43 protein-coding genes and 1 riboswitch (1 of these 44 cut by a window edge) are annotated in these 57671 nt (G+C 64.7%); of the genes, 24 read left to right on the top strand and 19 right to left on the bottom strand.

Features of this window, described 5'->3' with window-relative positions; all coding sequences use genetic code 11:
• A protein-coding gene (locus tag FFS18_RS01245; RefSeq protein ID WP_137869430.1) for a beta-N-acetylhexosaminidase crosses the window boundary here: on the top strand, positions 1-1154 show its final stretch. 1402 nt of this gene lie to the left of the window's left edge; the window shows 1154 of its 2556 coding nt (coding positions 1403-2556); its start codon lies off the left edge, out of view; it ends in the stop codon at positions 1152-1154.
• Here FFS18_RS01245 and FFS18_RS01240 read toward each other — a convergent pair.
• From FFS18_RS01240 to FFS18_RS01195, 10 genes are all read right to left on the bottom strand, one after another.
• Positions 1151-1927 (bottom strand): ABC transporter ATP-binding protein, encoded by a 777-nt coding sequence (locus tag FFS18_RS01240; RefSeq protein WP_137869429.1) that lies wholly within the window; start codon positions 1925-1927, stop codon positions 1151-1153. The two genes, FFS18_RS01245 and FFS18_RS01240, sit on opposite strands and share 4 nt — an antisense overlap.
• Positions 1921-2922: a FecCD family ABC transporter permease gene (locus FFS18_RS01235; protein WP_137869428.1), complete on the bottom strand. Its 1002-nt coding sequence runs from the start codon at positions 2920-2922 to the stop codon at positions 1921-1923. Before FFS18_RS01235 ends, FFS18_RS01240 begins: the two co-directional genes overlap by 7 nt.
• The gene (locus FFS18_RS01230; RefSeq protein WP_137869427.1) at positions 2919-3773 is read right to left on the bottom strand and encodes an ABC transporter substrate-binding protein; all 855 of its coding nucleotides are present in this window, start codon (positions 3771-3773) and stop codon (positions 2919-2921) included. Before FFS18_RS01230 ends, FFS18_RS01235 begins: the two co-directional genes overlap by 4 nt.
• Positions 3773-4381 carry a cob(I)yrinic acid a,c-diamide adenosyltransferase gene (cobO, locus tag FFS18_RS01225; protein WP_137869426.1) on the bottom strand — a complete coding sequence of 203 codons (609 nt, stop codon included), beginning with the start codon at positions 4379-4381 and terminating at the stop codon, positions 3773-3775. Before cobO ends, FFS18_RS01230 begins: the two co-directional genes overlap by 1 nt.
• Positions 4381-6243 carry a TonB-dependent receptor plug domain-containing protein gene (locus FFS18_RS01220; protein ID WP_137869425.1) on the bottom strand — a complete coding sequence of 621 codons (1863 nt, stop codon included), beginning with the start codon at positions 6241-6243 and terminating at the stop codon, positions 4381-4383. Before FFS18_RS01220 ends, cobO begins: the two co-directional genes overlap by 1 nt.
• Positions 6244-6422: 179 nt before the next feature.
• Positions 6423-6640, bottom strand: a riboswitch (cobalamin riboswitch).
• 284 nt (positions 6641-6924) lie between these two features.
• Positions 6925-8082, bottom strand: coding sequence for an acetyl-CoA C-acyltransferase (locus FFS18_RS01215; protein WP_137869424.1), 1158 nt, complete (start codon positions 8080-8082; stop codon positions 6925-6927).
• A 1-nt stretch (position 8083) separates the two neighbouring features.
• Positions 8084-9313 (bottom strand): acetyl-CoA acetyltransferase, encoded by a 1230-nt coding sequence (locus FFS18_RS01210; RefSeq protein ID WP_137869423.1) that lies wholly within the window; start codon positions 9311-9313, stop codon positions 8084-8086.
• A gap of 1 nt (position 9314) precedes the next feature.
• Positions 9315-11006, bottom strand: a complete 1692-nt coding sequence (locus tag FFS18_RS01205) for a class I adenylate-forming enzyme family protein (protein ID WP_137869422.1) — start codon at positions 11004-11006, stop codon at positions 9315-9317.
• A 1-nt stretch (position 11007) separates the two neighbouring features.
• Positions 11008-12504 carry a carotenoid oxygenase family protein gene (locus FFS18_RS01200; protein ID WP_137869421.1) on the bottom strand — a complete coding sequence of 499 codons (1497 nt, stop codon included), beginning with the start codon at positions 12502-12504 and terminating at the stop codon, positions 11008-11010.
• Positions 12501-13403: an NAD(P)H-dependent flavin oxidoreductase gene (locus tag FFS18_RS01195; protein WP_249340244.1), complete on the bottom strand. Its 903-nt coding sequence runs from the start codon at positions 13401-13403 to the stop codon at positions 12501-12503. Before FFS18_RS01195 ends, FFS18_RS01200 begins: the two co-directional genes overlap by 4 nt.
• A gap of 185 nt (positions 13404-13588) precedes the next feature.
• Here FFS18_RS01195 and FFS18_RS01190 point away from each other — a divergent pair, with 185 nt between their 5' ends.
• From FFS18_RS01190 to FFS18_RS01170, 5 genes are all read left to right on the top strand, one after another.
• Complete coding sequence (locus FFS18_RS01190) at positions 13589-15877, top strand: TonB-dependent receptor (RefSeq protein WP_249340243.1); 2289 nt, start codon at positions 13589-13591, stop codon at positions 15875-15877.
• A gap of 92 nt (positions 15878-15969) precedes the next feature.
• Entirely contained in the window at positions 15970-16917 is a 948-nt protein-coding gene (locus tag FFS18_RS01185) for a winged helix-turn-helix transcriptional regulator (protein ID WP_137869418.1), read from the top strand.
• Between the two features lie 119 nt (positions 16918-17036).
• Complete coding sequence (gene guaB / locus FFS18_RS01180; RefSeq protein WP_137869417.1) at positions 17037-18494, top strand: IMP dehydrogenase; 1458 nt, start codon at positions 17037-17039, stop codon at positions 18492-18494.
• Positions 18495-18596: 102 nt separating this feature from the next.
• A complete protein-coding gene (locus FFS18_RS01175) occupies positions 18597-19787 on the top strand; it encodes an RsmB/NOP family class I SAM-dependent RNA methyltransferase (RefSeq protein WP_120216784.1) in 1191 nt (396 codons plus the stop codon).
• A gap of 32 nt (positions 19788-19819) precedes the next feature.
• The gene (locus FFS18_RS01170) at positions 19820-20347 is read left to right on the top strand and encodes a tetratricopeptide repeat protein (protein ID WP_137869416.1); all 528 of its coding nucleotides are present in this window, start codon (positions 19820-19822) and stop codon (positions 20345-20347) included.
• 330 nt (positions 20348-20677) lie between these two features.
• Here FFS18_RS01170 and rsmA read toward each other — a convergent pair whose 3' ends face one another.
• The 4 genes from rsmA to FFS18_RS01150 all read right to left on the bottom strand — a co-directional run bounded on the left by rsmA (position 20678) and on the right by FFS18_RS01150 (position 26311).
• Complete coding sequence (rsmA, locus tag FFS18_RS01165; protein ID WP_249340242.1) at positions 20678-21517, bottom strand: 16S rRNA (adenine(1518)-N(6)/adenine(1519)-N(6))-dimethyltransferase RsmA; 840 nt, start codon at positions 21515-21517, stop codon at positions 20678-20680.
• Complete coding sequence (gene pdxA / locus FFS18_RS01160) at positions 21514-22533, bottom strand: 4-hydroxythreonine-4-phosphate dehydrogenase PdxA (RefSeq protein WP_137869415.1); 1020 nt, start codon at positions 22531-22533, stop codon at positions 21514-21516. The genes rsmA and pdxA overlap by 4 nt, the downstream gene beginning before the upstream one ends.
• Positions 22533-23873, bottom strand: coding sequence for a peptidylprolyl isomerase (locus FFS18_RS01155; RefSeq protein WP_120216781.1), 1341 nt, complete (start codon positions 23871-23873; stop codon positions 22533-22535). Before FFS18_RS01155 ends, pdxA begins: the two co-directional genes overlap by 1 nt.
• A 134-nt stretch (positions 23874-24007) precedes the next feature.
• Positions 24008-26311, bottom strand: a complete 2304-nt coding sequence (locus FFS18_RS01150) for an LPS-assembly protein LptD (protein ID WP_171005179.1) — start codon at positions 26309-26311, stop codon at positions 24008-24010.
• Between the two features lie 132 nt (positions 26312-26443).
• On the opposite strand from FFS18_RS01150, the gene FFS18_RS01145 reads away from it, so the two are divergent.
• The 4 genes from FFS18_RS01145 (at position 26444) to ndk (ending at position 29587) form a co-directional block, all read left to right on the top strand.
• Positions 26444-27913: a leucyl aminopeptidase gene (locus FFS18_RS01145; protein ID WP_137869414.1), complete on the top strand. Its 1470-nt coding sequence runs from the start codon at positions 26444-26446 to the stop codon at positions 27911-27913.
• 104 nt (positions 27914-28017) lie between these two features.
• Complete coding sequence (locus FFS18_RS01140) at positions 28018-28467, top strand: DNA polymerase III subunit chi (RefSeq protein WP_137869413.1); 450 nt, start codon at positions 28018-28020, stop codon at positions 28465-28467.
• A 72-nt stretch (positions 28468-28539) separates the two neighbouring features.
• Positions 28540-29064: a hypothetical protein gene (locus FFS18_RS01135; RefSeq protein WP_137869412.1), complete on the top strand. Its 525-nt coding sequence runs from the start codon at positions 28540-28542 to the stop codon at positions 29062-29064.
• Between the two features lie 100 nt (positions 29065-29164).
• Positions 29165-29587 (top strand): nucleoside-diphosphate kinase, encoded by a 423-nt coding sequence (gene ndk, locus FFS18_RS01130; RefSeq protein ID WP_137869411.1) that lies wholly within the window; start codon positions 29165-29167, stop codon positions 29585-29587.
• 62 nt (positions 29588-29649) lie between these two features.
• Here the strand turns inward: ndk and FFS18_RS01125 are convergent, their stop codons facing one another.
• The 3 genes from FFS18_RS01125 to purM form a co-directional block, all read right to left on the bottom strand.
• Positions 29650-30756: a hypothetical protein gene (locus tag FFS18_RS01125; RefSeq protein ID WP_137869410.1), complete on the bottom strand. Its 1107-nt coding sequence runs from the start codon at positions 30754-30756 to the stop codon at positions 29650-29652.
• 123 nt (positions 30757-30879) lie between these two features.
• On the bottom strand, positions 30880-31827 hold the full coding sequence (gene purN / locus FFS18_RS01120; protein WP_137869409.1) for a phosphoribosylglycinamide formyltransferase: 948 nt from the start codon (positions 31825-31827) through the stop codon (positions 30880-30882).
• Positions 31828-31968: 141 nt separating this feature from the next.
• On the bottom strand, positions 31969-33075 hold the full coding sequence (gene purM, locus FFS18_RS01115; protein ID WP_137869408.1) for a phosphoribosylformylglycinamidine cyclo-ligase: 1107 nt from the start codon (positions 33073-33075) through the stop codon (positions 31969-31971).
• 85 nt (positions 33076-33160) lie between these two features.
• On the opposite strand from purM, the gene FFS18_RS01110 reads away from it, so the two are divergent.
• From FFS18_RS01110 to FFS18_RS01095, 4 genes are read left to right on the top strand one after another with little or no spacing between them, the layout of a single operon-like run.
• Positions 33161-34435: a heavy-metal-associated domain-containing protein gene (locus tag FFS18_RS01110; protein WP_137869407.1), complete on the top strand. Its 1275-nt coding sequence runs from the start codon at positions 33161-33163 to the stop codon at positions 34433-34435.
• A complete protein-coding gene (locus tag FFS18_RS01105; RefSeq protein ID WP_137869406.1) occupies positions 34435-35094 on the top strand; it encodes an HdaA/DnaA family protein in 660 nt (219 codons plus the stop codon). Before FFS18_RS01110 ends, FFS18_RS01105 begins: the two co-directional genes overlap by 1 nt.
• Entirely contained in the window at positions 35085-37259 is a 2175-nt protein-coding gene (locus tag FFS18_RS01100; protein WP_137869405.1) for an RNA degradosome polyphosphate kinase, read from the top strand. Before FFS18_RS01105 ends, FFS18_RS01100 begins: the two co-directional genes overlap by 10 nt.
• A gap of 10 nt (positions 37260-37269) precedes the next feature.
• Complete coding sequence (locus tag FFS18_RS01095) at positions 37270-38748, top strand: Ppx/GppA family phosphatase (RefSeq protein WP_502704162.1); 1479 nt, start codon at positions 37270-37272, stop codon at positions 38746-38748.
• Between the two features lie 112 nt (positions 38749-38860).
• Here the strand turns inward: FFS18_RS01095 and rnd are convergent, their stop codons facing one another.
• Positions 38861-40048, bottom strand: a complete 1188-nt coding sequence (gene rnd / locus FFS18_RS01090) for a ribonuclease D (protein ID WP_120216770.1) — start codon at positions 40046-40048, stop codon at positions 38861-38863.
• 108 nt (positions 40049-40156) lie between these two features.
• Here rnd and FFS18_RS17325 point away from each other — a divergent pair, with 108 nt between their 5' ends.
• The 10 genes from FFS18_RS17325 (at position 40157) to rpoC (ending at position 56632) form a co-directional block, all read left to right on the top strand.
• Positions 40157-40486: a hypothetical protein gene (locus tag FFS18_RS17325; protein ID WP_171005178.1), complete on the top strand. Its 330-nt coding sequence runs from the start codon at positions 40157-40159 to the stop codon at positions 40484-40486.
• Entirely contained in the window at positions 40486-41997 is a 1512-nt protein-coding gene (locus tag FFS18_RS01085; protein ID WP_171005177.1) for an FAD-binding protein, read from the top strand. The genes FFS18_RS17325 and FFS18_RS01085 overlap by 1 nt, the downstream gene beginning before the upstream one ends.
• 97 nt (positions 41998-42094) lie before the next feature.
• On the top strand, positions 42095-43876 hold the full coding sequence (aspS, locus tag FFS18_RS01080) for an aspartate--tRNA ligase (RefSeq protein ID WP_137869402.1): 1782 nt from the start codon (positions 42095-42097) through the stop codon (positions 43874-43876).
• Between the two features lie 120 nt (positions 43877-43996).
• Positions 43997-44869, top strand: a complete 873-nt coding sequence (locus tag FFS18_RS01075; RefSeq protein ID WP_137869401.1) for an alpha/beta fold hydrolase — start codon at positions 43997-43999, stop codon at positions 44867-44869.
• 77 nt (positions 44870-44946) lie between these two features.
• On the top strand, positions 44947-45885 hold the full coding sequence (locus FFS18_RS01070) for a DUF6340 family protein (protein WP_137869400.1): 939 nt from the start codon (positions 44947-44949) through the stop codon (positions 45883-45885).
• Between the two features lie 75 nt (positions 45886-45960).
• Positions 45961-46746, top strand: coding sequence for a polyphosphate kinase 2 family protein (locus tag FFS18_RS01065; protein ID WP_137869399.1), 786 nt, complete (start codon positions 45961-45963; stop codon positions 46744-46746).
• 54 nt (positions 46747-46800) lie between these two features.
• Complete coding sequence (locus FFS18_RS01060) at positions 46801-47337, top strand: J domain-containing protein (RefSeq protein WP_137869398.1); 537 nt, start codon at positions 46801-46803, stop codon at positions 47335-47337.
• A 111-nt stretch (positions 47338-47448) separates the two neighbouring features.
• Entirely contained in the window at positions 47449-47862 is a 414-nt protein-coding gene (locus FFS18_RS01055; protein WP_137869397.1) for a hypothetical protein, read from the top strand.
• 249 nt (positions 47863-48111) lie between these two features.
• A complete protein-coding gene (rpoB, locus tag FFS18_RS01050; RefSeq protein WP_120216763.1) occupies positions 48112-52290 on the top strand; it encodes a DNA-directed RNA polymerase subunit beta in 4179 nt (1392 codons plus the stop codon).
• Between the two features lie 55 nt (positions 52291-52345).
• Complete coding sequence (rpoC, locus tag FFS18_RS01045; RefSeq protein ID WP_120216762.1) at positions 52346-56632, top strand: DNA-directed RNA polymerase subunit beta'; 4287 nt, start codon at positions 52346-52348, stop codon at positions 56630-56632.
• 548 nt (positions 56633-57180) lie between these two features.
• Here the strand turns inward: rpoC and FFS18_RS01040 are convergent.
• Positions 57181-57360, bottom strand: a complete 180-nt coding sequence (locus FFS18_RS01040; protein WP_039580111.1) for a PspC domain-containing protein — start codon at positions 57358-57360, stop codon at positions 57181-57183.
• Positions 57361-57671 lie beyond the last annotated feature (311 nt).

Here is a 57671-nt window from a genome sequence, read left to right as displayed (position 1 = left end):
CGGCAGATGCCGATGCTTATCGCCTGATCGACCCGGCGGACACGACCGAATATCGCAGCATCCAGCACTATAACGACAATACGCTGAACGTCTGCCTGCCCGCGACCTATCGCTTCGTCGATACGGTGGTCGATGCGCTTGCCGACATGCACCGGCAGGCGGGAACGCCGCTGCGCATCTTTCACATCGGCGCCGACGAAACCGCGGGCGCCTGGGTGAAATCGCCTGCTTGCCGGGCGATGATTGCCGAAAATGGCGGCGACGCGGGCAAGCTCACCCCGCGCTTCATCGAGCGGGTTGCGCAGCGTCTCGCCGCCAAAGGCCTGCGCACCGGCGGCTGGAGCGATGGCATGGGCCACACCGACGCCACAAAGATGCCCGGGAATGTCCAGACGAACATCTGGGGCGTGCTGCACGGCGGCGCGGTGCGCGAGGCGCATGACCAGATGAACCGCGGTTGGGACGTCGTGCTGTCGATCCCCGACCTCGGCTATTTCGATATGCCCTATGCCCCGCACCCAGACGAGGGCGGCTATCACTGGGCCTCGCGCGGAGTCGACGACTATCAGGTGTTCGGCTTCATGCCCGGCAACCTGCCCGCCAACGCCGCGACGATCCGTAACACCCATGCACAGGGCAAGGCGATCGCGGACGAGCCGGTGCTGCAATCGGGACGCCGGATCGCGGGGGTGCAAGCGCAATTGTGGAGCGAGACGATCCGCACCGATGGCCAGGTCGATTATATGCTGTTCCCGCGCCTGCTCGCGCTCGCCGAACGCGCGTGGAGCCCGGCGATATGGGCGCCGCCCTACGGTGCGGGTGCCACTTATGAATGGGGTGACAAGCGCGTCGATGCGGTGAAGCTCAAGGCGGGTTGGCAGGATTTCGCGGGACGCGTCGCGGCGCAGCTGCCGATGCTCGACCGCATGGCGATTGCCTATCGCGTTGCGCCGCCGGGCGCCCGGATCGCCAACGGCAGGCTGGAGGCGAACAGCGTCTTTCCGGGGACGGCGATCGAATATCGGATCGGCGGGGGCGACTGGACGCGCTATTCGGGGCCAGTCGGCGTCAGTGGTGAAATCGAACTGCGCAGTCGCTCGGCCGATGGCAAACGGACAAGCCGCACCGTGCGTGTGGCTGCACCAGTTCGTTAGCCAGAGGCGCGGCCAAATATCGTAATCGTGGGCCAGTCGCCGCCGGTCTCGACCGCGGCGTCGATCCCGTACACCGCGCGCAGACGCTCGGCGGTCAGCACGTCGGCGGGTGTGCCATCGGCGACGATCCGCCCGCGATCGATCAGCAACAGCCGGTCGCAATAGCGCGCGGCCAGCGTCAGGTCGTGCAGCACCGCGATCACCAGCCCGCCGCCCGCCGCCTCGGCGCGCAGCATATCCATCACGTCGATCTGGTGTCCGGGGTCGAGGCTCGCGAGCGGTTCGTCGGCGATCAGCGCGGGTGCCTCGACCGCCAGCGCACGCGCGAATAGCACGCGCGCGCGCTCGCCGCCCGACAGCTCGGTCGCGATCCGATCGCGTAGCTCCAGCACATCGGCGCGCGCCATCGCGCGCTCGATCGCGGCGGTATCGGCGTCAGATATCCGCGACATCGGCGCAAGGTGGGGCAACCGTCCCAGCCCGACGAGCCGTTCGACAGTCAGCGGCCAGTGCAAGGTCTGCCCCTGTGGCACATAGGCGATGTGCCGCGCGAGCTCGCCGCGCGGCATCGCCGTCGCGTCGATGCCGTCGATCGTTACTGTCCCGCTGGCGGGCACCAGCGCGAGCATCGCGCGCGCCAGCGTCGATTTGCCGGCACCATTGGGGCCAACGATGGCGGTCAGCGTTCCTGCGCCGAACTCGGCGCTGACATCGTGCACGACCGCGCGGCGACCAAGCGTGACACCGATATGATCGAGAGTGATGCTTACCATAGCCGCCGCTCCCGCATCAGGTGGATCAGGAAGACCGGCACCCCCAGAAAGGCGGTGACGACCCCCAGCTTCAGCTCGTTCGTCGTCGGAATGATACGGACCCCGAGGTCGGCGAGCGTCAGCAGCGCGGCGCCACCGATCGCCGAAGGCAGCAGGATCGCCGACGGGCTGCGGTCGGTCAGCGGACGGATCAGGTGCGGCACGATCAGCCCGACAAAACCGATCGCGCCCGCGACAGCAACCGCGCCGCCGACTCCGATCGCGGTGCCGACGAGCAGCCGCAATCTTGTTCGCCGAAGGTCGGTGCCAAGCGTCTGCGCGGCATCCTCGCCGAGCGTCAGGGCATCGAGCGCGCGGCCATTCCACAGCAGCATCGCCCCGCCGATCGCGATGCACGGCAGCGCGATCCACACATGGTCGAACGACCGGTTCTCGAGGCTGCCGAGCAGCCAGGTCATGATCTCCATCGCCGCGAACGGATTGGGTGACAGGTTGAGCGCGAGGCTGGTCCCTGCGACAGCGAGCGTGCCGACCGCGATCCCTGCGAGGATCAGGGTAAGGGGGCTTTCGGCGCGACCGGCCAAGACGAACAGCAATACGAGCGAGACGAGTGCGCCGCCTGTCGCCAGCACCGGCAGCATCACCGGATGCAACTCGGCAATGCCGAAATAGATCGCCGCGACCCCGCCGAGCGCCGCAGCGTTCGAGGTGCCGAGCACCGACGGTTCAGCAAGCGGGTTGCGCAAATAGCCCTGCAATGCCGCGCCCGCGAGCCCTAGCATCGCGCCGACCGCAAGCGCGAGGATTGTCCGCGGCAGGCGCAGGTCGAACAGGATGATCGACGCCACCCGGTCGCCGTTGCCGCTTGCAGCGGCCAGCAATCGCGCGACCGACAGATCGACCGCACCGAACAGCATCGAGCCGATCGCGGCGGCAAGTGTCAGCAACAGCAGCGACGCGATCAGCGACCAGCGGGGCACGGCAAAACGGTTCATGAGCGGTCCCCGTCGATGCGCGCAATCTGCGCCGTGATGCTCCGCGCCGCCGCTGTGTAGGCGGGGCTGCCGCACACCGTCCATGCCTGCGGAATGCTGATGCGTGGGATCCCGCTCAGCGCTGGATGGTGCAGCATTTCGCTCCCTTGGTCGGTCACCACGTCGGTTGCGCTTTCGACGATCAGGAAATCGGGCTGCGCCGCGACCATTTCCTCAAGGCTCAGTTGCGACAGCGGCGGCTTGCCGAGCTTGCCCGCCAGATTGACCAGCCCGACGCGCCCCATCAGCTCGTCGATCAACGTCCCGGTTCCGGTCATATAGCCGCGCCGCTGATAATAGGCTGCGACGCGGCCCTTACCCGGCTTGGGCAACCCAGCGAGTTCTCCCTGCATCCGCGCGATCAGCGCGCCGCCGCGTTCGGGATGGCCAACCGCCGCCGCCGTCTTGCGGATCGAGGTGTAGATTTCATCGAGCGTGTTCGCGGTTGCGAGGTCGAGCAACGGATAGTCTTGCTGCGGCAGCGCGCGGAGCGCCGCGCTTCGGCTCGCGGGCATGCCGACGATCAAATCCGGTTCGATCGCCAATATCTGCTCCGCCGAATTGCTGAGCAGCCGGATACCGCGCGCCTTGGCGGCCTCGCCCGACATTTCGGCGTCGGTCGCATTTTTCGTCAGCCCCGCGATCTGTTCCCGGTCGGCAAGCGCGAGCACGAGCTGGTCGGCGCAGAGGTTGATCGACACGATGCGCTGCGGCACCGCAGGTGCCTTGACGCGCGGGGCAGGGGCAGCCGCCCACAGCAGCCCCGCGCCGCCGAGCAGCGCCGCTACCGCCGCAAGCGCGCGTTTGCGCATCAGAATTCGACCCCTTTCTGCGCCTTCACATTCTGTTCGCGGAACGGATGCTTCACCTGCGCCATTTCGGTGACAAGATCGGCGACCTCGATCAGCGCCTCGGGCGCGTTGCGGCCCGTGACGACGACATGCGTCATGTGCGGCTTCGCGGCCAGCGCCTCCAGCACCTCATCGACGGGCAGATAGTCGTAGCGCAGCACGATATTGAGCTCGTCGGCGATCACCATCTTGTAGCTCGGATCGGCGATCATGCGCTTGACCTCGTCCCACGCCGCGCGCGCGACCGCGATGTCGCGCGTGCGGTCCTGCGTGTCCCAGGTAAAGCCTTCGCCCATCGGCTTGAATTCGATCAGGTCGGGAAAGCGGTCGAACACCGCCTTCTCGCCGGTCTTCATCGCACCCTTCACGAACTGCACGACGCCAACCTTCATGTCATGGCCGATCGCGCGCACCGCCATGCCGAGCGCGGCGGAGGTCTTGCCCTTGCCGGGACCGGTATGGACAATCACCAGCCCCTTTTCGACCGTCTTGGTTGCGACCTTTTTTCGCTGCGCGGCCTGAATCTTCTTCATCTTCGCCGTATGTTCGGCGTCGGTGCGCGCCTTCATCAGAAGCGCGCCCGGACGCCGCCATAGGCCGCGCGGCCGTAGGTGCCGTAACCCGCGGCGGTCGCGTATTCGGCGTCGAACAGATTGTCGACGCGGCCGTAGATCTCGAAATGGCCACCCACCGGGAAGGATGCGCGAAGCCCGGCGAGCGCATAGCCGTCGAGCCGCACGGTGTTGGCGGCATTGTCGAAACTGTCGCCGACCAAGGTTAGCGTCGCGCCGGTCGACAGGCCGAACGACCAGTCATAGTCCGCCGACACGCTTACCGCATGTTCGGCGCGGCGGGGCAGGCGCTTGGCGTCGAAGGCCGGACGTCCCGACCGGTCGCGCGCATCGATATAGCTGTACGATGCGGTGACGTTCAGCGCATCGACGGGGCGCAGCGCCAGCGTCGCTTCGACACCTTTGGCGCGGGTGCGATCGATATTGCCGTAAGTGAAGGTCGCATTGTCGTAATTGATCTGGTCGGTGGTGTTGCGCAGGAATGCGGTCAGCGAAATCAGCGCGCGGCCATCGGCGAGATTTTGATCGATGCCGAAATCATAGCTTTTCGACCGCTCGGGACGCAGCGTCGCATTGCCGCTGAACGCATCATAGAGCTGGTACAGCGACGGTGCCTTGAAGCCTTCACCATAGCTCAGCCGGATGTTGGTCGCACCGTCGTTGGGTGAATAATTGGCGTTGGCGCCCAATGTCGTCGCGCCGCCAAACTGGCTGTGATCGTCATGGCGGATGCCGCCGGTTACCGACAGGCCGGTGAACGGCTGGACGATGCCCAGCGCATAGACGCTGTCGATATTGGCCTGCTGGCTGTCGGTCGATCCAAAGCCGAAGAAATCATAATCGGGACGCTCATGCTCGTAGCCGAAGATCAGCTTCGCTTGGGTGACCGGCGTCACGACCCCCTGATATTCGAACCGCAAATTGGTACCCGAATAGCCGTAATCGGGCGCGGTCCCGCGCACGAAATAATAATCGCGCTCGTTTCGCATCCACGTCACCGCCGCGCGGTTGGTGAAATTGCCGTCGAACAGGCCGATGTTCAGCCCGGCATAGCCGACATATTGGTCGAGCTTGGCGACGTCGGGGCTGTCGGCGGGGGCGCCGAAGAAACTGTCATAATCGAGGTCGGCGTTGATGTAGTAGCCACGCAGATCGAGGCTGAGCGCGTCGCTGAACGCCACTTTCAACCGCGCGTTGCCGGCGAAATTCTTGTAGCCATCCTTCTCGGTGCCCCCCGCCGCTGACGAGATGCCGTCGGTGCGGAAGTAAGCCCCGCCGATCCCGCCCGAAATCGCGCCGGCGGTGCCCGACACATCGGCTTTGGCATTGACCGTATCGCTATAGCCATATTCGGCCGAAGCCTTCGCCGCGAAGCCCTCTGCCGGGGTCGCGGTCATCAGGCTGACGACGCCGCCGATGGCCTGGCTGCCATGCACGACCGAGTTCGAACCGCGCAGCACCTCGATCCGGCTGATGTTGCCGGTCAGCAAATGGCCGAAATCATATCCGTCGCCGATGCCGCTCGGATCGTTGACCTTCACCCCGTCTATCAGCACGAGGGTCTGCGTCGTCTCCGCACCGCGCAGCGAAATGCCCGCGACCGATCCGGTGCTGCCCGTGCGGCTGAAGCGGACGCCGGGCGTCGTCGCGAGCAGGTCCACGATATCGACCGTTTGGCGCTTTTCGATCGTGTCGGCGTCGATGATCGTGATCGCCTGACCGACCTCGTCGCGCGGCTGCTCGATTCCCGAAGCGGTGACGACGATGTCGCCGCGTTCGCCGTCGCCGGCGGTGGTTTCGGCGAAAGCGGGTGTTGCCGCGGCCAGCGCGATCAGCGAAATGCTCGATAACTTCAACATGGGAAAGCCCCCGTACGCCGACAACGAAGGCGGAGCCTGCCGATGCGCGGGCGCGATCGACCGATGCTGGCGGCGCAAGTGGCGTAAAATACCCGCGGCCCCGGCACCAAGGCGGCTCCAGCCACCTGGTCGTCGCTCGACGGAAACCTCCGTGCCGCGGCCTTTCCCTGGACCTTGGCAGTGAGCGACCCACGCCGGCAGGTCTCCTGGCTCGCGGGTCAGGGCTCGATGCACGCCTTCCCAGGTTGCCCCAGTGGCTGATCCGCAAATCCGGACCGGTACATCTCGCTCGCCGCTTACAGTTGCAGGGACAGCCTCGGCTTCGGGGGTTCAGGACGAACCCCGCCACCGCGTTCCCATTTTAAGCCCTTTCGGGCACCGGCGCGATCATGCGCGGGGCAAGCCCCGCACGCGCCGCCCATAGCGGAATGGCGCGGGGGTGCAACGGGGATTTGCGGGGACGCGATTGACCTTCCCCCTTGATGGGGGAAGGATACGCAGCCTTATCGCGCAGCGATTAGGCGAAGTTGGATGGGGGTGACGGTGCCTCCTTGAACCGTCGTCGCGGGCCGCGAGCGGACCCCCACCGCTGCGACTAGCGAACAAGTTCGCAAGTCTCGCTGCCTCCCCCATCAAGGGGGAGGGAAAATCGGGTCCGGGCAATTGGTATCTCGACGAACGTCAACGCTTAGCCCGCTCCACAACCATCGCCGCCCCGACTCCCATCGCGCCGGTCAGCACGACGAGGCCGTAGCGTCCGCCGCACGCGTCGAGCGCGTCGAGCAGGGTTGAGGTCAGGGTCGCCCCGCTGGCGCCCATCGGATGCCCCTTGGCGAGGTGCCCGCCGCTCACATTGACTCGCGCCGGATCGGCGCTGCGGTCGCGCAGGAATTTGGCGATGGTGACGGCAAAGGCCTCCATGAACTCGACCCGGTCCATGTCGCCCAGCGTCAGCCCAGAGCGCGCCAGCACCTTGTCCATCGCAGCAAACCCCGCGGTCAGTGACGCGGCGGGATCGCCACCACTTTCCGCGAAGGCGATAACGCGCGCGCGGGGGGCAGAGCCAAGGCCTTCGGCGCCCACCAGCGCCAGTCCCGCGCCGTCGCAGATCGGCGGCGCATGCGCGATGCTGTGGAGCGGCTCGAACGTCGCGCTTTCAAGCGCGCCCGAATATTGCTGCTGCAATTCGCCAAACGCAGGCGGGGCAGCGGCCAGCGATTCCGCAGTGGTTTGCGGGCGGATGCATTCCTCGCCGGTGAGCGGTCCGGTGGCGATACGCGACTGTTGAAGCGCGGTGTCCGTGTCCGTGGCGGCAGCCTTCTGCTGCGAGGCGAGGGCCACGGCGTCGAGATCGGCGCGAGTGTGTCCCTCGGCGTTCGCGAGCCGGTCGGCGGCGAGCACCGGCGGGACGAATCGCGTGTGCGGCGGCAAGCTGTCGTCGGTGTAGAAAGCGGCGCGGTCGCTCAGGAACGGCGCCGCGCTCATCGATTCGACGCCGCCCGCGAGGATGCAGTTCGCTTCGCCGCTTGCGACCTTGGCAACCGCTTGGCCGATCGCCGACAGGCCCGATGCGCAATAATTGTTGATACTATGCGCCGCAGTTGCGTCGGGCAGACCCGCATGGAGTTTCGCCAGCATCGCAATATGCCCGCCCTGCGCGCCGCTCTGCGTGACGCAGCCGACCAGCAAGGCGTCGGGAACAAAATCGCCGCATCGCGCCGCGAGTGCCGCAACCTGCTGGCGCACCAACTCTTGCGGACTCAATCCGGCGAGACCGCCATCGGGTCGCGCCTTGCCGCGCGGGGTGCGCACGGCGTCGTACAGATAGACGTCGACCAAATCAGGTGCCGACGACAAAGCTGACCGCGGTCGTCGCGCTGCCGCCGACGTTGAAGGTCGCGAAATTCTTCGCGCCTTCGACCTGATAGTCGCCCGCATTGCCGGTGACCTGCCGCCAGCTGTCGAGCAGCATCCGCACCCCGGTAGCGCCGACCGGATGGCCCAGCCCGATCAGCCCGCCCGACGGATTGACCGGCAGCTTGCCGCCGAGCGCGATCGTGCCATCCTCGACCGCGCGCCAGCTTTCGCCCGGCGGGGTAATCCCGAAATGGTCGATCGCCATATATTCGGTGATCGAGAAGCAATCATGCACTTCCACCCCGTCGCACGCATAGACGTCGGGCATTTCGGCGCGGCGCAGCGCGTCCATCATCGCTTTGCGGACGCTGGGGAAGACATAGGGTTCGCCGCGACTGCCCGCGACCTTGGTCGAGTAGAGCAGGGGGGCGGTCGAATGGCCCCAGCCCTTGATGCGCGGGATAGTGTCGATAGAAATCCCGCGCCGTTTGGCGTAGGCTTCCGCCACTTCGCGTGAGGCGAGGAAGATTGCGGCGGCGCCGTCGGTGACCTGCCCGCAATCGGATTTGCGAAGCGAGCCTTCGATCAGCGGATTGACCTCGTTATTCTCGCCGAGATGATCGTCGGTAACTGCCCAGCCGCGCGTCTGCGAGTTGGGGTTTTTCTTGGCGTTGGCGAAGTTGTTGGCGGAGATCGCACGAAGATGCGCGCGATCGAGCCCGAAGCGTTCCTCATATTCCTCGGCGATGCGCGCGAACATCCAGGGCCACAGGTAGCGCGCTTCCTGCGCTTCGCGGCCCGCCCAGGCGGCGGCGCCGAGATATTCGGCGGCGCGCTGGCCGGGGACGTTGCGCATCAGCTCGATCCCGAGCACCAGCGCGAGGCCGTAGCGCTCGGCCTCGATCTCTGCGGCGGCGGCAAGGATCGCGATGCTGCCCGATGCGCAGGCGGCCTCGTGGCGCGAAGCGGGGATGCCCGCGAGGTCGGGGTGGACATGGCCGAAGAAGCCACCGAGCTGGCCCTGACCCGCGAACAGCTCGCCGACAAAATTGCCGACATGCGCAGTCTCGACTTCCTTGGGTTCGATGCCCGTTGCGGCAAAGGCCGCTTCGGCGACGTCGCGAAACAGCTCGAACAGCCCGCCGCCTTCGCGTTCGAGGTTGCGCGCAAAGTCTGTCTGCGCGCCGCCGAGGATGAACACGTCCTTTGCCATGTCAGGCTTCCTTTTCGAAAGTGGCGAGCGCCTGTTCGCGCACTTCGCTGCGCATCACCTTATTGGTGACGTTGCGCGGCAGTGCGTCGAAGCGGAACAGGCGTTCGGGCAGCTTGAACACCGCGAGATCCTTTTCACGCAGATAGTCGGTGACGTCGGACAGGCTGACACCTTCACCGCCGCGCGGGACATAGGCGAGGCCGATGCGCTCGCCCATCGTGGGGTCGGGGAGCGAGAAGACACAGGCTTCGGCAAGCAACGGATGCCCCCCGAGCAGTTGGTCGATCTCTTCGGGCGAGATATTCACCCCACCGCGAATGATCAGATCCTTGCAGCGCCCGACGAAGCGATAGAAGTCTCCCCCCTCGGCGATCTCGAACAGGTCGCCGGTGCGGAACCAGCCGTCGTCGGTGAAGGCTTCGGCAGTGCGGTCGGGGGCGTTGTGATAGCCCTCGAACAGGCTGGGGCCGCGGATTTGCAGTTCGCCCGATATGCCGTCCAACTCGATCGGGCCGCCGCCGCCGGGCGACACGAGGCGGCTTTCGATGTTCGCGGCGCGACCCTCGCCATAGGGTGGCGGATATTGGCCGCGGCGCGGGAACAGGCTCGCGCGCTTGTCGGGGTCGGGCATGTCGCCTTCGCCGGTGATGAAGCTCATCCCCTCGTTCGACCCGAAGACGTTGACGATGATGATGCCGAGCTTTTCCTGGAACCCACGCACCATCGCGGGCGCGAGCGGGGCCGAGCCCGAGGCGATGACGCGTAGGCTCGAAAGATCGACCGAGGCGAGCAAAGCCTCGTTCTGCAGCAGCATGTTGAGCACCGCGGGCGGCGCGATCGTTAGGCTCGGCCGCTCGGTCGCGATCTGCTTGAGATATATGCCGGGGTCAAAGGGATGGTGCAGCACCATCGTCCCCGCGCTGGTCAGCCAGCACATCGTGATGCCCCCAATGCTCGCCATATTGATGAGCGGGAAGGGGTTGAGCAAGACGTCGCCCGGCCCGACCTTCATCGCCTCGTACCCCGCGGCGGCGACGGCGATCCAGTGATTGTGGCTGCGCGGCACGCCCTTTGGCACGCCGGTGGTGCCCGAGGTCCAGCAGATGGTGAAGATGTCGTCGGCATCGACCGGGTTCGCGGCAACATGCGCAGCGAGGGCTTCGGCGTCGCCGTCGGCGGTTGAAAGGTCGAGCGCGCCTGCGGGCGCATCGGGGCCGAAGGTCATCAGCGCAATGCCATCGAGCAACGGCGCCGCGACACCGACATGGTCGCAGCCCTTGACCTGCGTCGCGCAGACGAAGGCCTTGGGTTCGACGACGCCGATCATGCCCTTCAGCTCATGGCTGCGATATTGCACCGCCGCCGGGCTGACGATCGCGCCGATTTTTGCCGCCGCAAAATAGAGCGCGACAAATTCGCTGATGTTGGGAAGCTGGACGAGCAGAACATCGTCCTTACCAATCCCGGCGGTGACAAGCGCGCCCGCGAGCCGGTCGATCTCTGCCGCCAGCTCGGCGTAGGTCAGCCGCTGCGGCTCACCGAAAGCGAAGTCGGCGCGGTTGGGAGCATCGACCAGCGCGAGGCGATCGGGATGCGCCACCGCGTTGGCCGCGAACAGGTCGGCAAAGGTCTGATCGCCCCACCAGCCGCTTGCCCGATATTGCCGCCGTTTGTCCTCTCCCGCGACAATCATCTCAGGCGGCCAGTACGCTGTTTTCGCCCATGCCGATGTCGTCGCCGCTCGCCCAGACGCTGTGCGTTCCCGAACAGATGCGTTCGGGCAGGATGATCCGGCACACCGGGCCTGCTGCGATGTTCTTCGCGTCGATCAGCACGCATTCCGATTTGTCGGTTTCGAGGTCGGCGATGAACGAGACAAGATAGCCGTCGTCCTCGTCCTTGGCGTTGGTCCGCGGTGCAAATGGCGCTTCGCTACCGAAGCGGCCGGGACCAAATTCATATTCTTCGCTCGTACGGTTCGCGAGGTCGTGCTTGACCAACCCGCGGAACAGGAACCAGCCCGGTTCGGGGATCGCGCTATAGGCGTAGCGGTAGGGTTTGCCCGCATAGCGGTGGTTGAACATGCCGAATTCGAGGTCGCGATCGTCGAGCCGCTCTTCCTTCGTTTCGCCCGTTTTCAGGTTGAACCGCCACCGGTGGAGGCGCGGCTTCAGCAGCCCCTGATCGAGATAGGCCATCATCCGTTCCAAGCCCTCGGGGGCGTTGGGATAGGATTTCGGCATCGGCTCTTCCTGATAATAGCCGTCGAGGATGATCTCGTCGCCTTCCTCCCACGAATTGAGCCAATGCAGCGTGTAGGTCGGTTCGGCCTCGAACCAGCGGATATCTTCGGGCTGCCCATGCCGCGGAATGATCGCGAAGCGCGTCTTCTGGTCGGGATGGAACTGCACGACGTGCAGCCGTTTTTCGAGCAGCTCCTCGTTCCAATAGAGCGGCATGTCGTTGAGGATCGTGTAATTTTCGGTGAACGCCATGTCATGTGGCAGGCGCGGTCCGGGCAGCGGCACCGGGATATAATGCTTCAGCTTATTGTCCGGCCCGACGACGCCATAATGCATGTATGGCGCGTGCTTCGAGTAATTGAAAAACATGAGTTCGCCGGTTGCGAGGTCGACCTTGCAATGCGCCGAAATACCGTCGAGCGGCACCCAGCTTTCGGTGCCATATTGTTCGAGCGTGAAGGGGTCGAGCCGATAGGCTTCGCCGCACTGATAGAAGGTCGAGATGATCTTGCCGGCATGGATCGCGACGTCGGTGGAGCTGCTGTCCTTCAGCCATTCCTGCGCGCCCCAGCCGTGTCGTGTCGACTTGTGCGGCGGCTCCATCAGCCCGGCCCACAGCGAGCGGCCGGCCTCCTTCTCCGCCGCAAATCCCTTGGTGCGGACGAACCGGCTGCGATAGCTCGCCCGGCCACCTTTGAACGAAATCGCATGAATGAACCCGTCGCCGTCGAACGGATGATAGCGCCCGATCGGCTCGTGGATCTGGTTCTCGCCGGTGCGGACATAAACGCCGTCGATGTCGGTCGGGATATTGCCGATCACCTCGGCATCGCCATTGGCGAAGATCGCGTTCCACTCGTTGTACGTCGGTCGCCACGCGCCCTTCATGTAGGGATGATCGTTCGGCTGGATCGTAGTCTGGATCGTCTCGACGAGTTCGGCGGTCATGCGAGGACTCCTTCGGCGGGGGTAAAGCGCGGCCTTGCGGCGGCGGCATCATATTCGACAATCAGGCGATCGACGATGGTCGCGATAGGTTCGACGCCGCGCACCGCGCCGACGCCTTGCCCGGCGGACCAGACATTTTTCCATGCCTTGGCATCGTCCTGCGCGTCGGAGAAGTTCGGGCGCTTGTCCTCGGGCATGTTCGCGGGGTCATAGCCTGCGGCGATCAGGCTCGATTTCAGCCAGTTGGCGGTCACACCGGTGATACCTTTTGAAGGCACGATGTCTTCGGCACCGGCGGCAACGACCATCTCCTTATATCCCGGCACCGCCATGCTCTCGGCGCAGGCGATCAGCGACGTGCCGAGATAGGCGAGGTCCGCGCCGAGTATCTCGGCCGCACGTATAGCGTGACCCGTCGAGATCGCCCCGCCGAGCACAAGCGGGCCGTCCCAGAACTGCCGCACCTCCTCGACAAAGGCGAAGCCCGCGGTCGCGCCGGTGTGGCCTCCGGCACCCGCGGCAACGAGGACGAGGCCGTCAACGCCTGCCGCTGCCGCCTTGCGCGCAAAGCCGACCGAATTGACGTCGGCGAACACCAACCCGCCGTAGGAGTGAATTTCCTCGACCACCCGTGCGGGACTGCCGAGCGCGGTGATGACCAGCGGCACCTTGTGGCGCACGACGCAGGCGAGATCTTCGGGCAGGCGGCTGTTGGATGGATGGACGACAAGATTGACCGCCCAAGGTGCGGCATGGGGGTCGTTTGACAGTGCCGCGTCGATCCGGCTGACCCAATCCTCAAGGTCGGCCGAGGTGCGCGCATTGGGGGCGGGGAAGCTGCCGATCATCCCGGCGCGCGATGCCGCGATCACCATTTCCGGCCCTGAAACGAGAAACATCGGCGCGGCTATCGCAGGCAGGCGCAGATTGCGCGTCAGGGCGGGGGGAAGGCCGTGTTGCGGCACTAACTATCCTCTCAAATTATCTGACTTGCATAACGATACTTAAAGCCGTTATGAGTCGCAAGGCAAGAAAAACATCGCGGGCGGTGGTCGCCAAGACGATGGAGCGTGGGAGGATCCTTATGAAGAGCTATTTTGTTGCGCTGCTCGCTGCATCGGCCCTCGCCAGCCCGGGTATGGCTTTTGCGCAGGACGCGGCGCCGGCTGACGATCAGGGCGGGCTCGAGGAAATCATCGTCACCGCGCAGAAACGCGCCGAGGGTCTGTCCGACGTGCCGATCTCGATCTCCGCGGTCAGCGGCAAGCAGGTCGAAAATTACGGCCAGACCAACCTCGAACAGATCAGCTCGTCGGTTCCTAACCTCAAGATCACCCAGACCGCGATCGCCAACCGCATCGCGATCCGCGGCATCGCGTCGGGCGACAACAAGGGGTTCGAACAGTCGGTCGCGATGTTCGTCGACGGCGTCTATTATGGCCGCGACCAGCTGTCGCGCCTGCCGCTGGTCGATATGGAGCGCGTCGAGGTGCTGCGCGGGCCGCAGCCGACGCTGTTCGGCAAAAATGCCATCGCGGGCGCGGTGAACATCACGACGCGCAGCCCGACCGACGAATTCGAAGGGTCGGTAAGCGGCCTCTATGAATTCAATCACAAGGAATTCCAGCTGACGGGCGTCTTGTCGGGACCGCTCAGCGACGGGATCGAGGCGCGCGTCGTCGGCTATCACCGCTCGATGGACGGCTATTTCTACAATCAGAAGCTCGACCGCGACGAACCGAATGTCGACGAATATTATGTTCGCGGCAAACTGGAGTTCGACAAGGGCGGGCCGCTCGCCGCCGAGCTCAAGCTGGAATATGCCGATTTTGAAATGAAGGGGCAGCCGCGCGACGTGTTCGGCGCGGTCGGCAATTACAATACGGTGTTCCAGGGACCGTTCTTCGTCAGCACCAACCCCGATTTTGTCCGCGAGGACAATGGCTATGAAAGCCGCAACAAGGTGTTCGGCGCGACGCTCAACGCCGATCTGGACATCGGCGAGCATACGCTGACCTCGGTCACCTCGCTGCTCGATTACAAGACCCGAGAAATCGTCGATGTCGATTTCTCGGGGATCAGCTTCCTCGACGGCACCAACTTGCAGGAGGATTATCGCCAGTTCTCGCAGGAATTGCGGCTGGCATCGCCCGGCGGCGAAGCGTTCAACTATATCGCCGGCGTCTATTATCAGAACGCCAAGCTCGATGTCGACGATCAGGTGCTGTTCAACTCGACCTTCCTTGCGCTGGGGCCGCCGTTCAACGCCATCGGCGATACGCGCAACGACCGCGTCTATTCGCAGAAATCCGACCTGATCTCGGTGTTCGCGCAGGGCGAGCTCGCGCTCAGCGACCGCTTCCGGATCACCGCGGGCGCGCGTTTCAACCATGAAAAGAAAAGCGGCAGCCGCACGCTGGCGATCGTGCGCGGGCCGCTCAACACCTTCAACCCGCTGGTGGTCGCCGGAACCTTCCGCGCGCTCAATATCGAGGCACACAGCATATCGGGTAAACTCAGCGAAGACAGTTTCAACCCGATGGTCAACGTCCAGTTCGACGCGACCGACGACCTGATGCTCTATGCCTCGTTTGCACGCGGTACCAAGGCGGGCGGCTTCGACATCCGCTCCAATTCGCTGCCGGGATCGACCACCGTCGCTCGCCCCGGCGCATTCGAATTCGAGGATGAAAGCGCCGACAATTTCGAGGCGGGGCTGAAGTACAAGGGGCGGAACGTTGCGTTCAACCTGTCGCTCTATCGCACGACCTACAAGGATCTGCAGGTCAATATCTTCGACGGCACGCTGAACTTCAACGTCGCCAACGCCGCGGGGGCGCGCACCCAGGGGGTCGAGGCCGATTTCCGCGCCGCGCTTGCAGACGGGCTGACGCTCAGCGGGGCGATCGCTTATCTCGACTTCAAATTCACCAACTTCACCTCGGGCCAATGCTATTATTTGCAAACGCCGGGACCGGGAGGTTTCTGCGACTATACCGGGCTGCGCAACGCCTTGTCGCCGAAATGGTCGGGCAACCTCAACCTCGACTATACGACCCCGATCAGCAGCGACATGAAGGTGGCGTTCAACGTCAATGCCGACTTCTCCTCCTCCTATATCGCTGCCGCGAACCTCGACCCGCGCACGCATCAGGACGGTTACGTCAAACTCGGCGCCCGGCTGGCACTGGCGCAGGTCGATGACCGGTGGGAGATCGCGCTGATCGGTCGCAACCTGACCAACCAGCGCATTCTGCAAACCGCGAGTTCGATGCCGCTGGCGACGACGATCACCCGCAATGCCGGCAATGCGTACAACGGCATCGTCGATCGCCCACGCACGATTGCGGTCCAGTTGACCGGGCGCTTTTGACACGGGGGAGGGCGGTGTACTGCCCTCCTGCCAGCCTTGTCGGGATAGCGGCCGTGGTTTAGTGGCGGCACGGACTGCAGGATGGCTTGAGCTTGAAACACGACCGCACCATCAGGGCTTGTTCGATCTGGCGCGCACTCGACGTCGTCGGCGACGTACCGGTGCTGCTGCTCATGGAACAGGCCTTGCTCGGCATCCACAGCTTCGACGAATTTGTCGCGCGCACCGGCCTCGCGCGCTCGGTGGTCAACGGGCGGCTCAAGAAACTGGTCGAGGAGGATTGCCTCGCCAAGGTGCCGCGCAAGGGCGGTCGCGGTTTTCATTATATGCTCACGCCAAAGGGCCGCGACCAGTTTCCCAACGGCCTGATGATGCTGCGCTGGCAGCATAAGTGGGAGGCGGACGGCCGCGACTTTCAGGTCCGCCTGCACCATGCAACGTGCGGCCATGCGACCGAACCAGTGCCAACCTGCGGTCATTGCCACGCCGAAATCGACCCGCGCGACGTCGATTGGCGCGAAGGGCCGGGGCTGGCGCAGATCGTCCCGCATTACGAGCGCCGCCGGTTCAACGGCGAAATCGGCGCGCGGCGCCCGGGTGGCCGCCCGCTGGTCGACACGATGATCGAGCTGTTCGGCGACCGCTGGGCAACGCTGGTTGTCCGCGCGATGTTCACGCAGATCAACCGTTTTGACGAGATCCAGCGCGACACGCTGATGGCGACCAACATCCTGACCGGGCGGCTCGAGCGCCTGATCCGGCAGGGGATTATTCGGGCGGTACCCTATTCCGACCGCGGCGACCGCTTCGAATATCGCCTGACCGCCAAGGGGCGCGACCTGTATCCGGTGCTGCTCGCTTTGCTGCAATGGGGCGATCGCTGGTTTTCGGACGACCGCGGGCCGCCGGTGCTGTTGACCCACCGCCCCTGTGGTCACGATCTGAACATGGTCGTCGCGTGCAGCCATTGCGGCGACGAACTGCGGCTCGAAAACAGCCGCTTCACCATCGAAAACGCCGGTCCGCCGCCCGCGAAATAATCATGCGCCGCCCACTGGCGCGCGCGGGGCCGACTGGTTACATGGGCCGCCACCAAACGAATCGCGCGCGCCGCCCCGAAATGCGGGACAGGCGCCGCCCGCACCAGAAAGTGGCCCCGATGGAAATCACGACCGGTCTGACCTTTGACGATGTGCTGCTGGTGCCTGGCCCGTCGGACATCCTGCCGTCGGACGCGAACCTGTCGACCCAGCTGACCAGCGAGATCGGCCTCAACATCCCGATCCTGTCCTCGGCGATGGATACGGTGACCGAGGCCGACATGGCGATCCTGATGGCGCAAATCGGCGGCATCGGCGTGCTCCACCGCAATCTGACCGTCGAGGAGCAAGCGGCGGCGGTGCGGCAGGTGAAGCGCTTTGAAAGCGGCATGATCGTCAACCCGATCACCATCACCCCCGACGCGCCGCTTTCTTACGCTACCGCTCTGATGAACCAGCACCGCATTTCGGGTATCCCGGTCGTCGAAACCGGCGGCAAGCTGGTGGGCATCCTGACCAACCGCGACGTCCGTTTCGCCGACAACCCCGGACAGCCGGTGCGCGAACTGATGACCGCCGACAACCTCGCAACCGTGCGGCCCGGCGTCGGGCAGGACGAGGCGCGCAAGCTGCTGCACCAGCGCCGCATCGAAAAGCTGCTCGTCGTCGACGACGATTATCGCTGCATCGGTCTGATCACCGTCAAGGATATGGAAAAGGCGGTCAATTTCCCCGACGCGACCAAGGACGGTAGCGGCCGCCTGCGCGTCGCCGCGGCGACCAACACCGGCGATTCCGGGATCGAGCGCGCCGAAGCGCTGCTCGACGCCGAATGCGACCTGATCGTTGTCGATACCGCGCATGGGCACAGCAAGATGGTCGGCCACACCGTCGAACGCATCAAGAAGCTGTCGAACCGCGTCCAGGTGCTCGCGGGCAATGTCGCGACGGGTGACGCGACCAAGGCGCTGATCGACGCGGGCGCCGATGGTGTGAAGGTCGGCATCGGCCCCGGATCGATCTGCACGACGCGGATCGTCGCCGGGGTCGGCGTGCCGCAGTTGACCGCGATCCTCGACAGCGTCGAACAGGCCGCGAAACAGAATATCCCGGTCATCGCCGACGGCGGCCTGCGCACCTCGGGCGATATCGCGAAGGCGCTGGCGGCGGGCGCATCGTGCGTCATGGTCGGCTCGCTGCTGGCCGGGACCGCCGAGGCGCCGGGCGAAACCTTCCTGTTCCAGGGCCGGACCTACAAAAGCTATCGCGGCATGGGCAGCGTCGGCGCGATGGCGCGCGGCTCGGCCGACCGCTATTTCCAGCAGGACATCAAGGACCAGATGAAGCTCGTCCCCGAAGGGATCGAGGGTCAGGTACCGTTCAAGGGCGCCGCGAAGGACGTGATTCACCAGCTCGTCGGCGGGGTGAAGGCGGCGATGGGCTATACCGGCAGCCGCACGCTTGCCGACTTCCGCGAGCGCGCCAAATTTGTCCGCATCACCAATGCGGGACTGCGCGAAAGCCATGTCCACGACGTCGCGATCACGCGCGAAGCGCCGAATTATCCGGCGGGTTGAGCGTAAGATGATGCGCAAGGCCGGATAACCCCACCCGCTGCGACTATGCCAGCAAGCTGGCCAGTCTCGCTGCCCTCCCCTAAAGGGGAGGGGGAGAATTGAATGACCCCCGCCGCCCGCGTCCAGACCGCAATCGAAATCCTCGACGCTATCGCTGCCTCGGCGCGCGAGGGCGGGGCGCCTGCCGACGCGATCTTTGGCGAAGCGATGCGCGCGCGGCGCTACGCGGGGTCGAAGGATCGCCGCGCGATCCGCGGCCTCGTCTATGATGCGATCCGCCGCGTCCGGTCGGCCCCGCCGTCGGGCCGCGCCGCGATGCTCGCGCTCGCCGACACCAATCCCGAACTGGCGGTGCTGTTCGACGGGTCTTCCTACGGCCCCGCGGCGATTGCCGCCGACGAACCGCGCGCCGAAACCGGGCTTGCCGCGACCGCACTCGTCGCGCTGTTCGACCCGCTGGTCGATGCTGCTGAGCATGATGCGATGCTAGTCCGCGCATCGCTTGATCTCCGGGCCAATCGCCTGCGATCGAGCGGCGAGGAACTCGCGACGATCTTTCCCGAAGGGGAGCCGATCGCGGGGCTTGCCGACGGCTGGCGTCTGCCGGGCGAAACCGCCGCCGTCCAGCACGCGGCCTATGCCGAGGGACGTTTCGAGGTTCAGGACGCCGCGAGCCAGTATGCCGCTGCGGCGCTCGATGCCCATGCAGGGCAGGCGATCGTTGATCTGTGCGCTGGCGGCGGCGGCAAGACTTTGGCGATCGCGTCGGCGACCGGCGACGCCGCCGATATTCTTGCCTGCGACACCAACCGCGCGCGGCTCCAGCAGCTTTTGCCGCGCGCCGAACGCGCGGGCGCGACGCGCATCGAAACGCGGCTGCTCAACCCCGGCAAGGAACATGATATGCTCGCCGACTGGCAGGGCAGGGCCGACCGCGTTTTCGTCGATGCGCCTTGTTCGGGCAGCGGCACCTGGCGGCGCAGTCCCGAGCTTCGCTGGCGGCTTACCCCGTCGCGGCTCGACCGGCATCTCGCCGATCAGGCGAAGCTGATCGAGCTTGGCGCCGATCTTGTGGCGCCGGGCGGCAAACTTCTTTATGCCGTCTGCTCGATCATCGCGCGCGAGGGGCGGGCACAAGTGGATGATTTTCTGCATCATCATCCGGGCTGGACTGCCGACACCGGCTATCTGCCGGACGGTATTGGCCGCGCCGCGGGGGCCGGTTTTCTGCTCACCCCGGCATATGACCGCAGCGACGGATTTTTTCTCGCACGACTGACAGCGCCATGTTAGCATCCCCGCCAATGAATAGATGGGAGAATGCGATGCGCGTCGGTATTCTGGCTCTGTCCGCGGGTCTTATCCTGGCCAGCCTGCCCACGGCATCCGATGCCCAGCGCGCCGACAATGACATCTTCCCGCGCTCGACCGCGCTCCAGCAGGAAGGGCAAAAGGCGCAGGAAGCCGGCGATCTCAACCTTGCGATCGATCTGTATGAATCGGCGCTCGCCGCCGACCCACGCAACCGCTCCGCGATCATCGCGCTGGCGCAGGTCGCGCGCGCGCAGGGGCTGCCGGGCAAGGCGATCGGCCTGTATCGCGAAGCCCTCGTCCTCGAACCCAATGACATCGTCGCGCTGACCGGGCAGGGCGAAGCGCTGGCCGACAAGGGCGCGCTGGAACTGGCACGCGAGAAGCTGGTCGAAGCACAGCGCGTGTGCGGCGACAAATGCCCGCAGGTGGCGGCGCTGGAAAAAACCATCGCATCGAGCGCCTCGAAGCGCGTCGTCGCCGCCGAAGTGCTGGTACCGAAACCCGTCGTCGCGACGGTTGGGGCCAGCAACCAGAACTGATCCTCGCCCCAGCGCAATTGGGAACGGCGGTTAACGGTCGTTAGCTGCCATTCGCGTCGGTTTGGATCGAATGACCGGAAACGACCGATTGCCGACGTACGTCATTTCTTCTCTCCCCTTGTGGGAGAGATACGAAGGCTTGGCAGCTTTGCTGCCTAGCCGCAGTTGAGAGAGGGGTTTGCGCGTGCTGGCGTCCGCCCCCTCACCAAGCTTCGCTAGCTCCTGACGGAGCAAGCTGCGCTATCCTCTCCCACAAGGGGAGAGGAGCTTGTGACCGCTCCCCACCCCAAAACCGACATGCCACTCGCCACCAAGTCGTGGCGACCTATCTTAACCCCCCAGCGTCCGCGCCAGCTCGATCCAGTCGGCGACGCTGACCGTTTCGGCGCGGCGGGTCGGCTCGATCCCGATCGCTTCGGCTGCCGCGACCGCGCCTTCGACACCCTTCAGGCTCTGGCGCAGCATCTTACGCCGCTGGCCGAATCCCTTTTCGGTGAGCTTTGCGAGGCGCTTCGCATCGACCCCCGCCGGTTCGTCGGCGGGCGTCACATGGACGATCGCCGACATCACCTTGGGCGGCGGGGTAAAGGCCGAGCGGTGGACCTTCATCGCAATCTTCGCGTTCGACCGCCACTGCGCGAGCACCGCGAGCCGTCCATAAGCATCGGTCCCGACCGGCGCGACGATGCGCTCGGCGACCTCGAGCTGGAACATCAGGGTGAGCGATCGCCATTGCGGCGGCCATGCGGCGGGTTCGAGCCAGCGGGTGAACAGCGCGGTCCCGACATTGTACGGCAGGTTCGCGACAATATGATAGGGCGCGCCGCCGGTCAGCGCGTCGACGTCGACCGCCATCGCATCGTCGGCAATCACCGTCAGCTGCCCCGGGAACGCCTCGCCCAATTCCGCGAGCAGCGGCAGGCAGCGATCGTCGCGTTCGACCGCGATCACCTTTGCCCCGGCACGGAGCAGGGCGCGCGTCAGGCCACCGGGGCCGGGGCCGACTTCGAATACCGTGGCGCCGTTGAGGTCGCCGGGGATTGCCGCTATGCGGTCGAGCAGTTGCTCGTCGAACAGGAAATTCTGCCCGAGCGCCTTGCTGGCGGAGAGCCCGTGCGCGCGCACCGTTTCACGTAGCGGGGGCAGGTCGGGCGCTGGGCGGGCGGTCACTTCGCTGGCGCGCAGCTGCGCTCGCGCGCTATGGCAAGCGTGGCGGCCATCGCGATCGCGGCAATTGTCGGCCCGGGATCGGCCAGTCCAGTACCGGCGATGTTGAACGCGGTGCCATGGTCGGGCGAGGTCCGAATGATCGGCAGGCCAAGCGTCAGATTGACGCCGTCGTGGAAATGCAGCGCCTTGAATGGTGTCAGCGCCTGGTCGTGATAGGCGCAAAGCAAGGCGTCATAGCGCGCGCGGACGGCTGGCGCGAACAGGCTGTCGGCGGCGAGCGGACCATCGACGATGATGCCCTCCTCGGCCAGCTGTGCCACCGCGGGAATCATGACGCGGTCTTCCTCGCTGCCGAGCTGGCCGCTTTCCCCGGCGTGCGGGTTGAGCCCCGCGAGCGCGATGCGCGGGCTTTCGATGCCGAAATCGCGTTTCAGCCCGCGCGCCACGATCCGCGCCTTGGCGACGATCAGCTCGACCGTCAGCCGCTCGGGCACTTGGGCGAGCGGGATATGGACGGTCAGCGGAACGACGCGGAGGGATTGCCCCGCCAGCATCATCACCGCATTGGTTGCGGTGACGCCGCAGCGTTCGGCGATGAATTCGGTCTGGCCGGGATGGGTGTAGCCGATACCGTGCAGGGCGAATTTCGACACCGAACCGGTGACCAGCGCGGAACTCGCCTGGTTGCGGGTCAGGCCGATGCCGGTCTCGAGCGCGTGCAGCGCGCAGGTTGCGCCCGCGGCGGTCGGTGTGCCGGGGGTCAGCGGGCCGCTGTCTTCCAGGTGCCACACGGGCAGCGCGTCGTCGAACACCCGCTGCACCTCGTCCATGTCGCCGACGCGGGCGATCGGACCGTCCCAAACCGCTTCGATTGCCGCCGAGTCGCCGATCGCGACAAATGCGGGCAGGCCATGTTCGCGGCGCGCGGCCCAGGCGCGGGCGGCCACGTCGGGTCCGACGCCGGCCGGATCACCCATGGTGACCGCGATCGGCTGTCGAAGATCAGGGTAAGCCATTAGCTATATTCGATCACGGCATCCCGGCGGAGATCGCGCAGATAGCGCTGAGCCCGCTTGTTGACCTTTTCTTCGAGCAGGCGCTGTTCGATCTGCTCGATGTTCGGCGCCGTTGCCGTTTGCGGCATGTCGCGGCCGCATAGAACCAGGACGCTGATCCCTTCGTTGGCAGCGCCGAACGGCTGGGTCGTCTGGCCGATCTGCAAATTCACCAGCGTGTTCTGGAGCGGTGCGGGCAACACCCGCATTTCGATATTGTCGCGCGACACCACATTGGCGCCCAATTGCGCGGCAACCGCATCGGCAGCGCCGCAGCCCGCGATATTGCGCGTCGCCTCGGCGAACTGTCCCGCGATTTCCGACGCCCGCGCCTGCGTGGTACCGGCGGGGAAATCGAGCGAGATCTGCTTGAGGCTGAGGATCGCGTCGCGCGGATCGGCGGTCAGCACCTGGCGCCGATCGACCATCAGCATGATCGACACGCCGCCGGGAACCTCGATCGGACCGACCAGCTGGCCCGGCTGCATCGTCGCGGCCGCTTCCGCCATCGACGTGGGCAACTGGCCTGCCTTTACCCAGCCCAGATCGCCGCCGACGACGGCGGTCGATGCTTCGGAAAACTGGCGCGCATAAGCGGCAAAACTGCCGCCCGACTGCAAGGCCTGGATGATCTTGCGGGCATTCTCGACCACCGCAGCAACATTTTCGGGCGGTGCCGACAGATAGATTTCGCCAAGATGGAACTCATCCTGTCCCTTGGCATCGTTCATCCGCTGGACGACCGATTCCACTTCCTCAGTCGAGACGTTCGTGGTCGACTGGATGTTGCGCGACAACAGGCGATCCCAGGCAAATTCGCCGCGGATCTGCTGTTTTACCGCAGCCGCCGACGAACCTTTGGAAGCGAGATAGGTCGAAAACTGCTCGGGCGTCTGCTTGAAGCGCAGCGCGAGCCGCGCGAACTGGTCGTTGACGACATTTTCGTCGATCGTGATGTCCGCTGCCTTGGCTTCCTGAATCTGCAATTTCTCGTCGATCAGGTTGCTGAAAACCTGCTGGCGCAGCCGCTGCAACTCTTCGGGGGGCAGCGCGACATCATTGTTGGCGATCCGGATCAGCGCCATGCGATGTTCGATGTCGGTGGCGGTGATGATCTCACCGTTCACGGTCGCCGACGGGCGATAGACATTGCCCTTGGCATCGCCGAAGATCTGGACGTTGCCCGGAATATTGAGGCTGGTCGTCGGCACTTCATTGTCGCTGACAGTCTGGGCCAACACCGGCGTGATGCCGACGGCGGCCACGGCGATCAGGCTGATCATGGTCGAAAACTTGGTCATCTTTACCCTATTCGAGAAGGTTTGGACGCTCCGTATCAGCGGATACGCCCGATGGTCCAGCGCAATCCGCCATCCGGACGTGTTTCGAACCCGCCTTTAGGTCGGGCACGCTGAACCTACGCTGAGCGACGCGTTCAGAACCCGAGGTTGCGGAAAGCAATGCGGAACGAGAAGCTGTTGCCGCGCCGGGCGTCGCCGGTATCGGCATAGTCGCGGCGCCAGGTCAGCGCGATCGACAGGCAATCGTCGTCATAGGCCACCCCCAGCCGGTGGCGAATCGGTTCGAACCCGTCGGCGGTACTCAAGGGATCGTCGCTTCGCTTGGTCAGATCGACGATCGCCGAACCAAAGACCGACCAATATTGTGCCACCTTGACCCGTCCGCCGACGCGCGCTTCCTCGCGGTCCTGGAAATCTTCGCCGAGCAACAGGATGTCGCGGTTGAGTCGCGAATAACCGAGTACCGCATAGGTCGACCGGCTGCCGATCGTCGCGTCGAATTCGTTGCGGCGGATGGCCAGATTATCCTTGTCGAGCCGGTAGCGGTGGGTGAGGCGCAAGAAGTCGCGATAGGCGATCGTCGTCCGCCCGACGACGTCCGACGTGCGGCTGGTCAGTCCGGTCCCGTCGGGGAACAGCGCGGGCTTGTCCGACAGGCGATAGCTTTGCCCGACGCTGCTGCTGATGTTGAAGCCCGGGCGGCTGAAATTCCATTCGACACCATAGGTGATGCGCGCGCCATCCTCGAACCGGTCATAGCCGTTGAAGCGGTTGGTCGCGAACAGGTTGCTGTCTTCCAGATCAAAGGCGCGGGCATCCTCGTTGGGGATGTCGATATTTTCGATCGGCGGGGTGGCGACGATCTGGACGCGCGGAGTCAGCGTCTGGGTGCCGCCTGCAAACTCCCCGACAAAGGGCCAGCGCATGTCGGCGGCGACCGCCGCGATGCCGCGCGCCTGCCAGCCCGACTTGCCGCGATAGCCGGGGATCGCAGTCAGCAGATTTTCATCGCTGTGATAGACATCGCCGCGCACCAGTGCGGTCAAGGTGACTTCCTGCCCCAGCCGCGTCAGGCCGCGCAAATCCCAGCGTGCACCCGCGAAGGCGCGCTGCGTATCCTGTCCCGCGGTGCGCCCGATCGCCAGCGTGTTCAGCTGCAACTCGACCTGGCCGCCCAGCACCGGATCGGCAAAACGCTGGCGGTAATCGATGATCGGCAGCGCAATGGGTTGCTGCCCCTGGCTGTCGTTGGCGCGCAGCGTCTGCGTCGCCCAACCCGCGATCGAGAGGTAGGAATTGCCGCCGATCCGCTCGAGCTCGAAGGTCGAGCGCAGCCGGTCGTCGCGGCTGATGTCGTAGCGGCGCATGAACGTCCGGTCGGTCGCGATGCGGCCCGAATAGCTGAAGCTCCAGCGCGGGTCGAACTGGAACTTGCCGGCGCTTTCAAGGTAACCGCGAAAGCGTTTGCGGCTGTCGGGGTCCTCACCGGTGAGCGGGACCAAGGAGCTGTAGGTCGCAAAGCCGTTGATGCGGAACGAACCAATGTCGGTCAGCGCGCGGAATTCGCCTTCCAGCATCGGTGCGGCGCCGGTGTAGAGGTGCGGGGTGATGGTGATGTCGCGGTCGGGTGCCAGGCGCAGGTAATAAGGCACTGCAATTTCGAAGCCGTTGCTGCGGTCGAGCCGGATCTCGGGTACCAAAATGCCGCTGCCAGCCTCGCTGTTCGCCGGATGGCTCAGCCCGGGAAGCGGGATCAGCGGCAGGCCGAAAATCTCGACCCGCGCGCCCTTGTAGCGGACCTTGTTGTTCGCTCGGTCATAGGTCACCCGGACAGCGCGGATCTGCCAGCTCGGGTTCTTGGGGCAACCGTCGGCATCTTCGACCGGGCAGGCCGTGTAGACGGCATTCTCCAGCTGAATATTGCCGTTCTCGAACCGCGTGCCCTTGACCGCGGCCAACCGCGAGCCGTTGTCGAGGACAACGAGCAGGTTTTCGACGACGCCGTCGCGCAAACTATCGGTCAGCTCGATCCGGTCGCCATACGCAATGTCGCCCTCGGGATTCTTGATTGCGACATTGCCCTCGGCGAACACCTGGCCCGTCTTGCGATTCCACGTCACCTTGTCGGCGCGCATCGAAATCGCTTCGCGGTTCATCGCGACATTGCCCTCGGCCACGACGACTTCGGTATCGCTGTCGTAATTCAGGCTGTCGGCGGCAAAACCGACCTGATCGTCGGCGGCGACCGCCGGGGCGTCGGAGGTGACCGGCGCAATATCGGGGGTCTGAAGATCGGGCTCGCCAGCAATTTCCTGCGCGGGACGCGAATCGCCGATCTGCTGTCCCGCCGCAGGGCTGGCGAGCAGCGCAAATCCACTCGCGGTGGCCAGCCACAGCCGCTGCGATCGGTGCGCGCTTTGGAACAAAGTCCAGCTCATTTAATCACTTTGTCCCACTTGATCGATCGCGTCCGCCCGGGTTGGACCGGCTGCTTTGTTTTTGCAACTCGCAAGCGAAACCCCTATCGGTCCCGCACGTTGCAATCAATCTTCGCATAAGAGAGTTACCGAATGGACATTCACTTTGTCGCGCAAATCGATGCGTCTGCCGACGTCGTCGCGTTTCCGGTCTGCAAGGGCGAGCTGAACGCCTTCGTCCAGGCACTGGGCGAGCCGCACGGTGCGTTGCTGGGTGGCGCCGCGGCACAGGCGCGGTTCGAGGGCGCGGCGGGCGGGATTGCCGAAACCGCCGCGGTCGATGGCGGGCGCGTGCTGCGCCTGCTGCTCGTCGGGATCGGCGAAGGGTCGGTGCACGACCTCGAGCGTGCGGGCGGGGCGTTGACCGCGCGCTTGCAGACCAGCGGCGCCGCGGCGGTCCATGTCGATTTTGCAAGCGCGGGCGCAGTCGATGAAGAGGATGTGCTGGCGTTCGCCATGGGCGCAAGGCTGCGGAACTGGCGGATCGACACTTATCGCACGCGGCTTGCCGACAACGCAAAGCCCAGCCTCAAGTCGTTGACCATCGCGTCGCCGCACCGCGACCTGGCGGCACGCTGGGCGGAGAACGCAGCCATCGCCGATGGTGTCGCCCTGACCCAGACGCTCGTCGCCGAACCGCCGAATATCCTCTATCCCGAAAGCTTCGTCGAACGCTGCCAGCATCTTGCCGAGCTTGGCGTCGAAATCGAGGTGCTCGACGAACGCCAGATGCAGGCGCTCGGTATGGGCGCGCTGCTCGGCGTCGCGCAGGGCTCGACCCGTCCGCCGCGGCTGCTCGCGATGCGCTGGAACGGGGGCAAGGACGGCGACAAGCCGGTGGTATTCATCGGCAAGGGCGTGACCTTCGATACCGGCGGGATCAGCCTGAAGCCCGGCCCCGGCATGGACATGATGAAATGGGACATGGGCGGCGCGGGTGCCGTCGCAGGCGCGATGAAGGCAATTGCGGGCCGCAAGGCCAAGGCGAATGTCGTGGGCGTGGTCGGACTCGTCGAAAACATGCCCGACGGCAATGCGATGCGCCCCGGCGACATTGTCTCGACGATGTCGGGCCAGACGGTCGAAGTACTCAACACCGACGCCGAGGGGCGGCTGGTGCTGTGCGACGCGATCACCTGGGCACAGAAGATGTATTCGCCGAAGGTCATTGTCGATCTCGCGACGCTGACCGGCGCCATGGTGATCTCGCTCGGGCATGAATATGCGGGCATCTTTGCCAATGACGACGCGCTTGCGGACAAACTGATCGCCGCAGGCGAGACGAGCAATAACAAGCTGTGGCGCTTTCCCCTCTCGGCGGCTTATGACAAGCTGATCGACAGCCCGATCGCCGACATGAAAAATATCGGCCCGCGCGAGGGCGGTTCGATCACCGCGGCGCAGTTCCTGAAACGCTTCGTCGACGAGGGCGTCGCCTGGGCGCACCTCGACATCGCCGGTACGGCCTGGTCGGACAAGGATGGGCCGGTGTGGGCCAAGGGCGCGACGGGTTACGGGGTGCGTCTGCTCGACCGGTACATTGCCGAGAACCACGAGGGTTGATCGATGGGTAACTACCGTAGCCCTGAATTTGTCGAAGGGCGCTTTTCAGATGGGCACCCTTCGACAGGCTCAGGGTTTCGGTGAGAGGCTAAGCGGAGAATTACGTGCCGCGCGTCGACTTCTACCGGCTGACCCGCGATCCGGTTGAACGGGTTCTCCCCGCTATCGCGGCGCGCGTTTTGGCGAACGGCGACCGCTTGCTGGTGGTTGCCGCGTCTGCGATGCAGCGGCAGTCGATCGATGACGCGCTGTGGACGTTGCAGCCTGCCAGCTTCCTGCCGCATGGCCACGCCGGCTCGCCCGACGCGGCAATCGAGCCGATCCTGATTTCCGGCACATTCGACGCCGCGGTCGCCAATGGCGCGACGCATGTCGCGCTCGCCGACGGCGAATGGCGCGACGAGGCGCTGGGGTTCGACCGCAGCTTTCTGATGTTCGACAACAGCCGCATCGACGACGCTCGTACACTCTGGCGCACGCTTGCCGCGCGCGACGACATCGATAATCGCTTCTGGAAACAGGACGAAAACGGCCGCTGGTCGGAGGGGCCGTGAGTGTGACGAGGGTCACCGCGCGATTGCGCGCGCGGTGGCACGCATCAGGATAATCAGCAACGGGAGCCGATCATGACCAGAATTTCCGTTATCGCCCTGGCGGCCAGCGCGCTGCTCCTTGCCGCTTGCGGTTCGAAATCGGAGTCCGAAGTTGCCAGCGGCACTTACACCGATCCGGAAACCGGGCAGACCGCCGATTATAAGATTACCAGCAGCGACGACGGCGAGAGCGGCAAGGTCAGCATCGAGACCGAAGACGGCGAGATGGTGTTCGGCGGCGGCGCGGGCAATGCCAAGCTCCCGGCGGGCTTTGCCCCCTATCCAGGCTCGAAGATGACCGGGGGTTTTTCGGCCAGCGGCACCGAGGGCACCGGCGGGATGGCCAGTTTCGAGGTTGATGCCAAGGCCACCGATGTCATCGCGCATTTCCGCAAACAGGCCGAAGCGGCGGGCATGAAGGTCACCAGCGAGATCAAGAGCGGCGATACCATGATCATCGGTGCCGAAAAATCCGGCGACGGCCAGGGCGGGGTGCAGATCACGGCCACGCAAACGGGATCGCAGGTGAACGGCACCATCACGCACGGCGGCGGCTGACGCGCGCCCGTACGGGGTACACTCTCCGACCTTGCGGCGGCGCGAAAGCGCGGCTAGAGGCGCGCGCATCGCAAACCATAACAAAGCAGGAGCTTCCCCCATGGCGGTCACTCGCACCTTTTCGATCATCAAGCCCGACGCCACGCGCCGCAACCTGACCGGCGCCGTCACCAAGATGCTGGAAGACGCCGGCCTGCGCGTCGTCGCGTCGAAGCGCATCCACATGAGCCGCGAACAGGCCGAGGGCTTCTATGCCGTCCACAAGGAACGCCCCTTCTTCGGCGAACTCGTCGACTTCATGATCAGCGGCCCGGTCGTCGTCCAGGTTCTGGAAGGTGAAGACGCAATGCAGCGCAACCGCGACATCATGGGCGCCACCAACCCCAAGGACGCCGCACCCGGCACGATCCGCAAGGAACTCGCCGAAAGCATCGAAGCGAACACGGTGCACGGTTCGGACAGCGACGAAAACGCCGCGATCGAAATCGCGTACTTCTTCAAGCCCGAAGAAATCGTCGGGTAAACCGGCCCGCGGTTCGCATTTTTGAAGAGGCCCGCGGCATCACGCCGCGGGCCTCTTCATTTTCAACGGCCGATCTGGTTTAATGTCGCCCGTCGGCAATTGTCCCCGCTGATCGCGAAATCTACCAGCCTTAGTCCCGGTTTCGAACCGCCTGGCGCCATGAACAGCGTCAACGCACAATATTCGAAATCGCCGACCTCATACTCGATATCGCCCGTTTCCAGCTGCTGGACGATCAGCTGGCGCGTGTCGTAGCTCGATTCATAATCGAACGCCTGCGTTCCCCCGACCTGGCGAACCGCGGCGGGCCGACCCCAGAATTTGATGACCTCGGCCTCGGTCCAGCCTGCCATGCTGCCGAAGATTGCTTGCTGCAACCGCGTTTTACTCCTGAAATTGGGACGGATGCGCGCCATGAAATCGCGCTCGCCGGTCTGGTCGGCCAGCGCCGCCTCGCCCATCGCAACATAACCGGCGAGCTGGCTTTTCAGATTGGCCATCATCTCGTCGACCTTTTGCTTCATCGCGCGCACTTCGGCCTCCGATTGCGGACGGAGCGGCGGCGGGGTGGCGTCGGTCCAGAAGGTCGACCAGGTCAACTCTTCAATCGGCGCCGTCATTACGAAATTGCCGATAGGCAACAGCCCAAGCTCGATCATCGGATCGTAGGATTTGTCGCGGGCCGCCTTTGCCGTTGCCGCAACGATTGCTTGGCGGTCGCAAGCGATGGCGTTGACGCGGCTTAGCCATCCGTCCGGCGGCACGTCGAACCAGCCGGTTCCCTGGCTTGAAAAATCCGTTCGATGGTCGCGGAAAATCGAATCGATTGTCGCGATCTGCATCCGGCGCCGCGCGCAATCGGCGGCGACGCGATAATTGCTGTACCGCGGCTTTGCAGCCGATTCAAACACCTGCATCACCTCGACAAAGGCCACTTCGGTATTTTCGAACGGCAGCGGCGGCAAATTGTCGCGCCGTGGCGGCTGACCCGGAACGGGAACACCGGTCAGCGATGCATCATTGCGTAGCGTGACATCGCTATAGTCGGCGTAATAGATTGCACGATCACCCTTCGTTTCGACGCTGTCGATCATCGCCCATTCGGCGGCCTGTACTGGGGTGCCCTGCAGCGCCGCGAAAATCATGATGGGGACGAACGCTATGCGCATGGACGGGGAGGCTCTCACCGTTGAGAAGAGCCTGAACCTAGATCGTCGTGAAGCGCGCTCAATCACCGATAAGCACTGGTACTCCGCCCGTGGCTGCAAAGGGACCGGCCCATGATGCTAGTGCTAGAACTCGTCAGCCGCGCCCATCAACCCCGCCAACTTCTTCGGAGCCACCGCGAGCCAGCTCTTGCGCAGCCATTCGCCGATCGCGTCCCAGTCGGTGTCGCCAAGGTCGAGGCGGATGCCGACCCAGCCGTCGCCGAAGTAGGCGGGGCGGTAATAGCGATCTTCGTCGAGCTCGATCAGCTGTGCCTGTTCGTCGGCGCCGCTGATCTTCACCAGCAGCGCGATCTTGCCGTCGCCATGATGATCTTCGGTGAAATAGGCGAATTTCTTGCCCTTCACGATCCCGAAGCAGGGCATGCCGTGGGATAAAACTTCGTCCGCCTCGGGCAATGCCATCGCCAAATCGCGCACGCGGGCGCGCAGATAGTCGGGCGATCGTTCGCGCGTGACGAAGGCGGCAAGGGTCGGCGGATAGAGCTGATGCTCGGCAATCCGTACGCGTGCGGCAAGGGTTTCGAAGGTGTCGCCGGGCAAGATCGCGACCGGCGTCTGCGCCAGCACCGGGCCGTCATCGACCCCGGGGGTGACGATGTGGACGCTGCACCCGCCAAATTTGTCGCCCGCGTCGATCGCTCGCTGGTGGGTGTCGAGTCCCTTGTAGCGCGGCAGCAGGCTGGGGTGGATGTTGAGCATCTTGCCCTGCCAGCGCGCGACGAAATCGTCGCTCAGGATGCGCATATAGCCCGCGAGCGCGACAAAGTCGGCCTTGGCTTTGCGCAGTTCGGTGTCGACAAGCGCGTCGAAGGCGTCGCGGGCCATGCCCTTGTGCGGATGCGCCCAGGTCGCGACGCCCTCGGCTTCGGCAATCTTGAGTCCCGGCGCGTCGGGGTCGTTGCTGCCGACCAGCACCAGCTCATAAGGGCAGTCTTCGGCTTTTGCCGCATAAAGCAGCGCCGCCATATTGGTGCCTGCGCCCGAAATCAGGACGGCGACTCTGGCTTTCACGCCAATCCTCCCTGCGCGAAGCGTGGGGAGGGGGACCGCGCCCAAAGGGCGTGGTGGAGAGGCGAAAACGCCGCGCTACCGGCCCCTCCGTCAGCCCCTGCGGGGCTGCCACCTCCCCATTGCTGCGCAACAGGGAGGATATTATCCATTATGCGTCGCGCTCCATGCCCCCATCGCGCTCCACGTCTCGGCGCTGCCGGTGACGGTGCAGCCTTTTTCGCCCTCGGCGATATGCCCGATCCGGTGGACCGTCTCGCCCGCGGCTTCCAGCGCTGCGGTCACCTCGGCAACATCGTCCTCGCCAACGACCACCGCCATACCGACCCCGCAATTGAACGTCCGCGCCATTTCCTCGGGCTCGATATTCCCCTGCGCCTGCAGAAACGCCATCAATCGCGGCTGGTCCCACGCATCGGCATCGACATGCGCGTGCAGCGTCTTGGGCAGCACACGCGGGATATTCTCGAGCAGGCCGCCGCCAGTGATATGCGCCAGCGCGTGGATCTTGCCGGTCTTTACCAGCGGGAGCAGGCTCTTCACATAGATGCGCGTCGGCGCCATCAGCGCGTCGATCAGCAGGATATTCTGGTCGAACAGGGCAGGGCGGTCGAGTTTCCACCCCTTGTCGGTTGCCAATCGGCGTACGAGCGAAAAGCCGTTCGAATGGACCCCCGACGACGCGAGTCCGAGGATGACGTCGCCCGCGGCCACCTTGTCGGCGGTCAGCACCTGGTCGCGCTCGACCGCGCCGACGCAGAAACCGGCGAGATCGTAATCGCCGTCCGAATACATCCCCGGCATTTCGGCGGTCTCGCCGCCGATCAGTGCGCAGCCAGCCTGCTTGCAGCCCTCGGCGATGCTCGCGACGACTTCGGTCGCAACATCGTTGTCGAGCTTGCCGGTCGCATAATAATCGAGGAAAAACAGCGGCTCGGCGCCCTGCACGATCAGGTCGTTCGCGCACATGGCGACGAGGTCGATCCCGACCCCGTCATGCTTGCCCGATTCGATCGCAAGCTTGAGCTTGGTTCCCACGCCGTCGTTCGCGGCGACGAGCAGGGGGTCGTTGAACCCCGCGGCCTTCAGGTCGAAGAAGCCGCCAAAACCGCCAAGGTCGGCATCGGCGCCGGGACGGCGCGTCGCGCGGGCGAGCGGGGCAATGGCACGGACCAGCGCGTTGCCGGTTTCGATCGATACGCCGGCCTGCGCATATGTGTAGGAGGCGGGTGAGTTGTGCTTGGAATCCATGGCCAGCGCGACTAACGACTCTGGCCACGAAATGCCATGATTTCCTTGTCCGGGGCCACGCTTTTGGGCAGAGCATAGAGAAGATATGACTTCGGCTGCCATTCCCCGCTTCGCCCCGAGCCTTTTCCCTCGCTCGCTGGCGCCCCGTGACTGGCGCTGGGCGGCGCTTGTCGGCCTGTTTTTCGCGATTTTGCTCGCTGGCATCGTCGACGGCCAGATCACGCGCGGCAATCGCGGCATCACTCCGATCAACAGCAGCGGCGATTTCCTTGCCAGCGGGATCCTCGTCGACGTCACCGGCGACAATGCCGACGATGCGCGCACCAAGGGCTGGCGCGAGGCGCAGCGCAAGGGCTGGGCGCAGCTCTATCGCAAATTGAACGGCAGCGACGGTCCCGCGCTCGGCGATTCGGTGCTCGACGGCATCGTCACCGCGATCGTTGTCGAGGAAGAACAGATCGGCCCGCGCCGCTACGTCGCGCGCCTTGGCATCCAGTTTGACCGCGTCCGCGCGGGTCAGATTTTGGGGGTCAGCGGCCGCACGCTCCGCTCGCCGCCCTTGCTCGTCATCCCCGTCTATTCGATCGACGGCATCCCGCAGGTGTTCGAACAGCGCAGCGCCTGGCAGCGCGCCTGGGCCGAATATAATACGGGCCAAAGCGCGATCGACTATGTCCGTACCGCGGGCACCGGCGCCGACACGCTGCTGATCAACGCAGGGCAGACGGGGCGTCGCGGCCGCGTCTGGTGGCGCGTGATCCTCGACCAATATGGCGCCGCCGACGTGCTGACGCCGATCGCACGCGTCGAATATTCCTGGCCCGGCGGCCCGATCAAAGGCACTTTCACCGCGCGCTTCGGTCCCGACAGCAAGCTGATTTCCAGCTTCACGATGACAGGGCCCAGCCCCGCGGCGCTGCCCGACATGATGGAAAAGGCGGTCGCCCGCATGGACCGCATCTATATCGACGCACTCGCCGCAGGCGTGCTTCGGACCGACACCTATCTTGTGCTCGAAAAGCCCTTCGAACGCGAAGATTTGCCCGAAGAGACGCTCGCCACCGACGAAGATGCGCTGCCCGCCGAAACCGACAGCAGCGTGCCGGTGACCGCCGCCGCCGGGGTGCAAAGCTTCACCGTCCAGTATAGTTCGCCCGACGTCGATTCGGTCACCGCGACCGAACGCGCGGTCGCAGGCGTCGCGGGGGTCCAGTCGGCGTCGACGACCAGCCTCGCGCTCGGTGGCACCTCGGTCATGCGCGTGACCTTCCGCGGCGACCTCGCCGCGCTCCGCGCCGCGCTCGCCGCGCGCGGCTTTACGGTGCAGGAGGGCGGCGGCCAGCTGCGGATCAGCCGCTGATGGCGCGCAAAGGCTCCGGTCAAATCGCCCTGCCGCTGGATTGGAGCGCAGGGGGCGCCAACGATGGCCCGCTGATTGTCGGGGCCAGCAACGCCGATGCGGTGCGCTATTTGCGCCATGTGGCGACCTGGCCCGTCCGCACCGCGGTGCTCACCGGCCCGCATGGTTCGGGGCGCAGCCTGATGGGGCGCCTGTTCGCCGCCGACACCGGCGGGCGCGTGATCGACGGCCAAGACAGCGTGTCGGAAGAGGAAATCTTCCACGCGTGGAACGCCGCGCAGGCGAGCGGCACGCCGCTGCTGATCATCGCCGACGCGCCGCCCGCCGCATGGAATATTGCCTTGCCCGACCTCCGCTCGCGCCTCGCGGCGGTGCCGGTGCTGACGATCGGCGATCCCGACGATTGCCTTGCGCGCGACCTGATTGAGGCGCTTTTTGCGCAGCGCGGGATGGCCTTGGCGCCCGGCGTCGCCTCCTATATCGTGCCGCGAATGGAACGCAGCTATGCGATGATCCACCGCGTCGTCGCGGCACTCGATGCGGCCTCGCTCGAAAAGGGCGGCGGCATCGGCATTCGTCTTACGCGTGAAACATTACTGTCACAGGGGCTCATCGATCCCGATTTGCTCGAAAGACAGGATGACGCGACATGTCGATAGCTGGCAGCCCCTTACGCGCCGATAATGACGCCGACACCGCGGCGACGCCGCCGCGCTTCGGCTCCGAACGCTTCTTCAACCGCGAACTGTCGTGGCTCGCCTTCAACCGGCGAGTGATGGAGGAAGCGCGCAACCCCGCGCACCCGCTGCTCGAACGCCTCCGCTTCCTGTCGATTTCGGGCAGCAATCTCGACGAATTCTTCATGGTTCGCGTCGCGGGGCTGAAGGGGCAGCAGCTTCAGGGCATCGACGACCCGTCGGCGGATGGCCGCTCGCCGGGGCAACAGCTCGCCGAGATCGAGGCCGAGGTCCACCGCCTCGTCGACCAGCAGCAGAGCGAATGGCAATTGCTCCATCGCCAGCTCGCCGAACAGGGCATTGTCGTCCACGGCGCGGGGTCGAACAAGGAAGCGTTGCGCACCGCGCTGCGCCAATATTTCATCGACCAGATTTTCCCGATCCTGACGCCGCAGGTGCTCGACCCGGCGCATCCCTTTCCCTTCATCCCCAACCGCGGCCTTGGGGTCATTTTCGACCTTCAGCACAAGGCGAGCGGCGACACGCTCCGCGAACTGGTGATGATTCCCGCCTCGCTGCCGCGGTTCGTGCCGGTGCCTGGGCAGGCGACCAGCTTCGTCCCGATCGAATTTCTGATCGAATTGTTCGGCGACCTCCTGTTTCCGGGGTTTGCGATCCGCTCATTGGGCGTGTTCCGCATCATCCGCGACAGCGACATCGAGCTGGAGGAAGAGGCCGAGGATCTCGTCCGCCTCTTCCGCACCGCGATTCGCCGCCGTCGCCGCGGTCGCGTGATCCTGATGGAGCTGGAAGCCGACATGCCCGCCGAAATCGCGGCGCTGCTCAATGCCGACATTCAGGGGCATGAGGCGATCGTTGCCAAGATCGGCGGCTTCATCGGGCTCGCGGCGCTGTCGGCGCTCGTCGACGTCGATCGTCCCGACCTCAAATTCCCGGCCTATTCGCCGCGTTTTCCCGAACGCATCCGCGAACATGGCGGCGATTGTTTCGCGGCGATCCGCTCGAAGGACATCGTCGTCCATCACCCCTATGAAAGCTTCGATGTCGTGCTGTCCTTCCTGCGGCAGGCGGCCGCCGATCCCGACGTCGTCGCGATCAAGCAGACGCTCTACCGCGCGGGCAACCAGTCGCCGGTCATCCGCGCGCTGATCGAGGCGGCCGAGGCGGGCAAATCGGTGACCGCGGTTGTCGAACTCAAGGCGCGTTTCGACGAGGAGCAGAATCTGCTCTGGGCGAACCAGCTCGAACGTGCTGGGGTGCAGGTCGTTTACGGCTTCATCGAATGGAAGACGCACGCCAAGATTTCGATGGTCGTGCGCCGCGAAGGGCAGGGGTATCGGACCTATTGCCACTTCGGCACGGGCAATTATCACCCGGTCACCGCGCGTATCTATACCGACTTGAGCTTCTTTACCGCCGATCCGCGCGCGGGGCGCGATGCGGCGCAGCTCTTCAACTATATCACCGGCTATGTCGAACCCGAACGGCTCGACCTCATCACCATGTCGCCGCTCAACATGCGCCAGCATCTCAGCGAGCTGATCGACGCCGAAATCGCGGCGGCGAAGGCGGGGGCGCCATCGGGGGTCTGGGCCAAGATGAACAGCCTCGTCGATCCCGACATCATCGACAAGCTCTACGAGGCGAGTTCTGCGGGGGTGCCGGTCGAGCTCATCGTGCGCGGTATCTGCTGTCTGCGGCCGGGGGTCGAGGGGCTTTCGGAAACGATCCGCGTCAAATCGGTCGTCGGCCGCTTCCTCGAACATAGCCGCGTGTGGGCCTTCGCCAACGACGCGCCGCTGCCGCACCGCACGGCGAAGCTCTACATCAGCAGCGCCGACTGGATGCCGCGCAATTTTGACCGCCGCGTCGAATATATGATCCCGATCGACAATCCGACGGTGCACGACCAGATCCTCGATCAGGTGCTTGTCGCCAATCTGATCGACAATGAACAAAGCTGGGTGCTGCAACCCGACGGCATCTATGTGCGAACCGCGTCCGGCGACAAGCCCTTTAACCTGCATCATTATTTCATGAACAACCCGTCCCTGTCGGGTCGCGGGACGGCGCTGCACAAGCGTCAGGACGTCCCGACGCTCGCTTTCACGATGCGCGAAGTCTGACGCCTTGGGATTGCTGCGCGCCTCGAAGTCGGCGGTTCACCGTTCGGCCGTGATCGACATCGGTTCGAACTCGGTTCGCCTCGTCGTCTATGAAGGACCGTCGCGCGCGCCCGCGGTGATCTTTAACGAAAAGGTCGCCGCTGGGCTCGGCCGCGGGCTGGCAGTCGACGGACGGATTGCCAGCGAGGATGCGATGCGCGGGCTCATGGCGCTCCGCCGCTATGCGTTGCTCGCCAAACATATGGAGGTCAAAAGCCTGCTGTGCGTGGCCACCGCAGCCGTGCGCGACGCCGAGAACGGACCCGAATTCATCGCCAGCGCCGCCGATGCCGGGCTGGCGATCCGGCTGCTGTCGGGCGAGGAAGAGGCTGAAGCCGCGGGTTATGGCGTGCTGTCGGCGATCCCCGACGCGCATGGTATCGCGGTCGACCTTGGCGGCGGCAGCCTCGAACTGGCCGAGGTCGCGGATGGACAGGTCGGGCGCCGCGCGTCTTTTCCGCTCGGCGTGCTGCGCCTGCCCGCGCTGCGCAAGCAGGGGCAACAGGCGTTCGAGCGCGCCGTCCGCAAGATGCTGCGCGGCGCCGGCTGGCCCGACGGGATGTCGGGACTGCCCCTCTATCTGGTCGGCGGGTCGTGGCGCGCGCTGTCGCGACTCGATCTCGAATTGACGCAAGACCCGCTCGCGGTGCTCGACCAGCACAGCCTGCCGCGGTCGGCGCTGCGCCGTCTGGTGCGAGCAACCAACCGCCTGAGCTTCGAGGAGTTGCGCGCCATCCCCGGGATGGCGTCGAACCGCGCCGCGGCGCTGCCCGATGCGGCGGCGTTGCTCGCGGCGCTCGTGAACATCCTCGACGTTCCCGAAATGACGGTGTCGTCATCGGGGCTGCGCGAAGGGCTGCTCTATCAGGCGCTCGACGCCGAAACGCGCGCGCAGGACCCGCTGATCGTCGCCGCCGAATTCGAAGGCCGACGCCTCGCGCGCTTTGCGCCGCACGGGCGCGCCATCACCGAATGGATCGCGCCGCTGTTTGCCGGCGAAGCGCCCGCCGACAGCCGCGTCCGGCTCGCCGCCAGCCTGCTCAGCGACGTCGCCTGGTCGGCCAACCCCGACTTCCGCGCTGAACGCGGCACCGAAATCGGGCTGCACGGCAATTGGCGCGGCATCGACATTCCGGGGCGGATCCTGCTCGCGCGCGCGCTGCACGCGGGGTTCGGCGGTGCCGACAGCGATTTCCCCGACATGGGCAGGCTCGTCACCGCTGACCGGCTGGCGCGCGCGCGGCAATGGGGGCTGGCGATCCGGCTGGCACAGCGACTGACCGGCGGGGTCGAGGCGCCGCTGAAGGCCAGCCACATCGCGCTGATCGACGGCAAGCTGCGGCTCAGCCTCGATCATGGTTGGCATCATCTGGCGGGCGAGTCGGTCGAGCGCCGCCTGCGCTCGCTGGCGCATGCGCTGGATGCCAAGGCCGAGCTGGTGATGCTTTGATATGCCGTCGCCCCCGCGAAGGCGGGGGCCGCAAGCGGCGCTGTTCGGCGATCGAGGCGTAAAACGCGAGCGGCCCCCGCCTTCGCGGGGGCGACGGTATGACGCCGCGGCGTTAACCCTCGCTCGCGGCCGCCGCGTCGATTTCGCTCATCACCAGCTTGCCGTTCTTGACCGCAAAACCCATCCGTCCCTCGACCAGATCGAGCGCGGCGTGGCCGAAGACGTCGTAGCGCCATCCACGCATCATCGCGATGCCCTCGCGCGCGCCGGCGGCCAGCGCCTCCAGATCGTCGCTGCGCGCGATCAGCCGCGCCGCGACATTGAGTTCGCGGGCGCGGATCTTGAGCAGCAGCTTCAAGAGGTCGGCGACGAGCACGCCTTCCTTGCCCAACCCCGGACCACGCGGCGCACGGTCGGGCATGTCGTCCTTGTCCATCGGGCGGGCGTTCGCCAGCGCGTCCATCAGCCGCGCGCCGATGTCGTTGCTGCGCCAGGTCGCCGACAGCCCGCGGACGCGGCCGAGGCCGTCCTGATCCTTGGGCGGATGCGCGGCCAGGTCGGCCAGGGTCTCGTCCTTGACGATGCGTCCACGCGGCAAATTCTTCGATCGCGCCTCGCGCTCGCGCCACGCCGCCAGCGCCTGCAAGCGGCCCAGCACGTCGGGTTTGCGCGACGGGATCTTGATCCGCTGCCACGCCTTGTCCGGATCGACGCTGTAATTCGCCGGATCGGCCAGCTTTTCCATTTCCTCGTCCAGCCAATGCCCGCGGCCGGTCTTGACCAGCTTGTCGAGCATCATCGGAAAAATCTTGGCCAGATGGGTGACGTCGCCCACCGCATAGTCGATCTGGCGCTTGTCGAGCGGGCGGCGGCTCCAGTCGGTAAAGCGCGCGCCCTTGTCGAGTTGCAGCCCGATCCACGCCTCGACCAGGTTGGAATAGCCGACCTGTTCGGCCTGACCGATTGCCATCTGGCCGATCTGGGTGTCGAAAATCGGATGCGGGGTCTTGCCGGTCAGGTTGAAGATGATTTCGACATCCTGGCCGCCGGCGTGAAAGACCTTCAGCATATCCTCGTTATCGACCAGCAGGTCGAGAAGCGGCTTCAGGTCGATGCCGGGCGCCATCGGATCGATCGCCGCGGCATGCTCGCGGTCGGCGACCTGGATCAGGCAAAGCTCTGGCCAGAAGGTATTTTCGCGCATGAATTCGGTATCGACCGCGATGAAATCGCTGTTCCGAATGCGGTCGCAAAATTCGACCAGCGCGGCGTTGGTTTCGATCAACGGATGGACTTGCATAGCGCGCCTATACAGCTAGTTGAAAGGAACGGGCAGGAAAAATTGTCCGTGCTCTTCGGGTCGTGGAACCGGAATACCGGTCAGGGGAAAAACGAAGGGGTTTGGGGCATGATGTGGCTCGGATGGGCGCTCGCGGCGCTCGCGTTTCTGCTGCTTTTCGGCCAGTATCTGGCGGGGCAGGCCGATATTTTCGTCTCGATCGCCAATCCGCGGCCGCTCGACGAAGAATCGATGGTGGTGACGCTGAAAGGCTGGGGCTTCGCGGCGGAGGCCGCGCAGCCGTTTGTGACCCCCGAATCCGATCACGGCCTCAGCGACGTGCGGGTCTTTGCAACACGGCGCCAGATGCTGATCGCGATCGCGACGGTCGGCTTTCTGCGCCCGGTTACCGTCGCCTGGCGCGCCAATGCGGGTATCCTGCCGTTGGGAGACGCCTGATGCCGTTGGTGCAACTGGGCGACGAAGGGCGCTGGACCAATTATCATGGCACCGGCACCTGCGAGGCGGCGACGCGCTTTGCGCTGCGCAGCGGCGACGCACCGCGCGGGCGCGACGAGATCGCGATCGCGGCGAAAGCGGTACAGGATTGGCTCGCCGCGGCTGCCTTGGCGAACCGCCGCGTCCGCCCGCTTGGCGCTGGCTGGTCGCCGTCGAACGTCAATATCGCATCGCAATGCTGGCTGCTCCACACGCGCCGTTTCAACCGCTGTTTTCGCATCAATGCCGCCGACGTCCGCCCTGGCGTCGATGCCAGCGGCCTGATGCTGGTCGAGGCGGGGGCGCTGGTCGACGAAGTGTCGGACAAGCTGGAGGCGCAAGGGCGTTCGCTGTGGACCAGCGGCGCGGGCAATGGGCAGACCTTTGCGGGCGCCGCGGCGACGGGTACCCACGGTTCGATGATAGCCAGCGGCGGCATTCAGGACCATATCCGCGCGGTGCAGATCGTGACGCCCGCGGGGGTTCACTGGATCGAACCCGCCGCCGGGTTGATGAGCGACAGTTTCATCGCCGCGACGGGTTCGACCCCGCTGCGCGATGACGATGTGTTTGCAGCGGCGCAATTGCCGGTCGGCGCGCTCGGCGTCGTCATCGCGCTGGTCGTCGGCAGCGTTCCGAAATTCCTTGTTCGCCCGATCCAGAATCTCCGCAAGGTCGATCGCGCTGCGCTCGGCTGGTTGGCGGCGGGGGATTTCCGTCGCTTTTCGGCGGCTTATGCGCTCGATCAGGACCCCGATTTCGTTCAGATGATCGTGAACCCCTACAAGCCGTTCAAGCGCCCCGCGATGCTGCGCTTTCTCTATCGCGAACCATGGCGCGACGATTATCGGCGCGCGACGCCCGGACAGCTTGGCGCGGGCTATGACGCGCTCAGCCTGCTCGGGCGGCTGCTCGACGATTATCCGTGGGCGCGCGGTGCGCTGCTGCAATTTGCGATGAAGCAGGGCTATGCCAGCGGCCCCGATGTCGATGCGCCGCCAGTCTATGGCAGCTGGGGGGAGGGGCTCGACACGCATCGCCCGCTGGCCGATCTGTTCAATGCGTCGGTGACGATCGACCGCGCCGATCTGGCGCATGCGTTCGAGCTGATTTGCAAGGTTTATGCGCGCCACGGCGGGTCAACCGTCGTGACCGTGCGGTTCATGGCGCGCGCCGAAGGGCTGCTGGCGCCCGCGCGCTTTCCGGCCAACGCAGTGATCGATTTCGACGGCCCGCGCAGCCGCCGGACCGCCGACGCCTACGCCCGCGTCGTCGAACGGCTCGATGCCGAAGGGATCGCCTTTACCCGCCATTGGGCCAAGAGCTGCCAACTCGATGCCGGGCGGGTCGCGGCGGATTATGGCGAGGATTACCGCCGCTGGCGCAGCGCGCGCGATCGCCTGATGCCCGATCCGGCGCACCGCGCGCTGTTCGCCAGCGACGTGCTTGATCGTCTGGGGCTGACTTGCTGACGCGCCAAGCCTTGACAAATCGCTCCCCGCGCTGCCTTAGGCGCGGCCATAACGGCGCGTTTTGGGCGCGCCCTTCCGACCATTGAAAGACAATCACATGCACGCCTATCGCACCCATAATTGCGGCCAGCTTCGCGCCGAGCAGGTCGGACAGTCGGTCCGCGTTTCCGGCTGGGTGCATCGCAAGCGCGATCATGGCGGGCTGCTGTTCGTTGACCTGCGCGACCATTACGGGCTGACCCAGATCGTCGCGGACTCGAGCGATGCGGTGTTCGCGACGCTCGACGGCCTGCGCGCCGAAAGCGTCGTGACGATCACCGGCGACGTGGTTGCCCGCTCGGCGGAAACCGTCAACGCGAACCTGCCGACCGGCGAAATCGAAGTGCGCGCGCGCGACGTCACCGTCCAGTCGGCGGCGATCGAATTGCCGATGCCGGTCGCCGGCGAACAGGAATATCCCGAGGATATTCGCCTGAAGTACCGCTTCCTTGATCTCCGCCGCGACCGCCTGCACGCCAACATCCTGCTGCGCTCGAACGTCATCGCGAGCCTGCGCCGCCGCATGGTCGAACAGGGCTTCACCGAATATCAGACCCCGATCCTGACCGCCTCGTCGCCCGAAGGCGCGCGCGACTATCTGGTGCCAAGCCGCGTCCATCCCGGCAAATTCTATGCGCTGCCGCAGGCGCCGCAGATGTTCAAACAGCTGCTGATGGTCGCGGGCTTCGACCGCTATTTCCAGATCGCACCCTGCTTCCGTGACGAAGATGCGCGCGCCGACCGTTCGCCCGGCGAATTTTACCAGCTCGATTTCGAAATGAGCTTCGTGACGCAGGACGATGTGTTCAACGCGATCGAGCCGGTGCTCGCGGGGGTGTTCGAGGAATTTGCGAATGGCAAGTCGGTGACCCCGGCGGGTTCGTTTCCGCGCATCCCCTACCGCGAATCGATGCTGAAATATGGCAACGACAAGCCCGATCTTCGCAACCCGCTGATCATCACCGACGTGTCGTCGCACTTTGTGGGGTCGGGCTTCGGCCGCTTCGCCGACATCGTTGCGGCGGGCGACGTCGTGCGCGCAATCCCGGCGCCGAACACCGCCGAAAAGAGCCGCAAATTCTTCGACGACATGAACAGCTGGGCGCAGGGCGAAGGCTTTGCCGGTCTTGGCTATGCGACGCGCAAGGGCGGCGAATGGGGCGGACCGATCGCCAAGAACCACGGTAGTGACAAGATGGACGCGCTCGCCGCCGAGCTTGGTATCGGTCCCGACGACGGCCTGTTCTTCGCTGCGGGCAAGGAAGCGGTCGCGGCGAAGCTCGCGGGCTTTGCGCGCACGCGCGTCGCCGAACAGCTTGATCTCATCGATCCGAACAAGTTCGAAATGTGCTGGATCGTCGATTTCCCGATGTTCGAGGCCGACGAGGACACCGGCAAGATAGATTTCAGCCACAACCCCTTCTCGATGCCGCAGGGCGAGCTGGAGGCGCTGGAAACGAAGGACCCGCTCGACATCCTCGCCTGGCAATATGATATCGTCTGCAACGGCGTCGAGCTTTCGTCGGGCGCAATCCGCAACCATCGCCCCGACATCATGTACAAGGCGTTCGAGATTGCCGGGTACAGCCAGGCCGATGTCGACGCGAATTTCAGCGGCATGATCAACGCGTTCAAATTCGGCGCGCCGCCGCACGGCGGCTCGGCGCCGGGCGTCGACCGCATCGTGATGCTGCTCGCCGACGAACCGAACATCCGCGAGGTCGTCGTCTTCCCGATGAACCAGAAGGCCGAAGACTTAATGATGGGCGCCCCCGCGCCGGTCAGCGACAAGCAGCTCAAGGAACTCGGTATTCGTATCGTGGACGGACCCAAGGGCTAAACCTTCGTTGCTGTTTCCCTCCTTGCTCCGTCATCCCGGCGAAGGCCGGGATCTCAACCTCCCGTCTAGCCGCGACGGCGAGATCGTGGCCTTCGCCGCGACGACGATCCCGGGGATAACATGAGCGAGCCGCGCGAACACCGGTTGAACACCCCGGCGGGCGAGATTTGCTGGTTCGAATGGGGCCAGCCGTCGGACCGGCTCTCGCTGCTGCTGCTGCACGCGACCGGCTTTCACGCGCGATTGTGGGATCAGGTCGTCGCGGCGTTGCCGCCCGGCACCCACGTCATCGCGCCCGATCAGCTCGGCCATGGCCGCAGCGCCAAGCCCGCGTCGCTGTCCGACTGGGCCGTGACCGCCGACGCGCTGCTGCCGCTCGTCGATCGTTTCGCCGGAGCGCCCCTGATCGGATGCGGGCATAGCATGGGCGGCTACGTCCTGACCCGGCTGGCGGCTGAGCGACCCGACGCCTTTGCGCAGATCTTCCTGATCGATCCGGTCATCATGCCTCCCGAATTTTACGTCGGCGCCGCCGATGTGCCGGTCCCCGATCCGGTCGAGCATCCGGTGGCACGGCGGCGCGCGCGCTGGGACGGGTGGGAGGCGATGAACGCGCATTTTGCTTCGCGTGCGCCCTATGCGCATTGGCAGCCGCAAGCGCTCGCGGACTATTGTCGCTTCGGCCTGCTGCCTGCCGCGGATGGAGACGGCTTCGATCTCGCCTGTCCGCCCGCTCTCGAAGCGTCGGTCTATCAGAATGCGCTGCGCACCAACCCGCACGACTGGCTGGGCGCGGTCGGCGCGCCGGTGAGCGTGATCCGCGCCCGAACCGGTGAGCGCGCGGGCAACCTCGACTTTTCGGTCAGCCCGACCTGGCCTGCCTTGGGCGCCGCGCTGGCGGCGGTGCGCGACGAGCAATGGAGCGACCAGAGCCACTTCATCCCGATGGAAGCGCCGCAGCGGCTGGCCGATCTGATCGCCAACGAATTCTGACCCCGGTCCTCGCGCGGTTTTGACAGTCACCGACGGCTGCGATAGCTCGGCGGAAACTGGCTAATGGGGGGGTGGTCATGATCGATGCGCGATGGATATTGGGTGCCGCTTTGCTGAGCCTTGCGGCGCCCGCAACCGCCGAAACGCTGACGATCAATACCGGCGATCCCGCCGAGGCTAATGTCACCGACCTGCTTCGCATATCGGTCGAGCGGTTCGAGGGCGAGGATGGCGCGGCCTTTGCGCAGGCGCTCGAAGCCGAACTCGCGGCCGCGACATTTCACGGCAGCCGCTTTTACCGGGTCGTCGCGCCCGAATCGGGGGCGCCGACCGACGCGTTGGTCACCGGCACGGTACGCGCCAGCGTCGATGAAGCGCCCGTGATCGAAAAGCGCCGCCGCTGCACCGAATATGATCCCGCCGACAAAAAGAAGTGCATCAAGGAAATCGACGTCGACATCCGGTGTCGCCGCCGAACCGCGACGGTTGCCACTACCGTGCGGCTGGTCGCCATTGCCGACGGATCGATCCGTTACATGCGACCGCTGAATGCGCGCGATCAGGTGACGCTTTGCCCCGATCGGAGCGCCCCGACGAGCGTCGAGGATTATTTCGCCGCCACTTTCCGCAACCAGGTGCGGACGATCCGCGGCGACCTTGCCCCGCGGGACTATTCGATCGACGTCCGCGTCGAGGAAAGCACGAAGGGGCTGGCGAAACTGGCCCAGGCCGCGTTTAAGACAGCGGTGCGGCTGACGAAGACCGATCAGGGCGGCGCCTGTGCCGCGTGGACCGCGCTGACGCGCGATGTCGAGCCGACCGCAGCACTGGCATTCAACCTGGGGCTTTGCAACGAGATGGAGGGCGATCTCGACGCGGCGCAAGACTGGTATGGCGATGCCCAGCGGCAGGGCGCCCGCGGCAGCGCGGTTACGGAAGGCTTGACGCGCCTCGACCGTTATCGCCGCGCGCTGGGCGCGTGGACCGCACGCAAGGCCGTCATGGGGGCCGAGTAGCGGTGGCTGCGGCTGTGCCAGAAAGTGACAGCCTGAGCGCTTGGTAGGACGGCGCGGATTGCGCTAGAAAGCGGCATGACCATCTCGCTCTCCGACTATGAGACCGGCGCCAAATTTGACGGCGACCATTCCGACGCGCTGACAGCCTTGCAGGAGCGGCTGGAGCGTGTGCAGGCTGCGCACATCACTCACGGCCAGCGCAGTATCATCATGTTCGAAGGCTGGGATGCGGCAGGCAAGGGCGGGATCATCAAACGGATGACCGCGCTGCTCGACCCGCGCTATTTCGACGTCTGGCCGATCAGTGCGCCGACCGACGAGGAAAAGGCGCGCCATTTCCTGTGGCGGTTCTGGAAACGCCTGCCCGGCAACCGCCAAATCGCGATCTTCGACCGCAGCTGGTACGGGCGCGTGCTGGTCGAGCGGGTCGAGGGATTTGCCACCGAGACCGAATGGCGCAAGGGCTATGACGAAATCAACGAGTTCGAGGCGCAGCTGACTGGCAGCCGCACCCATCTGGTCAAGATTTTTGTCCATCTGACGCAGGACGAACAGGACAAGCGCTTTGCCGACCGCCTGAACGATCCGTGGAAGCGGTGGAAGACCGGCAGCGAAGATTATCGCAACCGCGCCAAGCGCAAACAATATCTCGCCGCGATTGATGAGATGTTCGCGCAGACCAACACGCGCTGGGCACCATGGAAGGTGATCGACGGCAACAACAAGAAAGCGGCGCGCATCGCGGCGCTGACCCATATTGCCGAAACGCTGGAGGCCATCGTGCCGATGACCCCGCCCGATCTGGACCCCGCGGTCGTCAAACTGGCGGGCAAGGCATTCGGCTACAAGCCTGAAGCCTAGGTTTGTGGCGGCCGACGGCTAGCAATCAGGCCGACCAATGGCTACATGGGGCTGATGAGCCGCGCCAAAAGATCCGATGACTGGGGTTTCCCCCGCTGGCGCCCCTATGGTTCGAACAATGAGGCGCAGAAGGTCCGCCTGTGCGATCGGCACGGTTGTAGCAACCCCGGCAACTGCCCCGCGCCGAAGTCCCCGAACAGCCCCGAGCGCTGGTATTTCTGCGAAACCCATGCCGCCGAATATAATCGCGGCTGGGATTATTTCGAAGGGCTGAGCGCCGAAGACGCCGCCGCCCGCGCCGCCGAGGAAGCGCAGGGCGCGCGCAGCTATGCGCGAGCGCAGCATTATGCGTGGGGCGGCCCCGGCGACGGCACGCGCAGCAGCGACGAAATGCGCGCGCTCGACGTGCTGGACCTCGAACCCGACGCCGATTTCGAAGCGGTCAAGAAAGCATGGCGCGCGCTGGCGAAGGAAACCCACCCCGACGTCAAACCCGGCGACGCCGACGCCGCCAAGCGCTTTGCGGCGGGGCAGGCGGCGTTCGAGGTGCTCAAGCAGGCAGAAGATCGCAAGAGCTGGAAACCGGCGTAGCGCCGGCGCGGTCGTTCGATTTCGCGTACTAGTGCTGTTTTGGGCCTTGCTGGGCCAGCATAACTTGCGACGATCAGCCTGAATGAGAATCGAACGGGCAAAGGGGCGGCTATGCGGATTCTGGGTGGGCTGGTGATTGCTGCGGCGTTGACGACCTCGACGGTTGCAGAGCCGCTAAGCTATCAAAATGGGCTGACGCGCGTTGACGGCGTCGTGGGCGTAGGCCTGACCATCCCGATTGGCGGTGAGCGAGCGAAAGCGCCGCCCCGCGTCGAACTCCGCCTGACCCGTGACGTGGTCGGTTTCTATGGCACCCGCCAATCGAGCAGCGGGCACCGTCCGAACGAAACGCGGATCGGCTTTTCGCTGGAGCGTGACAACCGGCTGCTGCTCAACGGGAGACCGATCGATACCAGTCGGCGGAACAATGTGTCGACGGTCGGCTGGATCGCGATCGGCGCCGGGGTGTTGCTGATCGGCGGCGCGCTACTCGTCGCCGACGCCCAGCGCGACGCGTCCGAATAGCGCGGGCTGACGATTTAGGACGGGCGATCGCGAGCCCGCCCGTTGACACCTGACCCTCCCAAACCTATATCGCCCCCACACCCCATCGTCCGAGATAGAGTCCGCCTTGCGCAGCGGATTGTACGGATAGGTCGGCGGGGATTTCGACAGGCGTTGGAAAGCTGCGGTAAACCGGCAACGGTTGCTTGCGGCTTTTTTCGCGTCGATGCGCCCGCGATTTTGACTTTTTGACAGGCGAGACAATCACTTATGGCGACCAAGGCGAAGTCGGTGGGCACGGCCCTCGAAGCGACCGCGAGCAAGCGAATCCGCAAGCTGTTCGGCAACATCCACGAAGCGGTGGAAATGCCCAACCTCATCGAGGTGCAGCGCGAATCCTATGAGCAGTTCCTGCGCTCGGACCCCTCGATCGGTTATGTCTCGGGCCTGGAAAAGACGCTGCGCAGCGTTTTCCCGATCCGCGATTTCGCCGGTACCGCCGAACTCGACTTCGTCCATTACGAACTCGAAGCCCCGAAATATGACGTCGAGGAATGCCGTCAGCGCGGCATCACCTATGCGGCGCCGATGAAGGTCACGCTGCGCCTGATCGTCTTTGAAGTCGACAGCGAAACCGACACCCGTTCGGTGCTCGATATCAAGGAGCAGGACGTTTACATGGGCGACATGCCGCTCATGACCGAGAACGGCACCTTCTTCGTCAACGGCACCGAGCGCGTCATCGTGTCGCAGATGCACCGTTCGCCGGGTGTGCTGTTCGACCATGACCGCGGCAAGACCCACTCGTCGGGCAAATTCCTGTTCGCCGCGCGCGTCATTCCGTATCGCGGTTCGTGGCTCGACTTCGAATTCGACGCCAAGGACATCGTCAACGTCCGTATCGACCGCAAGCGCAAGCTGCCGGTCACCAGCCTGCTCTATGCGCTGGGCATGTCGGGCGAGGAAATCCTCAACCATTTCTATGACCGTCTGGTGTTCGAGCGCGCGTCGAACGGCTGGAAGGTTCCGTTCGTCGTCGAAAACTGGCGCGGTGCGAAGCCCGCGTTCGACGTGGTGGATGCCAAGACCGGCGAAGTCGTCTTTGCCGCCGGCCACAAGATCAGCCCGCGCCTTGCCAACAAGGCCGCGAAGGACGGTCTCGACACGCTGCTGATCCCGACCGAGGAAATCTTTGGCCGTTACAGCGCCTATGACCTGATCAACGAAGCGACCGGCGAGATCTACATCGAGGCCGGCGACGAAGTGAGCGCCGAAAATCTGGAGAAGATGGACGCTGCGGGCATCGACAAGCTGGTGCTGCTCGATATCGACCACAACAACACCGGCCCGTGGATCCGCAACACGCTGAAGGCCGACAAGGCCGAGGACCGCGATCAGGCATTGAGCGACATCTATCGCGTCATGCGCCCCGGCGAACCGCCGACGCGCGAAACCGCCGAAGCCTTGTTCGGCGGCCTGTTCTTTGACCCCGAGCGTTACGACCTGTCGGCCGTGGGCCGCGTCAAGCTGAACATGCGCCTGGGCCTCGACGCCGAGGACACGGTCACCACGCTGCGCAGCGACGACATCCTGGCCGTCGTCAAGGAGTTGGTGAACCTGAAGGACGGCAAGGGCGAAATCGACGACATCGACAACCTCGGCAACCGCCGCGTGCGTTCGGTCGGCGAACTGCTCGAAAACCAGTATCGCGTTGGCCTGCTCCGCATGGAGCGCGCGGTGAAGGAACGCATGAGCTCGGTCGACGTGTCGACCGTCATGCCGAACGACCTGATCAACGCGAAGCCCGCGGTTGCCGCGGTGCGCGAATTCTTTGGTTCGTCGCAGCTTTCGCAGTTCATGGACCAGACCAACCCGCTGTCCGAAGTCACCCACAAGCGCCGCGTGTCGGCGCTCGGGCCGGGCGGTCTGACCCGCGAGCGCGCGGGTTTTGAAGTCCGCGACGTCCACCCGACGCATTATGGCCGCATCTGCCCGATCGAAACGCCGGAAGGTCCGAACATCGGTCTGATCAACAGCCTCGCGACCTTTGCGCGCGTGAACAAGTACGGCTTTATCGAAACGCCGTACCGCAAGATCGTCGACGGCAAGGTCACCAACGAAGTCGTCTATCTGTCGGCGATGGAAGAGTCGAAGCACACGGTTGCGCAGGCGAACGCCGATTTGAACCCCGATGGCAGCTTCATCGACGAACTGATCTCGGCGCGCGAAGCGGGTGAGTTCCTGATGGCGCCGCGCGATCAGATCACCCTGATGGACGTGTCGCCGAAGCAGCTCGTTTCGGTCGCGGCCTCGCTGATCCCGTTCCTGGAAAACGACGACGCCAACCGCGCGCTGATGGGATCGAACATGCAGCGCCAGGCTGTGCCGCTGATCCGCGCCGAAGCGCCGGTCGTCGGCACCGGTATGGAAGAAACCGTTGCGCGCGACTCGGGTGCGGCGATCGCCGCGCGCCGCGGCGGCGTGATCGACCAGGTCGATGCGACGCGTATCGTTATCCGCGCGACCGACATGGTCGAACCCGGCAAGTCGGGCGTCGACATCTATCGCCTGCAAAAGTTCCAGCGTTCGAACCAGAACACCTGCATCAACCAGCGTCCGCTGGTGAAGGTGGGCGACGTCGTCCGCACCGGCGACATCATCGCCGACGGTCCGTCGACCGAGCTCGGCGAACTGGCGCTCGGCAAGAATGTGCTCGTCGCGTTCATGCCGTGGAACGGCTATAACTATGAGGACTCGATCCTCATTTCCGAACGCATCGTGAAGGACGACGTCTTCACCTCGATCCACATCGAGGAATTCGAAGTCACCGCGCGCGACACGCGGCTTGGGCCGGAAGACATCACGCGCGACATTCCGAACGTCGGCGAGGAAGCGCTGCGCAACCTCGACGAAGCGGGCATCGTCTATATCGGCGCCGAAGTCGGCCCGGGCGACATTCTGGCCGGCAAGATCACCCCCAAGGGTGAATCGCCGATGACGCCGGAAGAAAAGCTGTTGCGCGCGATCTTCGGTGAAAAGGCCAGCGACGTGCGCGACACCTCGCTCCGCCTGCCGCCGGGCGTGTCGGGTACGGTCGTCGAAGTCCGCGTGTTCAACCGTCACGGTATCGACAAGGACGAACGTGCGATCGCGATCGAACGCGAGGAAATCGAACGTCTGAAGCAGGACGCCGACGACGAGCGCGCGATCCTTAACCGCGCGACCTTCTCGAGCCTGAAGGACCTGCTGATCGGTCAGACGACCAGCGCGGTGCCGAAGGGGCTGAAGAAGGGTGACGTCGTCACCGAAGAAATGCTGACCGACCTCGATCGTTCAGATTGGTGGAAGCTGGCGGTTGTCGAAGACAATGCCCAGACCGCCCTTGAAGCGATCAAGGCGCAGTATGACGATGCGATCAAGCGGATCAGCGCGAAGTACGAGGATCGCGTCGAAAAGCTACAGCGCGGCGACGAACTCGCGCCGGGCGTGCTCAAGATGGTCAAGGTCTTCGTCGCGGTGAAGCGCAAGCTGCAGTCGGGCGACAAGATGGCCGGCCGTCACGGCAACAAGGGCATCATCAGCCGCATCCTGCCGATCGAGGACATGCCGTTCCTCGAAGACGGGACGCATGTCGACTTCGTGCTCAACCCGCTGGGCGTGCCGTCGCGCATGAACGTCGGGCAGATTCTCGAGACGCACCTCGGCTGGGCATCGCGCGGCTTTGGTCAGCAGATCACGACGGCGCTCGAGGATTGGCGCATGGCCAATCCCGACCCCGAGGCGGGCGCGCCACCCGAAGCGGTGCGCGAAGCTTTGCTTCATGCCTATGGCGATGAATATGCGGACGAGATCAAGGCCCGCAGCGCCGAAGAAGTCGTCGAGTTGGCGGGCAATCTGTCGGTGGGCGTACCCTTTGCGACTCCGGTGTTCGACGGGGCGCGCGAAGGCGATGTGTCGGCGATGCTGGAACGCGCCGGTCTCGACCGGTCGGGTCAGGTCGACCTCTACGACGGCCGCACCGGTGACCGTTTCGACCGCAAGGTGACGGTGGGATATATGTATATCCTGAAGCTGCATCACCTGGTCGACGACAAGATCCACGCGCGTTCGATCGGGCCGTACAGCCTCGTCACCCAGCAGCCGCTGGGCGGTAAGGCGCAGTTCGGTGGCCAGCGCTTCGGGGAAATGGAGGTCTGGGCGCTCCAGGCCTATGGCGCGGCGTACACGCTCCAGGAAATGCTGACGGTGAAGTCGGACGACGTGATCGGCCGCACCAAGGTTTACGAAGCGATCGTCAAGGGCGACGACACCTTCGAGGCCGGCATTCCCGAAAGCTTCAACGTGCTCGTCAAGGAAATGCGCTCGCTGGGCCTCAACGTCGAACTGTCGTCTCTTGCCGACCAGGATCCCGACGAGGCGCCCGACGCCCTTCCCGAAGCCGCCGAATAAGATCTTTTCCTCACCCCCTTCGCCCGACGCGAAGGGGGAAGAGTGGAGCTAGAATATGAACCAGCTTACCAACTTCATGAACCCGGTCGCGAAGCCCGAAACCTTTGACATGATCAAGATCGGCATCGCGAGCCCCGAGCGTATCCGCTCGTGGTCGTTCGGCGAAATCAAGAAGCCCGAAACCATCAACTACCGCACGTTCAAGCCCGAGCGTGACGGCCTGTTCTGCGCGCGCATTTTCGGTCCGATCAAGGATTATGAATGCCTGTGCGGCAAGTATAAGCGCATGAAATACAAGGGCATCGTCTGCGAGAAGTGCGGTGTCGAAGTCACGGTGACCAAGGTCCGCCGCGAGCGCATGGGCCATATCGAGCTCGCCGCACCCGTCGCGCACATCTGGTTCCTGAAGTCGCTGCCGTCGCGCATCGGCCTGCTGCTCGACATGCAGCTGAAGCAGCTCGAGCGCGTGCTGTATTTTGAAGCCTATATCGTTCTCGAACCCGGCCTGACCCCGCTCGAGAAGTTCCAGCTGCTGACCGAAGACGAGCTGCTCGACGCGCAGGATGAATATGGCGAAGACGCGTTCAGCGCCGGCATCGGCGCTGAGGCGATCCGAGTTCTGCTCGAAAACCTCGATCTGGAGCAGGAACGCACCGATCTGATGGAAGATCTGGCGACGACCAAGTCGGAGCTGAAGCCCAAGAAGATCATCAAGCGCCTGAAGGTCGTCGAGAGCTTCATCGAATCGGGCAACCGTCCCGAATGGATGATCCTGGAAGTCGTGCCGGTCATTCCGCCCGAACTGCGCCCGCTGGTGCCGCTCGACGGCGGCCGCTTCGCGACGTCGGATCTGAACGACCTGTATCGCCGCGTGATCAACCGCAACAACCGCCTGAAGCGCCTGATGGAACTGCGCGCGCCGGACATCATCGTCCGCAACGAAAAGCGCATGCTGCAGGAAGCCGTCGACGCGCTGTTCGACAACGGCCGCCGTGGTCGCACGATCACCGGCGCCAACAAGCGGCCGCTGAAGTCGCTTTCGGACATGCTCAAGGGCAAGCAGGGCCGCTTCCGCCAGAACCTGCTCGGCAAGCGCGTCGACTATTCGGGCCGTTCGGTCATCGTGACCGGCCCCGAACTCAAGCTGCACCAGTGCGGCCTGCCAAAGAAAATGGCGCTCGAGCTGTTCAAGCCGTTCATCTACGCGCGCCTCGACGCCAAGGGTCTGTCGATGACCCTGAAACAGGCGAAGAAGTGGGTCGAAAAGGAACGCAAGGAAGTCTGGGACATCCTCGACGAAGTCATTCGCGAGCACCCCGTCTTGCTGAACCGCGCCCCGACGCTCCACCGCCTCGGTATCCAGGCGTTCGAGCCCGTGCTGATCGAAGGCAAGGCGATCCAGCTGCACCCGCTGGTTTGCGCCGCGTTCAACGCCGACTTCGACGGCGACCAAATGGCCGTGCACGTCCCGCTGAGCCTCGAGGCGCAGCTGGAAGCGCGCGTGCTGATGATGTCGACCAACAACATCCTGTCGCCCGCGAACGGCAAGCCGATCATCGTGCCGTCGCAGGACATGGTGCTCGGTCTCTATTATCTGTCGATGGAGCGCGAAGGCGAACCCGGCGAGGGCATGCTGCTCGCCGACATGGCCGAAGTGCATCAAGCGCTGCACGTCGGTGCGGTGACGCTGCACAGCAAGGTCATCAGCCGCGTTCCGCAGACCGATGAGCAGGGCAATGAGTATCTCAAGCGCTTTGAGACGACTCCGGGCCGCATGCTGATCGGCGAGTGCCTGCCGAAGTCGCACACCGTGCCGTTCGACGTCGTCAATCGCCTTCTCACCAAGAAGGAAATCGGCGACGTGATCGATCAGGTCTATCGTCACACCGGCCAGAAAGAGACGGTGCTGTTCGCCGACGCCATCATGGCGCTGGGTTTCCGCAACGCGTTCAAGGCCGGCATCTCGTTCGGCAAGGACGACATGATCATCCCGGCGTCGAAGGAAGGCCTGGTCGACGAAACCCGCGCCCTGGTGAAAGATTTCGAGCAGCAGTATCAGGACGGCCTGATCACGCAGCAGGAAAAGTACAACAAGGCGATCGACGCCTGGTCGCAGTGCGGCGACAAGGTCGCGAACGCGATGATGGACGAAATCCGCGCCGAGCCGAAGGACCCGAAAACGGGCCGTCTGGCCCCGATCAACTCGATCTACATGATGGCGCACTCGGGTGCCCGTGGTTCGCAGGCGCAGATGAAGCAGCTTGCCGGTATGCGCGGCCTGATGGCCAAGCCGTCGGGCGAGATCATCGAAACGCCGATCATCTCGAACTTCAAGGAAGGTCTGACCGTTCTTGAATATTTCAACTCGACCCACGGCGCCCGTAAGGGTCTGGCCGATACGGCGCTCAAGACGGCAAACTCGGGTTACCTGACCCGCCGTCTGGTCGATGTGTCGCAGGATTGCGTCGTGATCGAGGAAGATTGCGGCACGACCCGCGGCATGGAAATGCGCGCGATCATCCAGGGCGGTTCGACGATCGCCTCGCTGGGCGAGCGTATCCTTGGCCGTACCACGCTGGAAGATGTGCTCGACAAGGACGGCAATGTGCTGGCCCCGGTCGGCACGCTGCTCGACGAAGCCACGACGCAGAAGATCGAGGACGCCGAGGTTCAGTCGGTCAAGATCCGTTCGCCGCTGGTTTGCGAAGCGGTGCTGGGCGTTTGCGGCAAATGCTATGGCCGCGACCTCGCGCGCGGTACCCCGGTGAACATCGGCGAAGCGGTCGGCGTTATCGCTGCCCAGTCGATCGGTGAACCCGGCACCCAGCTGACCATGCGTACCTTCCACATCGGCGGTGCGGCGCAGGTCAACGAGCAGTCGAACGCCGAAGCGATTTCGGACGGCACGATCGAATATCGTGACATGCCGACGATCGTCGACCAGCGCGGCCGCCGCCTGGCGCTTGCCCGTTCGGGCGAAGTCGCGATCATCGACAGCGAAGGCCGCGAACGCGCGTCGCACAAGCTGCCCTACGGTGCGCACATCCTGTTCAAGGATGGCGACAAGGTGAAGAAGGGCGACCGGATTGCCGAATGGGATCCGTTCACCATGCCGCTGATCACCGAAAAGCAGGGCGTCGTGAAATATCAGGATCTGGAAGATACCAAGACCCTGATCGAACAGGTCGACGAAGCGACGGGTATCGCCCAGCGCGTCGTGATCGAATATCGCTCGGCGGGCCGCGCCAAGAAGGAAGACCTTCAGCCGCGCCTGACCCTGCTCGACGATGCGTCGGGTGAGGCCGCGCGCTACCTGCTCGCGGTCGGCACGATGCTGTCGGTCGAGGACGGGCAGGAAGTGCAGGCGGGCGACGTGCTGGCGCGTGTCAGCCGTGAAGCGTCGAAGACGCGCGACATCACCGGCGGTCTGCCGCGGGTGGCCGAGCTGTTCGAAGCGCGCATTCCGAAGGACAACAGCGTCATCGCAAAGATCAGCGGCCGCATTGAATTCGTCAAGGATTACAAGGCGAAGCGCAAGATTGCGATCGTTCCGGAAGAAGGCGATCCGATCGAATATCTGATCCCCAAGTCGAAGGTGCTGGAAGTGCAGGAAGGCGACATGGTCAAGCGCGGCGACGCGCTGATCAGCGGTTCGCCGAACCCGCACGACATCCTCGATGTCATGGGCGTCGAGGCGCTGGCCGAATATCTGGTCGCGGAAATCCAGGAAGTGTACCGACTGCAGGGCGTGAAGATCAACGACAAGCACATCGAGGTGATCGTTCGCCAGATGCTGCAGAAGGTCGAGATCACGACCGGCGGCGACACCACGCTGCTGCCGGGCGAGCAACTCGATTATCTGGAGATGATGGAATATAACGCCAAGCTGCCGAAGAATGGCGTGCCGGCGGAGGGCCGTCCGGTCCTGCTGGGCATCACCAAGGCGTCGCTGCAAACGCGCAGCTTCGTTTCGGCGGCATCGTTCCAGGAAACGACCCGCGTGCTCACCGAGGCGTCGGTGCAGGGCAAGGTCGATTCGCTGATCGGGCTGAAGGAAAACGTCATCGTCGGCCGCCTGATCCCGGCGGGTACCGGCGCTGCGATGAACCGCGTCCGCGTGACCGCGTCGAGCAAGGATGCCGCGCTGCGCGCATCGATGCGCGCCGCAAGCCAGGTCGACCTGATCGCTCCGGCGAGCGCCGCAGCCGAACATGCCGCCGAACTGGCACAGGGTCCGGAAGCCGCGATGGGCGACGATCCGCTGGGCAAGGTGCAGGGTGAAGACTTCACCACCGACGACGTGATGGTCGAAGAACGCCCGGAGGGTGAGGGCGAGGCGTAAGCTTCACCTCGGCCTTTGGCTGACAGAAATGAGCCCCGCCGGAGCGATCTGGCGGGGCTCTTTCTTTGGCGGCCTTGGGGTGGGGAGCGGACTGAGCAATCCTCCCCGGAACGGGGAGGGGGACCAGCGAAGCTGGTAGAGGGGCACCATCGGTTTGCCTTGCCGCCGAAGTCGTACTTCACCGCGAGGCTCCCGGAAGCGCAGTTCTTTAGGCCCGGCGCTGCGGTAACCTCCTGTGCCCCTCCACCACCCTTCGGGTGGTCCCCCTCCCCCGTTGGGGGAGGATCGTTATGTCCGCAACCGGTCGTTAGCGGACAACTTTCGGTCCCGTTCGTGTCGAGCGAAGTCGAGACACTGATCGGCTTGGCACAAGGTCGAGGGGCATCTCGACTTCACTCGATGCGAACGGGCTAAGGCGCAATTCTCTTGGCTGCGGGATCGTCAAACAGAAAAGGGCCCACCGGGGTGGCCGGTGAGCCCTTGGTTGCTTGGGAATGTGCGGGCCGGTGCGACTGCGCCTGAAAGGCGCCCGGCCCTTTGGCTGCCTCCTAGGGCGCGAGGATCGCGACGGCGAGGTACAGCAGCAGCGGCAGGCCGAAGCCCAGAAGCGTCAAGGCGACAAAGCCGACGCGCGTCCACAAGACGTCGATGCCGAACTGGTCAGACATGCCGGCGCAGACGCCGAAGATCATCCCGTCGCGACGATTCTTGCGAAAACCCTGTTTCATTTCATTCCTTTCCATCCCGGCCCCTTCGACAAGCTGAGGGCCGGCGTTTTACGCGCTGCGTTGATCAGGCAAGCAGGTTGCTGGGACCGGCAGCGGCGAGAAGCATGATCGAGCAATACAGCGAAGCAACGGCAGCGATCGCATAGCTCTTGAACGAGTCGACATTGAAATGGGCCATGATGTTTTCCTTCCTTGAACCTTCCATCCGGGTCATCCCGGTGGATGCCAACCGTTATGCAGGGAGCGTGCCAATTTCATTCATTGGCTGTTAAGCGTGGTTTTTTGGCCTGCGACAGATTATTGCAGCGCAG

Source organism: Sphingopyxis sp. 2PD (genome assembly GCF_005503695.1).
Lineage (GTDB): Bacteria > Pseudomonadota > Alphaproteobacteria > Sphingomonadales > Sphingomonadaceae > Sphingopyxis.
The sequence above is the reverse complement of the archived record's forward strand: the minus strand, read 5'-3'. Positions and strand labels throughout refer to the sequence as shown.

Excerpts from the sequence above, each read along its gene's own strand:
- FFS18_RS01240 (WP_137869429.1), bottom strand. The coding sequence starts at position 1,927 with ATGGTAAGCATCACTCTCGATCATATCGGTGTCACGCTTGGTCGCCGC.
- FFS18_RS01235 (WP_137869428.1), bottom strand. The coding sequence starts at position 2,922 with ATGAACCGTTTTGCCGTGCCCCGCTGGTCGCTGATCGCGTCGCTGCTG.
- FFS18_RS01230 (WP_137869427.1), bottom strand. The coding sequence starts at position 3,773 with ATGCGCAAACGCGCGCTTGCGGCGGTAGCGGCGCTGCTCGGCGGCGCG.
- cobO (WP_137869426.1), bottom strand. The coding sequence starts at position 4,381 with ATGAAGGCGCGCACCGACGCCGAACATACGGCGAAGATGAAGAAGATT.
- FFS18_RS01220 (WP_137869425.1), bottom strand. The coding sequence starts at position 6,243 with ATGTTGAAGTTATCGAGCATTTCGCTGATCGCGCTGGCCGCGGCAACA.
- FFS18_RS01210 (WP_137869423.1), bottom strand. The coding sequence starts at position 9,313 with ATGGCAAAGGACGTGTTCATCCTCGGCGGCGCGCAGACAGACTTTGCG.
- FFS18_RS01205 (WP_137869422.1), bottom strand. The coding sequence starts at position 11,006 with ATGATTGTCGCGGGAGAGGACAAACGGCGGCAATATCGGGCAAGCGGC.
- FFS18_RS01200 (WP_137869421.1), bottom strand. The coding sequence starts at position 12,504 with ATGACCGCCGAACTCGTCGAGACGATCCAGACTACGATCCAGCCGAAC.
- FFS18_RS01195 (WP_249340244.1), bottom strand. The coding sequence starts at position 13,403 with ATGTTTCTCGTTTCAGGGCCGGAAATGGTGATCGCGGCATCGCGCGCC.
- FFS18_RS01190 (WP_249340243.1), top strand. The coding sequence starts at position 13,589 with ATGAAGAGCTATTTTGTTGCGCTGCTCGCTGCATCGGCCCTCGCCAGC.
- guaB (WP_137869417.1), top strand. The coding sequence starts at position 17,037 with ATGGAAATCACGACCGGTCTGACCTTTGACGATGTGCTGCTGGTGCCT.
- FFS18_RS01175 (WP_120216784.1), top strand. The coding sequence starts at position 18,597 with ATGACCCCCGCCGCCCGCGTCCAGACCGCAATCGAAATCCTCGACGCT.
- FFS18_RS01170 (WP_137869416.1), top strand. The coding sequence starts at position 19,820 with ATGCGCGTCGGTATTCTGGCTCTGTCCGCGGGTCTTATCCTGGCCAGC.
- pdxA (WP_137869415.1), bottom strand. The coding sequence starts at position 22,533 with ATGGCTTACCCTGATCTTCGACAGCCGATCGCGGTCACCATGGGTGAT.
- FFS18_RS01155 (WP_120216781.1), bottom strand. The coding sequence starts at position 23,873 with ATGACCAAGTTTTCGACCATGATCAGCCTGATCGCCGTGGCCGCCGTC.
- FFS18_RS01150 (WP_171005179.1), bottom strand. The coding sequence starts at position 26,311 with ATGAGCTGGACTTTGTTCCAAAGCGCGCACCGATCGCAGCGGCTGTGG.
- FFS18_RS01145 (WP_137869414.1), top strand. The coding sequence starts at position 26,444 with ATGGACATTCACTTTGTCGCGCAAATCGATGCGTCTGCCGACGTCGTC.
- FFS18_RS01135 (WP_137869412.1), top strand. The coding sequence starts at position 28,540 with ATGACCAGAATTTCCGTTATCGCCCTGGCGGCCAGCGCGCTGCTCCTT.
- ndk (WP_137869411.1), top strand. The coding sequence starts at position 29,165 with ATGGCGGTCACTCGCACCTTTTCGATCATCAAGCCCGACGCCACGCGC.
- FFS18_RS01125 (WP_137869410.1), bottom strand. The coding sequence starts at position 30,756 with ATGCGCATAGCGTTCGTCCCCATCATGATTTTCGCGGCGCTGCAGGGC.
- purM (WP_137869408.1), bottom strand. The coding sequence starts at position 33,075 with ATGGATTCCAAGCACAACTCACCCGCCTCCTACACATATGCGCAGGCC.
- FFS18_RS01110 (WP_137869407.1), top strand. The coding sequence starts at position 33,161 with ATGACTTCGGCTGCCATTCCCCGCTTCGCCCCGAGCCTTTTCCCTCGC.
- FFS18_RS01105 (WP_137869406.1), top strand. The coding sequence starts at position 34,435 with ATGGCGCGCAAAGGCTCCGGTCAAATCGCCCTGCCGCTGGATTGGAGC.
- FFS18_RS01100 (WP_137869405.1), top strand. The coding sequence starts at position 35,085 with ATGTCGATAGCTGGCAGCCCCTTACGCGCCGATAATGACGCCGACACC.
- rnd (WP_120216770.1), bottom strand. The coding sequence starts at position 40,048 with ATGCAAGTCCATCCGTTGATCGAAACCAACGCCGCGCTGGTCGAATTT.
- FFS18_RS17325 (WP_171005178.1), top strand. The coding sequence starts at position 40,157 with ATGATGTGGCTCGGATGGGCGCTCGCGGCGCTCGCGTTTCTGCTGCTT.
- FFS18_RS01085 (WP_171005177.1), top strand. The coding sequence starts at position 40,486 with ATGCCGTTGGTGCAACTGGGCGACGAAGGGCGCTGGACCAATTATCAT.
- aspS (WP_137869402.1), top strand. The coding sequence starts at position 42,095 with ATGCACGCCTATCGCACCCATAATTGCGGCCAGCTTCGCGCCGAGCAG.
- FFS18_RS01075 (WP_137869401.1), top strand. The coding sequence starts at position 43,997 with ATGAGCGAGCCGCGCGAACACCGGTTGAACACCCCGGCGGGCGAGATT.
- FFS18_RS01070 (WP_137869400.1), top strand. The coding sequence starts at position 44,947 with ATGATCGATGCGCGATGGATATTGGGTGCCGCTTTGCTGAGCCTTGCG.
- FFS18_RS01065 (WP_137869399.1), top strand. The coding sequence starts at position 45,961 with ATGACCATCTCGCTCTCCGACTATGAGACCGGCGCCAAATTTGACGGC.
- FFS18_RS01060 (WP_137869398.1), top strand. The coding sequence starts at position 46,801 with ATGAGCCGCGCCAAAAGATCCGATGACTGGGGTTTCCCCCGCTGGCGC.
- FFS18_RS01055 (WP_137869397.1), top strand. The coding sequence starts at position 47,449 with ATGCGGATTCTGGGTGGGCTGGTGATTGCTGCGGCGTTGACGACCTCG.
- rpoB (WP_120216763.1), top strand. The coding sequence starts at position 48,112 with ATGGCGACCAAGGCGAAGTCGGTGGGCACGGCCCTCGAAGCGACCGCG.
- rpoC (WP_120216762.1), top strand. The coding sequence starts at position 52,346 with ATGAACCAGCTTACCAACTTCATGAACCCGGTCGCGAAGCCCGAAACC.
- FFS18_RS01040 (WP_039580111.1), bottom strand. The coding sequence starts at position 57,360 with ATGAAACAGGGTTTTCGCAAGAATCGTCGCGACGGGATGATCTTCGGC.